The sequence below is a fragment of the Halomarinibacterium sedimenti genome (assembly GCF_019312585.1).
GTDB lineage: Bacteria > Bacteroidota > Bacteroidia > Flavobacteriales > Flavobacteriaceae > Halomarinibacterium > Halomarinibacterium sedimenti.
This window is the reverse complement of record NZ_JAHWDP010000002.1, coordinates 115,343-173,013: the sequence shown is the minus strand read 5'-3', so window position 1 is coordinate 173,013 and position 57,671 is coordinate 115,343. Positions and strand designations below refer to the sequence as shown.

Below are 57,671 nucleotides of genomic sequence, written 5' to 3'. Positions count from 1 at the left end.
AATCAAAAATTACTTTATCTATTATGCCACCATAAACAATAAGGTATCCTTACAGGTAAAAGTGAATAACAATTGGGAATCCATTTTAAAATATTTAAGCGAATCTGGAGTCATCTCGAATCAAGATGAAAATAACTTTCTACGTAATTGCTATTTGGTCTATTACTCTGCGAATAAGAGTAAAAGTTGGAATGTTTATGATGAATTGAAATTAAAATACAAACCAGATGATAAATCTGATTTGGAAGATAAAATCGAAGAAATTGAAGGTTTTATAGATTTTATTCAAGAAGCTTCACAATCCTTTGCGTTTTTTACGAATGGTGATGTTTTTGCCAGAGAATATGAAGGACCATTAAAAAATGAAATTGCTGGAGTTCTTAAACAATTGCGTTGTCATCCTGTAAATGCATCGGTATTACCAATGTATTTGGCAACCATGTCTTATCTTCAGAGTAAACCAGAAACGGTTTTAGAATTATTAAAAATCATAGAGATAACTAATTTCAGAATCTATGTATTACCCAACGCAAACATTTCACGTGCAGATAGCAAACAGGGTGATTTATTCTTTTGGGCAAATGAGCTTTATAACTGTGGGGATTGGCATTCCGATAACGATGACGAAAAATATTACACCTATTTAGAAAATGAAATCCAAGGTAACATATTTGATTGTACCATTGCACAGCTTAAAGACTTTACAAAGCAAATGTGTCCAGAATCTGTTTTTGTGCAATCACTTACAGTAGATCTAGACGAGTCTATAGATTATTATCATTGGAATGGTCTACGATTCTTTCTTGCTTCCTATGAAGAATCTTTAAATGCAAAACGAAAAGAAACTTGGGATATCGAAAAAATCCTCATTAGCAGACAGGAAACTAAAAAAGACAAATTAAACGATTACCTCTCACGAGAGCATATTTGGGCAAATAAAAATTTATTACAATACTTTCCTGAAAACTATATTGACAAACGTCGTTTGGGTAATTTTGTTCTCATAGGTTTATCAAGCAACATTCAATTAAATGCTTGGAATATTCAAGACAAAGTAAAATTCTTAATCGAAAATGCTTCCATTTCCATGTTGCAAGTAAGTGAATTGAAGAAAAAACTAGATAAGGCTTGGGAGTTTGCAAGTTCAAAATATAAAGTAAAGAAAAAGAGTTTTTATATGTATTTAGGATGTTCTTTAATTGACCAACGTGAAAACGACTTAATAAAATTTGCATTAAACCGTTGGAAATTTGAAGATGAAAAGTTTACACGTTTTATCGAAATAGATACCTTTAGGGCAGTATCACAAAATAAAAACGAAACTTTCTTTTTAAAGGAAAAATAATATATGGCACACGAAAAACTACGACCAGAGTTTACATTCGATGATAATAAAATAAACCAGCTAAAACAAATTGTACCAGAGTGTTTTGAAGATGGAAAAATCAATTTCGATACCCTACGCCAGAATTTAGGCGATTGGGCACAAGATGAAGATGATGATACTCTTGAACATTTCGGGCTCTTTTGGCCTGGAAAAAAACAGGCTCGTAAATTGGCAGCCATACCAAGCGAGGGGACCTTAGAGCCAGTATTTGGGGAAGGCTTAAAACCCGATGGTACACCAGATACGGATGGTAAGAACGATTCAAAAAATATCTTTATTGAAGGAGAAAATCTTGAGGTCCTTAAAATCTTACAAAAGAGTTATGCCAACCGTATCAAGATGATTTATATCGACCCACCATACAATACAGGTAATGATTTTGTGTACGACGATGACTTTACCGAACCCCTACAAGAATACTTACGTAGAACAGGACAAATAGATGAAGAAGGCAAACCACTCACCACCAACAAACGTAGTGATGGTCGTTTTCATAGCAAGTGGTTGAGTATGATGTATCCTCGCTTGCGTTTAGCGAGAAATTTATTAAAAGATGATGGTGTCATTTTTGTAAGTATTGATGACAATGAAGTGCATAATTTACGTGCCATTATGAATGAAATTTTTGGGGAAGAAAATTTTACGGGGGAACTTGTTTGGAAAAAAAGAGTTTCACCCGCAAATGACTCACAATGGTTTAGTAGTGACCACGAGTATATTCTTGTTTATTCTAAAGATAAGACTATCTGGTACCCTAATAGAATGGCAAGAACAGAAAAGCAAAATAGTTACTACAAAAATCCTGATAATGATCCACGCGGTCCTTGGAATTCGGCAGCGTATACCTGTAATAAGAGTAAAAGTGAACGCCCTAATTTATACTATCCCATAATTAATCCATACACACAAGAAGAAGTATGGCCTAGAGAAACTGCCGTATGGGCTTATTCAAAGGAAACACATGAAAAGCATTTAAAAGAAGATATCTTGTATTGGGGAGCAGATGGTAATAGTAATTCACCAAGGAAAAAGCAGTTTCTTTCTGACGCAAAGAAAGTAGTAAATAGATCATTTTTAGACCATAGTGACGTTGGCAGTACTCAATCTGCAACTCTTGACTTTTTAAAGCTATTCAATCGTAACTATTTTAATTATACTAAACCATTAGATTTAATTAAAAGATTAATTTTAATTGCTACAGACAATAATAGGGATGAAATTATTTTAGATTTTTTTGCAGGTTCAGGCACTACTGCGTTGTCAGTTTTGGAATTAAATCAAATGGAAAATTCTATAGAAAATCGAAAGTTTATTTGTATTCAATTACCGGAAGAGCTTGACCCAAAAGATCAAGCTTATAAAGATGGATTTAGGAATATTTCTGACATTACAGTTGAAAGAATAAAAAGGACAATATCATCTGAAAAAATAAAAGATGGATTTAGAATTAAAAGATTAACAATTTCAAGCTACAAAAAATGGCAAGATGTTAATTCAACAGATGTTAATCAGGTAGAATTAGCATTAGATGAGTTTGCCAACAGCCCACTAAAACCAGATTGGTCCAAAAATAAATTGCTTACAGAAATACAGCTACTAGAAGGTTTTCCTTTAGATAGTAAACTGGAGACTACGAACTTTGGTAAAAATGAGGTCAATCAAATAAGTCATGACCATTTAGAAACCAAACTGCTCATTTGTTTAGACAACAAAATAGAAGAGAATCTCATTTCAGATTTAAAGTTAGATAGTAATACCATTTTCATCTGTTTAGATACAGCCATTAGCAACCAAGATAAGTTACGATTAAGTGATAAAGGTTTAATTAAAACCATTTAATGGATGAGTAAACTTAAAATACACTTTGAGAGTGACCAAGAACATCAGGTCCGTGCTATAGAAAGTACAGTGAAACTTTTTCAAGGATATATTAAAAGAAACCTTGAAGAGCTTAAGGCAAGTAGTATAGGTCTTGGTAGTAAGGCTACTGAAATGTACGATACAGATATTATTGCCAACATTGGGAAATATGAAATGTTGGATGAAACCTGGTTATATGATAACCTCTTGGAAGTGCAAAAAGATAATGGACTGGTAGAAGATATGTTTCTCAATTTCGATGATGGTTTTGAGATTACCGGTATAGATTCTTGGCGTTATCCTTACTATACCTGTGAAATGGAAACAGGAACTGGGAAAACCTATGTCTATTTACGGACCATTCATGAATTGCGTAAAAAATATGGTTGGGGAAAGTATATCATCATTGTTCCAAGTGTTGCAATTTATGAAGGGGTAGTGAAAACATTTAAAATTACAAAAGATCATTTTGCATCACTTTACAATAATGAAACTATTCATCTTACACAATACTCTGGACAACATATTAGTAAACTAAGAAGTTTTGCAAATTCCTCGGCTGTTGAAGTGATGGTAATGACAATCGATTCATTTAATAAGGAGTCCAATGTAATTTTTAAACCCACTGAAAAATTACAGGGTGAAAAATTGCCTTATCAATATATTCAAGAAACGAGACCAATTCTTTTATTAGACGAGTCTCAAAATTATACCTCTGCAAAATCAAAAGAAGCGTTAAGAACATTACACCCATTTTTTGCAATAAAGTACTCTGCGACCCCTACTGAAAAAGGAAATACCTCTGAAGAAAATAGGGAGTTAATGAACCGTTTTTATCATTTATCACCAGTGGATGCTTTCAAAATGGATTTAGTTAAGAAGATTGAGGTACTTGGCGTTACAGAACAAAATAACTTTAATGACAATCAACTTTCTATGGTTCTAATGGAGGAAAGGGCTGGGTATGGTTTAGCACTTGAGGCAAAATTAAATGTTATTAAAAATGGAGAGGTAAAAACGGAGTCAATTAAGCTTCGAAAAGGAGACGATCTTTTTGAAAAAACCAAAAATGAAAACTTCAAAGGATTGGTTATTGAAGAGATTAATAAATCTTTAGGGGTGGTAATATTTACAAATGGTAAAGAATATAAGGTTGCAGAAGGTGGGGATGTTACCCTATCGAAAGAGGAAATATTTAGAGTCCAAATAGAGGAGACTATTAAGTCTCACATGAAAAAACAAAAACAACTCATTAATAAAGGAGTAAAAGTATTATCACTTTTTTTTATTGATAAAGTTGCTAACTATGTGGAGACTGAGGGTATAATAAAAAAACTATTTGATGAAGCCTATGAAAGGCTGAAAAATCAATATCCTTTTTACAGTGGGTGGTCCGCTGAGCAAGTACGTGAAGGATATTTTGCTAAAAAGAAAACCAAAAATAAGGCAGATGTTTATATTGATACTTCTGTAGATAAAAAAACAAAGGCCGAAAAGGAATTAGAAAGAGAAGCATACAATCTTATTATGAAAGACAAGGAAAAGCTCCTAAGTTTTGATGAAAAAACGAGTTTTATCTTTGCGCATTCAGCATTGAAGGAGGGTTGGGATAATCCAAATGTATTTCAGATATGCACATTAAACACTGCAACGTCAGAAAACCGTAAACGTCAGGAGATTGGGAGGGGATTGAGACTTTCAGTTAATCAAGAGGGTAGAAGAGTGACAGATGAAGGTGTAAATGTTTTAACAGTAATAGCCAATGAAAGCTATGAATCCTATTGTGAACAATTACAAAATAATTATAGAGAAACCGGAGATGCTGCGCCACCAACCCCAAGTAATGCTCGTAAAACAGAAGCTAAACGAAATAATACACTTTTCAACTCTGAAGCTTTCAACTCCTTTTGGAAAAAATTGTGTCAGAAAACTGATTATAAAATAATGATTGATGAGGACCAATTGGTTTCTTTATGTATTAATAAACTAAATATAGCCAAATATCCAGAACCGAACATTGTTGTAGTCAAAGGACGTTTTGTGATGACAGATTTTAAAATAACTCTTAAAAAAGTGGTTGAGGATATCATTAAACTTGAAATACTAAAATCTGATTCAGATGGAAATGAAGAAAAGATAAAACGTAATTTTAAGGTTGGTGATGATTTGGCAAAAATTGCTAAAGATGAGCGCTTAAAAGGCTTCAAAATTGTAGATGCTAAAGCAGATGAGGACCGTTCGGAAATTGTTTTTTCAGACAAAGGGATTTTAAGATCTGGAGAGGCAATAACATTTTCAAGTGAAAAAGGGCAAAAAGGAGATCCTCAACATAGACATCAAGCACAAACAATTTACCCAATTTTCAATTTTATAGAACGAGCCGAGGAGGCAACTCACTTGAAAAGAGCAACGTTATTTACAATGTTTAAAGGTCTTAATTATGAAGTGAAGGAAAAGATTTTTAAAAATCCTGAAGGTTTTACTTCTGTATTTATTGACATAATTAAAGGAACGCTAGCAGACCATATTGCGGCTAATGTTGAGTACTCGTTAACTAAAGAGCTAATGGATTATGATTCAGAAGATATGTTTCCAGAAGCTCGTAAATTTCCTCAGAAAGAATTGATTGATGGTTCAAATTGGTCCCTTTATAATCAAGTACAAATAGATTCTGATATCGAACGACGCTTTGTAGAGTATAAGTTAAATGAGGATGATAATGTTGTATGTTTTTTTAAGTTTCCAAGTCAATTTAAAATTTCAATCCCCAAAATTATTGGGAATTATAATCCAGATTGGGGTATTATTCGATGGGATGACAATAATAAGTTCAAATTAGAACTTGTTAGAGAAACTAAGGGGAATGTTAATCCAAACCTATTACAGTTTCCTAATGAAAAAAGGAAGATTGATTGTGCTACAAAACATTTTAAATTAACTAAAGTTGATTATAAACAAATTAAGGGAGATGAAGTTATTTGGTGGTAATTTTACCTGAATAATCAACATCAAAATTATCGATAATTATGATTTGTGGATATATTAAATACAATTGGGAAGTTGGATTATAAAATAGGTGATAAACTTCTAAGCAAATTTCAATTACTACATAATTAAATAAATTTTTCATTAAATAATTTACTGCAACGACGGCAACAGCCCGTAGGTCGTTGCGGTCGTTGCGAAGCATAAGATTAACGTCTAAACCCTTAAAAATCAATGGATATGTCCTTGCTGTAATCTCTTGGCAGCATTCGTTGCTTTTCCCTTACATAGTTACTAGCCATATCAATAGATCGATGTCTTGTGATGGGTAACATTTTTATTAATGCTTCTGTTTCACTTAATCCTTGCGAGATAAATTGATTGTATAGGTTTATTGCAAACGTATGACGGAAGCTATAAAGCGTAAATTCCCTGCCAAAATTAAATTTCTTCTTAACAGGTCTAAAACGATCACTAAATACTTTCTTTTTCGTTTTTAATTCTGCCTCCCATTCGCCAGGTCCGTCGTTGCGAGAAAAGACAAAATGCGATTTGGGGTGTTGCTCTAATTGCATCTCTTTAAAAATATCCATTAATTGATCTATGATAAACACCTTTTCAAGGGATCGGGCTTTTGTTTTTACTGTAATCAATCTATTTTTAAGATCAACGTCCCCAACAGTGAGACGCAACACCTCGGAGTTTCGTAGGAAGGAATATGAAATGACCCTAATATAGGTCAACAGGTAAGGGTCGTTTGCTTCAAGATATTTTTTAATGTCCGCAACTTGCCGATTCGTAAATGGGTGGTTGCGAACGGGATTACTTCTTTCTTTTTTAATATCTCGAATGAAGTTATACGGTAAATATTCTAATTGAACCATTTCTGAAAGAATGGAACCTAGAGTGTTGCGATAGTTGTTGACACTTGTCATGGATTGCCCACTATCTTTTATAGTTCTTAAAAACTCAACCACGTGTTTTCTCATTAATTGATCACTAGGGAGATCTGAAAAATGATGGCGTTTTGCAAAAGCAATAAATTCATCAACTCGATACACACAGCTTTGAATAGTGCTTTTGGCCCAAACAGCTTTTTTGTTTTCTAATGCTTTCTTTAACGCAAATTCAATAGAAACAATTTCATTTGTGAAATTGATATTTTCCTCTTGAGGAATAGTATTTTCATAAGGATCATATCCATCATTTAGTAGCTCGGTATATGCTTGTACTAGTTTTTGACCATAAAGTTTTCGTTGCTTTACGGTTTTGTAGTACTTATTTATTCCGTGTTTCCTAATAAACTTACTTCTACTATCAAATTTTCCTGTAATTGGATTACGAAAATAAAAATAGATATGCCAAGGGCGTTCAACAGTTATTCTCCCATTTTTATCCCTAGGAATAAATAGCTTTACCTTGGAGTATTGCGGTTCTTCCATACGAATTATGTATATTTTCTCAACAGTTTTAGGTACTGTTTTAGGTACGGTTAGTCTAAATTTCATAGCAAACCGTTTTGATAAATATACAAAAAACCCCTGTATTACAGGGGTTTCCTACTGTAGCGAGATCGAGACTTGAACTCGAGACCTCCGGGTTATGAATCCTAGATTATATTTTAAAAATATTGATTGTCAGGATTTTACAAACACTTAAATTTGAAAACGTATTCAAAATCGTATGCAAAACGTATGCAGTTTTAGATTTTCAGATTAAACTTATAAAGTATAAAAATAGAAGATAAAATGTTGTTGTGCAAGTAAACATTAACGATGGGGTTTGTTGAATGTTATAGAACCATTTGAGGGTTCTACTCTAAAAATCCATTTCTACATAAAAGGTTAATGTTTTTGGGTGTGAGGGTAATATTTAGCTATTGGGAATGGTGGTTGTTGTGAGTAATAATTTCTTCATATGCACAAAATTTGCGTAAAAGAGTCAATATAACTTTATTGTATATGCACTTTGCACAACCATTGCAATAAATAATTTCTATATTTGTTTATATGAAATTTTTATCATTCATCTTATCAATTTATTTCCTAGCTCTTAATTTCTCACCATGTGAAGATTTGAGTGTAGTTAGTGATGAACTAAAAACAGAAATTTCACAAAACACAAATGATGGTCATTTGGATTTTGATTTATGTTCTCCATTCTGCCAATGCCATTGTTGCCACATTCACGTAACCCACTTTAAGGTAGTTGAATATAATTTATCAAGCTCTTTGATTTCAACTAAGGTGTTTCATTATTTTGAAGGTATGGAAAGTAACTTCAGCTCATCCCTTTTCCAGCCCCCACAAGTATAATTTAGTTTTTAATGGATAGCTATATCCCAACGTGATGTTTTTTAAAAGAGCATCGCATCACAAGCGCATTGCATCTATTTGCAATGCGAGGTTTTAACTGAATTAATACATTTTCTATGATTAATAAAATCATTGATTTTTCAATCAATAATAAATTTATAATTGGTTTACTAACACTTACCATTATTGGAGCGGGTATTTGGAGTATGACCAAAGTGCCAATCGATGCTGTTCCAGATATTACCAACAATCAAGTGCAAGTCATTACCCAAGCACCAAATTTAGGCACAGAAGACATTGAACAAATTGTAACTTATCCTATCGAGGTTGCAATGAGTAACCTTCCCAAGGTCCATGAAATTAGGTCAATATCCCGTTTTGGGTTATCTGTAGTCACTATTGTATTTGATGATGATATGGGAACCTACCTTCCTAGACAATTGGTGGGGGAAAAACTAAACGAGGTAAAAGATCAAATCCCCTCGGGTTTTGGCGAACCCACAATGGGACCAATTTCGACAGGATTAGGAGAAATTTATCAATACACATTAAAAGTAGCTCCAGAGTATAAAGACAGATATACAATTACAGACCTGCGAACCATGCAAGATTGGATTGTGCAGCGTCAAATGGCCATGGTGGAAGGTGTGGTTGAAGTAAATGCTATAGGGGGCAAAATTAAACAATACGAAGTAGCAGTAGACCCTAACGATTTAAACGCAATAGGTTTGACGATTACAGATGTATTTAATGCACTGGAGGCAAATAACCAAAATACAGGTGGCGCGTACATCGAAAAAAACCATCAGGCTAATTTTATCCGTGGTGAAGGCTTGGTTCGCAATTTAGAAGACATAAAAAAAATTACCGTTAAAAATATAAATAATATTCCCATAACTATTGGAGATATTGCTACTGTACAATTTGGGGCTGCCATACGCTATGGGGCATTAACACAGGATGGTGAAGGCGAAGTTGTTGGTGGTTTGGTAATGATGCTTAAAGGTGCAAATTCTAATGATGTTATTGCAAACGTAAAAGAGCGAATGTCTCAAATTGAAAAGTCTTTACCTGAGGGTATTATTATTGAACCCTTATTAGATCGAAGTAAATTAATTAGCGAAACAACATCTACAGTAGCAACTAATTTAACGGAAGGTGCATTAATAGTAATTTTCATCTTAATTTTTTTATTAGGAAATTGGCGAGGTGGTTTAATAGTAGCTTCTACAATTCCTCTTTCCTTGTTGTTTGCCTTTATATTAATGAATGCTTTTGATGTTTGGGCAAATTTAATGAGTTTAGGTGCGATTGATTTCGGAATCATAGTAGATGGTGCGGTAATTATTGTTGAGAGTACAGTATTCCTTATTGCAACCCAAGTTCTAAAAAAGAAGAACCTTACGGCCAAAGAGCGTGATAAAGTAGCTTCTAATGCTTCAAAAAAAATGATGAATGCTGCCTTTTTCGGTCAGTTAATTATCCTCATAGTATTTCTTCCAATTTTGGCTTTGCAAGGAATTGAAGGAAAAATGTTTAAACCAATGGCATTGACCTTTATTTTCGCAATGATTGGGGCTATGGTTTTATGTTTAACCTATGTTCCAATGATGTCTGCATTAGTGTTAAGAGCACCAAAAAATGACAAACAATCATATGGCGATAAATTTGTGCATTGGGTAGAACGTAAATACCAACCTCTATTAGAAAGAGCTTTGACGAAAGGCAAACTAATAATAGGGTTTTCTGTTGTATTATTTGGTATTGCAGTTTTTATGTTTACAAGAATGGGGGGTGAATTTATTCCACAACTGGATGAAGGTGATATTGCATTTCATGCCATATTAAAGCCAGGAAGTTCACTCTCCGAAACTATTGAAACAACTACTAAAATTGAACAAATTTTAAAAGCTAAATTTCCAGAAGTCGAAAAAATAGTTAGTCGTATTGGTGTAGCAGAAATACCAACTGACCCAATGCCAATGGATTTAGCCGACATTTTTGTTATCCTAAAACCTAAGAGCGAATGGGTAACAGCTGTGACAAAAGATGAATTGATAGAAAAAATGAAAGAAGCAGTTGAAATAATTCCTGGTGTTAACTACGAATTTACCCAACCTATTGAAATGCGATTTAATGAATTGCTCGAAGGGGTTAGAGAAGACATTGCTATAAAACTTTATGGTGAAGATATAGAGGTGCTATCTCAAAAAGCAGAAGAAATATCTAAAATTATTGCTGGTACAGATGGTATTGGCGATATGAAAGCGGAAGCCACAACAGGGTTACCGCAAATGACCATTTCGTATAACAGAAATAAATTGGCACAATACGGACTTCAAATTAATACATTAAATCAAACCGTACAATCAGCATTCGCTGGTGGTAAGGCAGGTGTGATTTTTGAAGGTGAAAAACGTTTTGATCTAGTGGTGCGATTAAATTCTCATAATCGTAAAGACATAACAGATGTTCAAAATTTGTTTATCAACTTACCTTCTGGTGCACAGATTCCTTTACGTGAAATTGCAGAAGTAAGCTATAAATCTGGCCCAATGCAAATTAGTAGGGACAATACAAACAGAAGAACCTATGTTGGGATAAATGTGAGAGGTCGTGATGTAAAATCGTTGGTAACTGAAATAAAAACAAAATTAGATACGCAATTAGAGTTGCCATCTGGCTATTTTATTCGTTATGGTGGAGCTTTTGAAAATTTAGAGCGTGCAAGTAGCCGCTTGCAAACTGTAGTGCCGATAGCGTTATTGCTCATTTTTGTCCTCATATATTTTGCGTTAAAATCCTTACCACAAACCTTGGTGATTTACATAGCAATCCCTATGGCAACCATTGGTGGCGTTGTTGCTTTATGGATGCGTGATATGCCTTTTAGTATTTCGGCTGGTGTTGGTTTTATTGTTTTATTTGGTGTTGCAGTATTAAACGGATTAGTTATGATTAGTGGTCTGAATGAATTAAAAGATGAAGGTGTTACCAATCTAAAAGATAGAATTATAGAAGGAACAAAACGAAGAATTAGACCTATTATGTTAACCGCTTTCACAGATGTTTTGGGTTTCTTGCCTATGGCAATTTCAGCATCAGCTGGTGCGGAAGTTCAGCGACCTCTAGCAACCGTTGTTATTGGTGGTTTATTAACGTCTACATTATTAACATTATTCGTTTTACCTATATTATATCATTGGGTAGAAAACAAATCATTCAATTTTAGAGCAGACAAAAAAGTAATTGCAGTTACAGCTATGGTAGCTTTTATGTTTTTTTTGCCAATTACAGGAAACGCGCAACAAATAAATGATTCGTTACCTAATATTTCAATGCAAGAAGCTGTAAAATTGGCTAAAGAAAACTATCCAAGTTTAAAACAACGACAGCTTGAAATTGATAAGCAACAACAATTAAAAGGAACTGCTTTCGATTTTGGTACTACCCAAATTTTTACAGGAGGTGAGGAAGTTAAGGATGGTACAGGTATTTACACCACTATTGGTGTTGGTCAATCAAATATTGATGTATTTGGTATAGCACCTAAGAAAAAATTACAGGAGCAACGTATTCAGTTAGCCCAAAAGGCACTTCAGCTTTCAGAATTAGATTTAGAATTAGAAGTAAAGAAAGCATGGGCAAATGCCTTACAGCATAAAAGGAAATATAATTTATACAAAGAATTAGATTCTATATACACCAATTTTGAAAAAGCAGTAGCATTAAATTATGAAGTAGAAGCCATTTCTAAATTAGAATATTCAGCAGCCAAAAATCAAGCATTACAGATTCAGAATAAATTTATGCAATCAAAAAGTGAATATGTTATTGCTTTACAACAATTAAACTTGTGGTTGATTTCGGATGATTTTTATACGGTTACAGATGAAATTGTTATAGAGAACAAAATAAATGTAGAATCCTTTATTTTAGAAGCACACCCTATATATAATGTTTCTCAACTTCAACTCGCAGAGGCAGAAGCAAACTTTAAAGCTGCAAAAGCTGAAAATTTACCAAAGTTTAATTTTCAAGGTGGTTTCCAAAATGTAAATGGAAAATCAGGGTTTTATACCTATCAAGCTGGTATTTCCATGCCGTTTTTATCTGGTACAACAAAAGCACAAGTTAGAACGGCCAAAATTGATAGACAAATTGCCGAATCAAATATGCAGTTTAAGCAAAAGGAAGTGCAATCTAAATTTAATCAAGCTAAAGAAAATTACCAAAAATGGAAAACATCTTGGCTATTCTATAAGAATGAAGTGTTACCACTTATTAAAGAACAAAAAACAGGTGCTTTGTTTGCTTATAGAGAAGGTGAGATAGATTACACAGCATTTACACAACTTATAAAAGAAGCAATTCACTCGGAATTGGAAGCACAAACAGCTTTAGTAAACTATTTAGAAAGCGCATTTCAACTACAATATTTTAATCAATAAGACAATGAAAAACACACGATATATAATTTTAGCAATACTAACAGTTTCATTTTTAGTTGTTGCTTGCGGAAATAAAGAAAGCCATAAAGAAGGTGATGGTCATTCCCATAACGGAGATCAAAAAAATGAAGAAAGCGATGAATGGAACAAAAGTGAAGAAGTAATGCTTTCACAGCGGCAGTTTGATGCTTTACAAATGAAAATCGATACCTTAGCATTACGCAATATGAGGGGTTATGTTGAGGCAAATGGAACGTTAGAGGTGCCTCCACAAAATGAAGCAGCAATTACAACTGTTATTGGCGCAAATGTGGTTTCTATTGAAGTAATCGAAGGGGATAAAGTCAATAAAGGTCAAGTGGTTGCATACCTTTCTCATCCAAATATTATAGAATTGCAAACCAATTATTTGAATGCGTATAGCGACAGTAATTTTTTAAAAAAGAACTATGAACGTCAACAAAAACTATATGAGGCAGGAGTAGGTTCTGGTGCTAATTTTCAAAAGGCCGATGCGGAATATGATGCTTCTAAAGCCATGGTTAATGGTTTAGAAGCCCAATTAAGAATATTGAATGTAAATACAGCATCTGTCCGAAATGGAAATATTGTACAACGAGTTCCTTTGCGAAGCCCAATAGAAGGGTTTGTGCAAAAAGTAGAAGTGAAAACAGGGCAATATGTTGAACCGCAAACCGAATTATTTGAAATTGTTAATACCCATCACGTACATGCAGATTTGATGGTATTTGAAAAAGATGTACATAAAGTAATGAAGGGGCAAAAAGTAACATTTACTGTACAGTCCATTCCTGATGCAGAACTAACGGCTGAAATATATTCGGTAAGTAAAACATTTGAAGATAACCCTAAAGCGGTACATGTTCACGCTGAAATCGAAAACAAATCGGGAAACCTTATCCCTGGAATGTATATTCAAGGAAAAATTCAGGTAGAAAACTCCAAAACAAGGGCATTACCAGAAAGTGCAATTATTAAAGATGGAGATAAGTATTATGTGTTTTTTGTAGAAAAAGAAAACGATGATTGGAGCTTTAAGCCTGTAGAAATTATAATAGGAGCAAAGGATGGAAATTGGATTGAGGTACAACTTTTAAAAGAAATGGAATCAAATACAAAATTTGCATATAACAATGCATACTACCTTATTGCTGAAATGAAAAAAGGGGATGCAGAACATGAACATTAGATTATGCAAACAATTGAACAATTATTAGAGTCAAAAGATATTCGTGTTACGGCAATGCGACTACTTATTTATAAATTTCTTGCAGAAAAAGAAGTTGCGGTAACATTAAGTGATATTGAAGATGCTTTTGAGAAATCAGATAGAACCACCCTGTATAGAACTATTAAAACTTTTGAAGAAAAGGATATTGTTCATCAAATAGATGATGGCACAGGAATTACAAAATATGCTCTTTGCGAAAAGGGATGTAATTGTGAGATTGAAACCGACTTGCATTTGCATTTTCATTGCAATAACTGTAATGAAACTATTTGCTTAACAGATCATAAGATTCCCCAAATTAAAGTGCCTGACGGCTTCGTTTCAGAAAACGTAAACTTGGTAGTAAAAGGGATTTGCGACAAGTGTAGTGGCCAATAATGCACTTCCATTGCATCTGTTTTTTAACCATTTTTGTTTTCAATTTGTAAATAAAAAGCAATGATATTATTTATATATCTACTGATATATTTTTTATTAGTATTTGTAATACGATCAGTTTTGTTAAAGGTAAAGACAGGAGTAAATCCTTTGACATTTAATAAAACCGATGATGCTCATGGTTATAATGGTAAAGTATTTACCGCAATATCTTTTTTGGAGCTATTGGTTGTTGGTATTTATTCTTTTAAAAGTGAATGGTACGAATATTTACTTCCTTTTTGGTATTTAGAAAATGATACTTTACCTAAAATAGGATGGGGATTATTAATACTTTCTCTAATGGTGGTTTGGATTGCTCAATCACAAATGGCCAATTCATGGAGAATTGGGATAGATGAGAAAAACAAGACAAAGTTAGTAACCAAAGGATTGTTTTCCATTTCCAGAAACCCAATTTTTCTTGGAATTATGATTGCAAATATCGGGTTGTTTTTAGTAATTCCAAACGCTTTTACTTTATTGATAATCTCATTATCCACAATAAGTATTAACACCCAAATAAGATTAGAAGAAGAATTTTTAAAAAGCGAATTTGAAGATGAGTATTTAGAGTATACAAGGAAAGTGAGACGTTGGATATAAATATTTTGTGTTTGTAGAATAGGAAAAAAATGAAAAAAAAGAAAGTTAGTTTAAGAGATTTAAAGCCAAATTCGGGAACAGAACATAACCAAGATGATGGCCACAATCATAGTGGCAACTCAAGTAATGTTAAAGCCTATATTCCAGCGATTATAAGTTTTACAATGCTAATTATAGGTATTGGGTTAGACTATTTTGATGTTACTTTTTTCAAGGATTGGATTTTCATTATATGGTATGGTATTGCTTATTTGCCAGTTGGGCTTCCTGTAGTAAAAGAAGGTTGGGAAAGTATTAAAAAAGGCGATGTATTTACAGAGTTCTTTTTAATGTCTATTGCTACTATTGGTGCGTTTATTATTGGCGAATATCCTGAAGGTGTTGCAGTAATGTTGTTTTATGCAGTTGGGGAATTATTCCAAAATGCAGCAGTTAACAGAGCAAAAGGAAATATAAAAGCCTTACTTGATGTAAGACCAAATGAAGCTCTGGTATATCGCAACAATGATTATGTGTCTGTAAGTCCAGAAACGGTTGAAATTGGCGAAAAAGTGCAAGTACGTGTTGGAGAAAAAATACCTTTAGATGGTATTCTACTTTCCGACAAAGGTTCATTTAATACAGCTGCATTAACAGGCGAAAGTAAACCTGATACGCTTGCAAAAGGTGAAAAAGTTTTTGCGGGCAGCATTAATTTGGACGGTGTAATTGAAATAGAAACCACCAAAGAATTTAAAGATAGTTCCATAGCAAGAATTTTGGATATGGTACAAAATGCCACAGCTCGAAAATCTAAAACAGAATTATTCATCAGACAGTTTGCTCGTATTTACACACCAATAGTTGTGTTTTTAGCAATAGGTGTTACGTTCCTGCCATACTTTTTTGTAGATGATTATGCTTTTAGAGACTGGTTATACAGAGCTTTAATTTTTCTTGTGATTTCTTGTCCTTGTGCTTTGGTTATTTCTATTCCCTTGGGTTATTTTGGTGGATTGGGTGCAGCTTCAAAAAATGGAATATTATTTAAAGGTGCTTCATTTTTAGATGCAATGACCAAGGTAAATACATTGGTAATGGATAAGACAGGAACGGTTACTAAAGGTGTTTTCAAAATAAAAGAAATCAAAGCTATTGGTTGGGATGAAAAGGAGTTTATGAAGTACCTGATGGCTATGGAAGAACAATCAACACATCCAATCGCTAAAGCCATTTTGGAATATAAAGCAGAAGGCAAATATTTTCAGGCTTCCGAAGTTACAGAAATAGCAGGAAAAGGTTTAAAAGGTATCGTGAATGGTAAGACTGTTTTAGTTGGTAATAAAGCCCTAATGACAGCCAATAATATTAATGTTTTAGAGGAAACGGAAACTATCGTAGAATCTATAGTATTAGTTTCTATAGACAATGTATTTACAGGTTATGTTGTCATTGCTGATGAATTAAAAGAAGATGCAAAAGAAACGATTATTGCGTTAAACAAAGTAGGTGTCAAAAATATAATGATGCTCTCTGGTGACAAGGATTCCATTACTCAAAAAGTAGCTTCCGAATTAAAAATCGAAATAGCTAAGGGTGGTTTATTACCAGAAGATAAACTAAATGAAGTTGAACTTTTAAGACAAAACCCAGAAAATAAAATTGCGTTTATTGGTGATGGAATTAATGATGCGCCAGTTTTAGCAGCAAGTGATGTAGGAATTGCAATGGGTGGTTTGGGAAGCGATGTTGCAATTGAAACCGCAGATGTAATTATTCAAACAGATCAACCTTCAAAAGTAGTGAGGGCAATTAAAATTAGTCGTTCCACTCGTAAGATTGTATGGCAGAACATTTTATTTGCTTTTGGCATCAAAGTTATAGTTCTTATTTTAGGAGCAGGTGGTTTAGCAACCATGTGGGAAGCAGTTTTTGCCGATGTAGGGGTCGCCTTATTAGCCATATTAAATGCTGTTAGATTACAAAAAATGAAATGGAGTTAAGAATTAAACTTCTGTTAAACAATAATACCCTTTGTTAAAATTTTGTAACTTTGGAATAGAATGAAAAAAATATTTCACAAAATAATGTCTTTTGCAATGGCCACTGTAGTATTGTTATCTACAATGTCTTTTACTGTTGATATGCATTATTGTGGAAATACTTTAGTAGATACGAGCATTTTTCAGAAAGCAAAAACTTGTGGAATGGAAATGGAAAAGCCATCTACTGAAGGATGTTCTATTACCAAGAAAAATTGTTGCAGTGATAAATTGATTGTAATTGATGGTCAAAATGAATTACAATTAAAAGTTGACAAAGTTTCATTTGAACAACAAGTTTTCCTGGCCACATTTGTTTATACATTTATCAATCTTTTTGAAGGATTAGAAAATAATGTTTCCTCTTTTGAGGAATATAAACCGCCCCTCGTCATAAGGCAACTCTACAAGATTGACGAGACCTATTTAATTTGATTTTTAAGCGTTAGACTATATTATCCAATGACTTTGTGTTATGCGGATAATTTGCTGTATTCGGTGTTGTCATAACACCAATGTCTAATTGTTTAATCATCAAATGTCATGCTAAATAAAAGCATCAAATTCTTAATAGAAAATAAACTTGTGGCAGTACTGTTGCTTGTCCTTTTTGTGGGATGGGGAACAGTAAATGCGCCTTTTAATTGGGATACTGGTTTTTTACCTAGTAATCCTGTAGCAGTAGATGCTATTCCAGATATAGGCGAAAACCAACAAATTGTCTTTACCAAATGGGATGGTCGTTCCCCACAAGATATAGAAGACCAAATTACTTATCCATTAACCACATCCTTGTTAGGTATTCCTGGAGTAAAAACCATTCGTAGTTCTTCTATGTTTGGGTTTTCAAGTATCTATATCATTTTTGAAGAAGACATAGAGTTTTACTGGAGTAGAAGTCGTATTCTCGAAAAACTAAACTCATTACCAAGTGGGTTATTACCTGATGGTGTTAATCCCGCTTTAGGACCCGATGCCACAGGATTAGGACAAATATTCTGGTACACCCTTGAGGGTCGTGATGAAAACGGAAACGTCACTGGAGGATGGGATTTGCAAGAATTGCGTAGTATTCAAGATTACTATGTGAAATATGCCTTATCCTCTGCAAGTGGTGTATCCGAAGTCGCTTCCATTGGTGGTTTCGTTCAAGAATATCAAATCGATGTTAATCCTGAATTGATGCGTCAATATAATATTGGATTGCATCAAGTTGTAAAAGCGGTTAAGGAAAGTAACAGAGATATTGGAGCTCAAACATTAGAGATAAATCAAGCGGAATATTTAGTTCGAGGTTTAGGTTATGTGAAATCTATTTCAGATATCGAAAATGCAGTAGTTACTTCTGAAGATTATACTTCAATTCGAATTAAGGATATTGGAAAAGTATCATTAGGACCAGCAACTCGAAGAGGTATATTAGACAAAGAAGGTGCAGAGGTTGTAGGCGCTGTTGTTGTAGCACGTTACGGTGCTAATCCAATGGAAGTTATCAATAATGTAAAAGTGAAAATTAACGAATTAAGTGCAGGATTACCTTCCAAAGTATTAGCAGATGGAAGAACATCACAAGTAACCATAGTGCCATTTTATGATAGAACAGAACTTATTCAAGAAACACTAGACACACTTAACGAAGCATTGACTTTAGAGATTTTAATTACCATTTTGGTCATTATTATCATGGTGTTTAATCTTAGAGCTTCCATATTAATTTCTGGATTATTACCCGTTGCTGTTTTAATGGTATTTATCGCTATGAAGTTCTTTGGAGTAGATGCAAACATTGTCGCTTTATCTGGTATTGCCATTGCTATTGGTACCATGGTGGATGTTGGTGTCATTCTTTCAGAAAACATTATTAGGCACTTAGATGAGGATAATGGAACACAATCCATTAATACGGTAGTTTATAACGCAACAGCAGAAGTATCTGGAGCAATCGTAACCGCAGTAATGACAACAATAATTAGTTTCATTCCTGTTTTCACTATGATAGGCGCAGAAGGAAAACTGTTTAGACCATTAGCTTTTACAAAAACCTTTGCGTTAACTGCATCAATTATTGTAGCCTTATTTTTAATTCCACCGTTTGCTGCTTATTTATTCAGAAAGAAATCTATTAAAACCAATTTTAAATATGTCTTAAATGGTGCTTTAATAGCTTTAGGCATCGTAGCTATAGTCTATGGGTATTGGTTAGGATTGATTTTGATAGCTTTTGGAATTACAGCCCTACTTTACCTTCAAAACATGATAATTGAGAAACAAGCGAATCTTGTCAACATCATTATTTCAGCGGCAGCAATTGTATTTCTGTTAGCAGAATATTGGAGACCTTTAGGTGTTGATAAAAGTATTTTTTGGAATCTCATATTTGTAGGTGTGATTTGCTTTGGCTTATTAGGTGTTTTTTCATTATTTATTAAATACTACACACGTATTTTAAGGTGGTGTTTAGACAATAAATTGCTATTTCTGTCTATACCTACAGCAATCGTCATTGCGGGTTTTTTCATTATGAAGAATACAGGCAAAGAGTTTATGCCATCCTTAAATGAAGGCTCATTTTTATTGATGCCAACGTCAATGCCTCATTCAGGGGTGGAAGAAAATAAAAGGGTTTTACAACAATTGGATATGGCAGTAGCCAGCATTCCAGAAATTGAAACGGTTGTAGGTAAAGCAGGTAGAACAGAATCTGCTTTAGATCCTGCACCATTATCAATGTACGAGAATATGATTCAGTATAAGCCAGAATATATGCTGAATGAAAAAGGCGAACGACAACATTACAAAGTTAATGAGGATGGCTTGTTTGAATTAAGAGATGGTCGTTTTGTTTCTAACCCTAATAATTCTGAAAATATCACTTTTAGTACTGTTAATAGGTCTCAATTAGTCGAAGACGAAGATGGCGAATACTATCGCAATTGGCGCCCAGAGATACAGTCACCAGATGATATTTGGAATGAAATTGTAAGAGTCACCAAATTACCAGGCGTAACCTCTGCACCAAAGCTACAACCTATTGAAACCCGATTGGTCATGCTTCAAACAGGAATGCGAGCACCTATGGGAATTAAGGTAAAAGGTCAAGATTTAAAGCAAATTGAAGCATTTGGAGTACAATTAGAAAACATTATCAAGGAAGCGGAAGGGGTTAAAAAAGAAGCTGTTTTTGCAGACCGAATTGTAGGTAAGCCGTATTTACTAATAGATATTGATAGAGAAAAAATTGCACGATATGGTATAACTATAGAGGAAGTACAGAATGTATTAAAAGTGGCGGTTGGAGGTATGGTTTTAACCCAAACGGTAGAAGGTCGAGAGCGATATGGTGTTCGTGTGCGATACCCAAGGGAGTTGCGTGCTAATCCAACAGATTTGGAGCAAATATATGTACCCGTTGAAAAAGGTAGCCCAGTTCCGTTAAGTGAACTCGCAACCATTCGTTACGAACAAGGGCCACAAGTCATTAAAAGTGAAGACACCTTTTTAGTAGGTTATGTCTTATTCGATAAATTAGACGGTTTTGCGGAAGTAAGCGTTGTTGAAAATGCACAAGCTCTTATTCAAGAAAAGATAAATTCTGGTGAGCTAACTGTGCCAAAAGGTATTAACTACGCATTCACAGGAACGTATGAAAATCAGTTACGAGCAGAAAAAACCTTATCTGTTGTTGTTCCTTTAGCATTGGCAATCATCTTTTTAATACTGTATTTCCAATTCCGTTCAGTGGGAACTTCGCTAATGGTGTTTACTGGTATTGCAGTAGCCTTTGCGGGTGGTTTTATTATGATTTGGTTGTATGGTCAAGATTGGTTTTTGAATTTCAATTTCTTTGGAGAAAACCTACGTGATTTATTCCAGATGCACCCAATTAATTTAAGTGTAGCGGTTTGGGTTGGGTTTATCGCCTTATTTGGAATTGCAACTGATGATGGTGTGGTTATGGCAACGTATTTAACGCAAACTTTTGATAGAAACACACCAGAGAATAAAAAGGAAATTAGAGCATCCATAGTGGAAGCAGGAGAAAAACGTATCAGACCTTGTTTAATGACTACAGCTACAACCATTTTAGCATTATTACCAGTATTAACCTCTACAGGACGAGGAAGCGATATTATGATTCCAATGGCCATACCAAGTTTTGGTGGAATGCTCATAGCCTTAATAACCCTATTTGTAGTGCCAGTATTATATAGCTGGAAATCCGAAGTTCAACTAAAAAGAGCAACAAAATGAAATACATAAAAATCAATATAAAAACAGTCTTTGTTCTTTGTGCTTTATGCTTCGTGCTTTCTGCACAAAGTCAAGAGTTAGAAACGCTTATTGATGTTGCATTAAATAACAATCCAGAAATTCAAAAATTTGAGTTACAATACCAAAGAGCTTCCGAAAAGGTAAACGAAGTAAATGCTATTCCTAATACAGAATTTGGTGTAGGTTACTTTGTGAGCGAACCAGAAACACGAACAGGAGCGCAACGATTTAAAGTATCGGCTAAACAAATGTTACCGTGGTTTGGTACAATTACATCACGAGAAAATTATGTGACTTCATTAGCTGATGCAAAATATGAGGACATTGTTATCGCAAAGCGAAAATTGATGGCTTCTGTATCACAATCCTATTATAATTTATACGCCAACAAAGCGAAACAAAAGGTGCTAACAGAAAACATTAAACTACTGGAAACCTATGAAACCTTGGCACTAACCTCTGTTGAGGTAGGAAAAGCATCTGCTGTAGATGTGTTGCGATTACAAATGCGCCAAAACGAAATGCAACAATTGAAAGATGTTTTAAGTCAACAGTTTTTAGCAGAACAAACTAATTTGAATAATCTTTTGAACAGGGAAAATGATGTTACTGTTACGGTTGTAGATAGTTTAATGATGCCTTCAGAAGACTTTGATATCACTACTGAAAATTTAGCATTACATCCCGAACTGTTAAAGTATGATAAACTATTTCAATCCATAGAACAATCGGAATTATTAAACCAAAAAGAGAGTAGCCCAATGATTGGTTTTGGATTAGACTATATTAATGTCTCAGAAAGACCAGATATGAGTTTTTCAGACAATGGAAAAGATATTATTATGCCAATGGTTTCGGTAACTATTCCAATTTTTAATAAAAAATATAAATCTCAAACTAGACAGAATGAGTTGGAACAGCAAGAAATAACAACCCAAAAACAAGAGCGATTAAACACTTTGGAAACGCTTTTGAGTAAAGCAATTAACGAACGTGTCTCAGCAAGAATAAGCTATGTTACGCAAACCAAGAACCTAAAACAAGCAAAAGATGCAGAAGGTATTCTTATTAAAAGCTACGAAACAGGAACGATTGACTTTATTGATGTTTTAGATATTCAAGAACTACAATTAAAGTTTCAAATGAACCAAATAGAGTCTATTAAGGGCTATTATGTGCAAAGCACAATTATTAATTATTTAATTCAATAACAAATGAAAAATAATAACAAACTAATAGGTACTGGCATAATAACTGCAATTACAGCTTCCTTATGCTGTGTCACACCAGTTTTAGCATTAATTGCAGGTACAAGTGGGATTGCTTCAACTTTCTCTTGGTTAGAACCATTTAGACCTTATTTAATTGGTCTGACAATTTTAGTTCTTGGTTTTGCGTGGTATCAAAAACTAAAACCTCAAAAAGAAATTGATTGCGAATGTGAAACAGATGAAAAGCCAAAATTTACACAGTCAAAAACCTTTTTGGGAATTATAACTGCATTTGCAATAATAATGTTGGGTTTTCCATACTATTCAGGAATTTTTTATCCAGAAACAGAAAAGCAAATTATAGTGGTCGATAAATCAGACATTAAAACAGCTGAATTTAAAATCAGCGGAATGACTTGTGCAAGTTGTGAGGAACACGTAAATCACGAAGTAAATAAACTTAACGGAATTGTAAACTCAAAAGCATCCTACAAAAATGGAAACGCAATCATTGAATTTGATAAAACCAAAACCAATGAAAAGGAAATTGAGAAAGCAATTAACGCAACAGGTTATAAAGTAACTGAAAAAAAAGAAAACTAATGAAAATTCAATTAAAATCAGAAATCACTTGTCCAAGTTGTGGACATAAAAAAATGGAAGAAATGCCAACAAATGCTTGCCAGTTCTTTTATGAGTGTGAGAATTGCAAAACAGTTCTAAAACCAAAGGAAGGAGATTGTTGTGTTTATTGTTCATACGGAACAGTTCCTTGTCCACCAATTCAAAATAATAAAAGTTGTTGTTAAAATGAAACACACATATCACATACACGGAATGACCTGCAACGGTTGTCGTACTCACGTAGAAGAAATACTTTCTAAAGTGGAAGGTGTGTCAAAAGCAACAGTCAATTTAGAAAAGGCAGAAGCTACCATCGAAATGACATCGCATATTCCTTTAGAAACATTTCAAAAAGCCCTAAAAAAGGATGGTGATAGATACAGTATTCACAAACAAGGTGAACATCATCATGCCAAAGTAGAAAAGGTAAACCAACCAAAGGCAAATGGTACAGGAACCTTTTATTGCCCTATGCACTGTGAAGGAGATAAAACCTATGACAAGCCAGGCGATTGCCCTGTTTGCGGAATGGATTTAGTCGAAGAGCAAAATCTATCAACGACAACATCAGAACAATGGACGTGTCCAATGCATCCAGAAGTTGTAAGAGATGAAGCAGGTTCGTGCCCTATTTGCGGTATGGATTTAATACCAATGCAACCTGATCTTTCAGCAGAAGAAAAGACCTATAAAAAATTATTGAAGAAGTTTTGGATAGCATCTGCATTTACGTTGCCTATTTTCTTAATTGCTATGAGCGAAATGCTTCATAATAATCCATTGTATAATTTAATGGAGCAGAAATATTGGAATTGGATTCAGTTCGTATTATCCATTCCTGTTGTGTTTTATGCGACATGGATGTTCTTCGAACGTGCTTATAGAAGTATAAAAACGTGGAATCTCAATATGTTTACACTCATTGGGATTGGTGCTGGTGTGGCTTGGTTATTTAGTGTTTTTGGTATGTTGTTTCCAGATGTGTTTCCTGCACAATTTAAAACAGACCATGGTGCTGTGCATGTCTATTTTGAAGCTGCAACGGTAATTCTAACATTGGTGCTTTTAGGACAGTTGTTAGAGGCAAGAGCCCATAGCAAAACAAATTCAGCAGTAAAAGAATTATTAAAATTAGCACCCAATAAAGCCATAAAAGTGGTAGATGGTGAAGAAATGGAGGTAAGCATCGATCAAATTGAACTCAATGATATTTTAAAAGTAAAGCCTGGCGATAAAATTCCTGTAGATGGTGTGATTACTGAAGGTGAAACAACTATTGATGAATCTATGATAACAGGAGAACCTATTCCTGTAAACAAATCACAAGATGATAAAGTTAGTAGCGGAACAATTAATGGGAATCAATACTTTTTAATGAAAGCAGAAAAAGTAGGAAGTGATACCTTACTCTCGCAAATCATTCATTTGGTGAATGATGCGAGTAGAAGTCGAGCACCTATTCAAAATTTAGCAGATAAAGTTTCAGGTTATTTTGTGCCAGTAGTAGTTCTTATTTCTATTATCACATTTGTTGTTTGGGCCATTTGGGGACCAGAACCTGCTTATGTGTTTGCATTAGTCAATGCAATTGCAGTACTAATCATTGCTTGTCCCTGCGCTTTAGGCCTAGCAACACCAATGTCTGTAATGGTTGGTGTAGGTAAAGGTGCTCAAAATGGTGTATTGATTAAAAATGCCGAAGCTCTTGAAAAGATGGATAAGGTTAATACACTTATAGTAGATAAAACAGGAACAATAACTGAAGGTAAACCAACAGTTGAAACTGTAGGTGCTTTTAATGATACTTTAAATGAAAAAGAAGTATTGCAATACATTGTTTCATTAAATACAAATAGCGAACATCCTTTGGCAGAGGCTACGGTTAAATACGGCAAAAAACAAAATACAGAAATTTTAAAGTCTAAAGATTTTAGTGCTGTGACAGGAAAAGGTGTTGAAGCCATTATAAATAATAAAAAAGTAGCATTAGGGAATCCCAAAATGATGGAATATGCCAAAGCAGATATTACCTTAAAAATGAAAGACGAAGCTAAATCTTACCAAAAGCAAGGTAAAACAGTTTCTTATTTATCAATAAATGAAACCGTTGTTGGGTATGTAGTAATAGGAGATAAAATAAAAGAAACAAGTGCCAAAGCCATTAAAGCACTTCAGGATAAAGGGATTGATGTTATTATGCTTACAGGGGATAATCATGATACCGCACAAGCAGTTGCAACAGAACTAAATCTAGCAGATTTTAAAGCCAGTATGCTTCCTCAAGACAAACTAAAAGAAGTTGAAAGACTGCAAGAAAGCGGAAAAGTAGTTGCTATGGCAGGTGATGGTATTAATGATGCACCAGCATTGGCTAAAAGTGATGTAGGTATTGCAATGGGTACAGGAACAGATGTAGCAATTGAAAGTGCCATGATAACACTAGTAAAAGGAGATTTACACGGAATAGTAAAAGCAAGAAATTTAAGTGATGCTGTAATGAAAAATATAAAGCAGAATCTATTTTTTGCACTTATCTATAACACTTTGGGAGTGCCTATTGCAGCTGGTGTACTATTCCCATTCTTTGGCATTTTATTATCACCCATGATAGCAGCGTTAGCAATGAGTTTTAGCTCTGTTTCTGTAATTGGGAATGCATTAAGATTAAGAAGAATTACGATTTAACTATAAAATCAAATAATTATGGAAAATTCAAAAGAACACTCAAACAAAGGAAATTATAAGACCTTCTTTATAATGTTGGCTTGCTCCTTTGTAGCTATGTATATTACGATGTACCTAAACACGTATTCCATAGATCACGTATGGTTTAGCCTAACTCGTTTTTATATGACGTGTTTAGGGATTTCTACAATGGCTGTCATCATGTGGTTTTTTATGCGAAAAATGTATAAGGATAAAAAAAAGAATATGGCCATACTTGCAGGTAGTTTTATCCTCTTTGTAGGTGCATTAGGGTTAGTAAGAACGCAAGCACCAATAATTGGTGATGTCCTTTGGATGAAAGCAATGATACCCCATCATTCTATAGCAATCTTAACAAGTGAAAGAGCCAATATTAAAGACCCTGAAGTAAAAAAATTAGCTGAGGACATTATTAAAGCTCAACGAAAAGAAATAGAAGAGATGAAAACAATGATAAAACGATTGGAAAATGAAAAATAATAAAATAGTCATATACATTGGCTTACTCGTAGTTGGTTTACTGTTGGGTTGGCTACTTTTTGGAGGTTCGTCAAAAATAGAAACAGACCATAATCACGATGCAATTACAGAAACCAATCAAATGTGGACCTGTTCAATGCATCCACAAATTATGCAACCAGAACCAGGAGATTGCCCTATTTGTGGAATGGATTTAATTCCTGCTGTAAGTGGAAGTGATGGATTATTAGCAGATCAATTTAAGTTGACTGAGAACGCAATGGCTTTGGCTAACATTCAAACTACCCTAGTGGGTAAAGGAAATGTTGATGGCGCAACCCTAAAATTATCTGGTAAAATAGCTGAAAATGAAGAATCAAACGCAGTTCAAGTCAGTTATTTTTTGGGTAGACTAGAACGACTAAATATCAGCTTTACAGGTGAAAAAGTAAGTAAAGGACAACTATTGGCAACCATTTATTCACCAGAATTATATGCTGCACAACAAGAATTAATTACAGCAGCCTCTTTAAAAGAAACGCAACCTGCATTATATAAGGCAGTCCGAAACAAATTGAAATTATGGAAGCTCTCTGAAAGTCAAATCAATCAAATTGAAGAGACTGGAAAAGTAAAAGAAAACTTTCCGGTCTATGCTACTGTTTCTGGAACAGTTTCAGAAAAATTAGTAGAGCAAGGGGATTACGTTAAGCAAGGGCAACCTTTATTAAAAATTGCTAACCTGAATACGGTTTGGGCAAATTTTGATGTTTATGAAAATCAAATAGATTATTTTAAAATAGGGCAGGAGGTAGTTGTAACCACAAATGCATACGACAATAAAGAGTTTAAAGGAAAAGTCGATTTCATCAATCCCGTTTTAAACACGAAAACAAGAACGGTTACCCTACGAGTTGTTTTGAACAATGAAAAGGGTTTATTTAAACCTGGAATGTTTGTTACAGCCAAGATTGATGGTGTAAAAAATGAAAATAAGGAAGTTCTCACTATCCCGTCTTCTGCTATTCTCTGGACAGGAGAACGCTCTGTTGTGTACCTAAAAAGTAATCCAGACCAACCCATTTTTCAGATGCAAGAAGTAGTTTTAGGAAATCAAGTGGGTGATGAATATGAAGTACTCGAAGGATTATTTTCGGGTAACGAGATTGTAACAAACGGCACTTTTACTGTCGATGCAGCTGCACAATTACAGGGTAAAAAATCTATGATGAATAAGGAAGGGGGTAAAGTAATGACAGGCCACGAAGGACATACTGGTAATACAAATACTACTTCCTCGGCAAAGGATAATCAATCTACCATAAATGAACGAGTAGAAGTATCAAATTCGTTTAGAGAGCAATTAAAAAAAGTGTATGAAGATTATATAAATCTTAAAGATGACTTAGTTCAAGAAAATTCGAGTACAGCTTCTGTCGCCTCTAAGAGCCTACTAAATAACTTATCTAAGGTAGATATGAAATTGCTAGAAGGGGACGCTCATACACAATGGATGTCTTTAGAAAAAGAACTAAAATCTTCGGCAACCGCCATTTCAAAAACCTCAGATATTAAAGAACAAAGAGACCATTTTAAACACTTATCATCACAATTAATTAAAACTGTACAGCTTTTTGGTGTAAACGAAAAGGTCTTTGTAGAATTTTGCCCTATGGCAGACAACAATAAAGGGGCTTATTGGTTAAGTAAAGAAGAAAAAGTAATAAATCCCTATTTTGGTAAAGCCATGCTTACCTGTGGTAAAGTAGAACAAGTAATAGAATAATAATCATTAAATATTTTAAGTATGAAAAAAGTAATTTTTGCAGTAGCCATTATCGCCTTCACAGGATTTTCATTTATCTCTTGCAAGGATGAAGCAAAGAAAGAAACTACCCAGGAAACTACCCTTGAAACTACAACCGAGGAGGTTGCCAAAGTCGAGTATCAATGCCCTATGAAGTGTGAAGGGGACAAAACATATTTAGACAAGGATGTAAAGTGCCCTGTATGTGGTATGGATTTAAAAGAAGTAACGCATACAGAAGAGCATTAATATTGTAAAGATGCCATGGTTCCTTGAGGGGGTTGGATGCTACCTATTAACTATTTTCCACAATCTCAATCTCCTCTGGGGTTAACCCATACAAGGCATAGACCATTTGGTCTATTTCTTTTTCTGTTTGGGCAATTTGCTGTTGAAACTCTTGGGCTTTTTTCTTGTTTTCCTCAAAAAGCTCAAGCCAGTCAAACTCGTCTTTTTTGGTAAGGGGAGGGAGGGCTACATAATCTATATTAATACCCGCAGCAGTATCTTTTGCCATTTGTCTATTAGTTGCTTTAATAGCTTTGTTAAGTTCCTTAATAAACTCTCCAAACTCCAATTCGTACCAGTTTTCGAGTTTTTTTGACAGTTTTGAAATAACCATTGAAGACTGAATATAAACCCTATACTTATCTAGTATATTATTGTAATTTTGATATAATCCGTTTAGTACTTTTGTAATTTCAGATAGCTTTGATTCATTATTCAAGATTTCATTTGGTATTCCAATTGTTTCCAAATATATCCGTTGCATATTTAACCTTCCTCCATTAGAAAAATACTAATCCAACCGATTAGCCAATAAAAGGTAATACTTTGATTATATAAAAATCACAATTTGGTTGGTAACATCATAAAAAGGGCTTTTGCCAAAAGCATTATTTTCCATATTCTTGATAGGAAGAAGATTCCCTTTAATTAATGATTTTAATTCATTAATATCCCCTTTGGTAGCGGGTTTTTTAGATTCTGGAGTAGCAATATTTTTAATTAAATCAACTGCTGTTTGACCTATAGCTGCATTGCTTATTCCTGCAAAAGTTATTTTCTCCTTTTGGTATTTTTGTAATGAATGCTTTTTCTTTTTAAGGGGCTTCTTCTTTTTTTTCTTAGGTATCCCTTGCTTTAATTGCCAATGTCTGCTTCGGCAGGTGTCGCTGCAAAACTTTTGTACGCCCCGTCTTCTAGGAATATAATCTGCACCACATTGAATACATTTTTCCATAGTTTAAAAATTTATACGTAAAATAAACGTTTAATTTACGTATAAATTATGATAAACTGTCAAAATTGAAGTATTTTTTTAATAACTCGGTTTCTGCCTCATCCTCGGTAATTAGTGGCTTCTTGCTAATCTTTCTAGGAGTGTTGGGGGTCGTTGCATTTAACAAAGAATGGATAGGAGGGGTGTTGTGGGTTTTTAGTTGATCTGAAATCCTTTTAAAGTGCCTTTCCAAAAGGTCCTCAGTGCTTATTTTTATTTCAATTGCTTCATTATGTGTTTTGGGAAATGCTTTTCTTAGGGAATCATGGTGCTTTTTAAAATGTAGAAACTGCCAATGAAAAACTCCTTTTATATTGTCATCTGTAAAAGTTAAAAGCTGCAGGTTTTCATGCATCCATTTGGCAACAAAAAAGAGGGAATCAAAAAAGTTTGAATACTCTCCCAAAATATATTCAAATTGAGGTTCAGTTACCTTAGATTTCCTTTTAAGTAGCTTGTAGATATTCTGTTCTATAAAAACTCCTTTTTGTAAAATTTGTAAATTATCTCGTTCACTAGAATATTCGATGATTCCGTTTTTTTTATCTAATACATATATTTTATCTAAAACGTTATACTCATTTAAAAACTCAAATTTTTCTACAATTTGTTTGCTTATTTCACCTTCAGGTATATAAAAGTAGAACTCCAACAATAGACGCTGAGCTAGTTCATAATAAAATTTTTGAAGTTTTTCTGCACTCATTACAGTTTAAAATTATGTGAATAATCATCTGGCAACTCGGCATCAATATCTCGCAAGTATTTTTCCAAAGCTGTCATTGAGGTGTGCCCAGTTATTTGCATCAGCTTACTCTTGGCCTGAAAAGGAGAAGATTCCGCTACAAAAGCTCGATACAATTCTGTAATAAAGGTATGTCTAAAGCTATATAGTCCATGATTTTTACCAAATCCGAAGTGATCTTTTACTACCTTTTTAAATCGTTTGCTAAAATAATCTCTTTTGTTTGTTTCGTCACTATCCCAATAATCACCTATTTGATTAGGTGTAAATAGTGAATATTCCTTATCCATTTTTGACAAATCTGGCAACTCATTCCATAGTATTTCGGGAATGATTTTTGTTTTTAAAGGGCTATTCTTTGCTTTAAACTGTAAGGTTTTTTCTTCAAGGTTGATGTCTTTTATTTTGAGCCTACATACTTCAATAGGTCTAAGAAATCCATAGGAAATAAACTTTATATATAGTAGTAATATTGGGTCGTTTTCTTTTAAAAAGTTAAAAATGGATTCTTGTTCTTTTTTCGAATAGGATTTATTTCTCTCTGGTTTGTTTTTCAGAACAGGAATCTTCTTCATTAAATTAACCTCCATGATTTCGTTATCCTCAAGTACCTGCATGATACTGCTAAGGTCTGCCCGATAGTTGTTCCTGTTTCTTGGGGATGTTTTCTCCAAAATATGATTCAAAAAAGCTAAAGTTTCTTTTTTACTTAAATCTTCGATGGTTTTGATTTTGGGGTGGTGTTTTTTTAACCAAGCTAAAAAGATGGTGGCTTTACCTTCATAATCCTTTAATGTTCTTGCACTAATGAGTTTTTCTTTCCATTTTAAACCCATTTCAAAAGCCTCTTTGATGGGCGTTTTTAGCTCGTCAACTTTTTGTTTAGATTCCTTTACTTCTTGGTGTTCAATTTTTACTTGGGATGTTGCTATTGTTGAACAATTAACTGAAGATAGTTTTTTGGCTTGCAGACTTTCGTATAATTTTGTGTTATCAGAATATGGGTCATAGCCATCTTTAAGCAACCTTAGAAGCACTTTTCTGTAAGTAGTAAGGACTTCCATTCTTTCTTCTTTAGTATGAAATGTATTTGCAATTCCATAGAAAGGAGTCATGCGTTTGAGTTTCCCACTATTAGGTTCGCGAAATGAAAAATAGACGTACCACCGCTTCTTTAAGTTCCCCTTAGCGGTATAGATTTTTGGACTTGAAAATTTTTTCTTTTGAGACAAATCGTATGCACTTTCGTATGCACTATCGTATGCAAAAGTAAGTAATTCATTAATTGTAGACATAAAAAAACGGTTTAGGGAAAACCTAAACCGCTGTTTTTAAACACATTTGCATTTGTAGCGAGATCGAGACTTGAACTCGAGACCTCCGGGTTATGAATCCGACGCTCTAACCACCTGAGCTACCTCGCCAAATCGGGTGCAAATATAGAAACAAAAATAACCACCGCAAACACAAAACTCCATTTTTAGCTTTTTTTTGAATTAGAAAAAAATTAAAAATTTCTCGTTCTCACTTTTGCAGTTTGGAATTAATATCTATATTGGGCAACAGCTAATACCAATCTATGAATGATAAAGTAAAATATGAAATGGAGTTTCCTATACATGTATCTCCATCCCTTTTATACCAATATATATCTACGCCTTCTGGAATGAGCGAATGGTACGCAGATAATGTAAACTCAAGAGGCGAATTTTTCACATTTATCTGGGAAGGAAGTGAAGAAAAAGCACGACTATTAGGTAAAAAAAGCGGGGAACGCATCAAATTTAAATGGGTAGATGACGAAGAAACCGATTATTATTTCGAGTTGCGTATTCAAGTGGATGAAATAACAAAAGATGTTTCCTTAATGGTTACCGATTTTGCCGAAGAAGATGAAATTGAAGAAGGGAAAATGCTTTGGGAGAATATGATTTCTAACTTAAAACAAATTTTAGGATCCGCTTAAAAACCGAATCCATTATCTTTGCACCGTCCCAAAAATGGACGGTTTTTTTATGCTAAATATAAACGGAACACTAACTTTAAATCCTGAAGCCAATTTAAGTTTTCAAAATAGGGGATTGCATTATGGCGATGCTGTTTTTGAAACCATTAAAGTATCGGCAGGAAAGATATTATTTTGGGAAGATCATTATTTCCGACTTATGGCTTCCATGCGAATAATGCGTATGGAGATTCCTATGAATTTTACGTTGGAGCGACTGGAAGAACAAATTTTTGAAACGGTAAACGCTTCCGAAAAATCGAATGCATATCGTGTAAAAATGATAGTATGGAGAGGCTATGGAGGAAAATACTTACCTACAAGTAAATCCATTGAATATGCTATAGAAACCGAAATACTGGAGCACCCTTTTTATATTTTAAATGAATCTATGTATGAAGTAGAACTTTTCAAGGATCATTATATAAACTCTGGATTGTTGTCTACCATAAAATCTACAAATAGGGCCATCAATGTTTTGGGAAGTATCTATGCCGAAGAAAATGATTATCAAAATTGTTTGCTTCTCAATGAACATAAACAAGTGGTAGAGGCTTTAAACGGAAACCTGTTTTTAGTAAAAGGGTATACCATTAAAACACCGCCTTTAACAGATGGTTGTTTAAACGGAATTGTTCGGAAAAAAGTTATGGAAATCCTTCAAAACGTACCAGACTATATTTTGGAGGAAGCTTCCATTTCTCCTTTTGAGCTTCAAAAGGCAGACGAATTGTGGGTTACAAATACTATTTTGGGAATTCAGCCTATTTCAAAGTATAGGAAAAAGGAATATACAAATTCAGTTGCTAAAGAACTTCTTGCAAAACTGAATGCGAAAGCAAGATTAGGTTAATTATAGTTTGGATTTTCAGGTGCGTTGGACCAAAGAAGGTAATCGCCTCCAAATTCAATCATTTTTTCTTTCCAGAAATTTTCAGAAGGTTTTCCAATAATGGCATTTTTATGTTCGTTGGCAGTAACAAGCCAACTATTCAGTTTTAGCTCTTCATCAAGTTGGTCACTAGACCATCCAGAATACCCTAAGAAAAATTGAATTTGATCTTCGTGGAGAACGTTGTCGTTAAGCATATCTAGAATGGTATTGAAATCACCACCCCAATAAATTCCGCTGGCAATTTCAGTGCTATTGGGAATTAAATCTGGAACTTTATGAATAAAATACAAATTATCCTGTTCTACAGGACCGCCATTATAAACTTTTAAGGAGGAATTTACTTCCGGAATAAAATCACGAAGACAATATTTTAAAGGCTTATTAAGAATAAATCCTACGGAGCCAGTTTGATTGTGTTCAGCCAAAAGTACCACAGACCTATTAAAGGAAACATCACCTATAATAGAGGGTTCTGCTATAAGAAGTACACCCTTATCTGGTTTTAGGCTGGTCATGATTATGTGTTTAGTAAATTAAAGCTAAGGATTAAATATTAAAAATCCAACAGTTTTTTGAATTCTCCTAGTTTGAAAAAAAAATAAGCCCTGCTAATTTAGCAGGGCTTACTCAAAGTTTGTTAGCTAGTATAAAACTAGTTTACACTTTTAGCAAGGTCTGAACCAGCTTTGAATTTTACTACTTTTTTAGCAGCAATTTTGATAGTTTTTCCAGTTTGTGGGTTTCTTCCTTCTCTAGCTGCTCTTTTAGATACAGACCAAGAACCAAAACCTACAAGAGATACTCTGTTTCCTTTTTTAAGAGATTTTTCTACGTTTCCTAAGAAAGACTCTAGTGCTTTTTTTGCTGCTGCTTTTGTAACGCCAGCATCTGCTGCCATAGCGTCGATTAAATCTGATTTGTTCATAGTTTACTTATTAAATTAAAATTGTTTGGTTAAACATTAAATTTTGCTCTACAAATTTAACGGGATTATCGGTTCACGCAAGTAATGACGCACTAAATCACGTTTTTTGTTAATAACTTAAATGGTTTGTTAATAAACATGACCCAATTTTGACGATTTTTAATGAAATGAGCAATAACAAGGCTTTAGACGAAATGGGCTTCTTTTTTAAATTGAAGGCCATTTAGCAATTCATGAGCTTTCATTTTTTTCTTTCCAGGAAGTTGTAATTCTTCAATAAATACATACCCATCTTCAACGGCTACTTTTATTTCTTTTTTTGAGGTAATAATGACTCCATTTTCAAAATTATGTTCGTCCTTAATTATAGTAGTTGCAAAAATCTTTACTTTTTGAGGATCATCTTCTCCGTTTTTTAGAAGGGTCCAAGCAGTAGGGTAGGGAGAGAGCCCTCTAATAAAGCAATCGATATGCGCTAAGGTTGTTTTCCATTGGATCCGTGTATTTTCTGAAGTTAGTTTGGGAGCTTCTTTAAAAACTTCAGACTTGGGTTGAAGTTTTGGGGTGGCTTTGTCTTTTTCAATTAGTTGTACAGTTTTAATAACCAAATCACTTCCAACTTCCATCAAAGTGTCATGTAGCGTTTCAAATGTTTCGTCCTTTTTAATTTTTACTTTTTCCGAAGCAATGATGGCTCCAGTATCAATTTTTTCATCAATAAAAAAAGTAGTGACTCCTGTTTCCTTTTCACCATTAATAATAGCCCAATTAATGGGTGCAGCTCCTCGATATTGGGGTAGAAGCGAGGCATGTAAATTAAATGTGCCAAATTCTGGCATTTCCCAAACGACTTTGGGTAACATTCTAAAAGCTACTACAATTTGAAGATTTGCATCTAATGCTTTTAGTTCTTCTAGAAACGCGTCATCTTTTAAATTTGTGGGTTGTAAAAGCGGAATATTTCGAGAAATAGCATATTCTTTTACTGCAGATTGGGAAACTTTTCGCCCCCTGCCAGCGGGCCTGTCGGGTGCAGTAATAACCCCAACTACATTGCAGTTTTCATTTATCAATTTTTTTAAAACGCCTACTGCAAATTGGGGAGTACCCATAAAAACAATTCTTAAATCTCTCATTGGGTATAAAAATATTGATTGATGGCGTTGAGTTTTATTATTTTTTTGTCGAGAAGAAGCTGTAGCGTTCTTAAAACTTCGTCTTCCGCAAAGGTAAGATTTTCTAAAAGAGTCCGAGAGTCCATAGGTTCAATTCGCAATAATGCGATAATTTTTTCTGAAATGATTTCGACCTCTGCCTTTAAATTTCCTGTCCGCTTTTCTTTACATACAGAGCAAATGCCACACTCCTTTGCCGAGTCTTCACCAAAATAGTGTAATAGTTGAACCGATTTACACGTTTTGTTGTCCTTTATATAATGCAGTACAGAAGAAACCTGATTTTTTTTCTTCTCATTCAGTGAGGTGATTTCTCTGCTGAATGGGTTTAAGGTGCGTTCATCTTCCCTTGGAACTAAAAAAGTAATATTAGCATCTGTTTCATATAATTTTAAATCGACTAACTGTTGTTGTTCCATCTCTTTTAACACGGAAATAATTTTATCAATTTCCAACCCAGATTTACTTGAAATCAAATCGAGGTTAATATTATTAGGAGAATCAAAAATACCCCCATAAATACGTAGAATGGTTTTTCCAACCACCGAAAATGAAAGGTTGTTTTCAAATTCTTTTAATAGCTGTGCCGAAGGCACTAAAAACTGAATTTTTGATTTGCGTCCAAATTGTTTTGAAAGCTGAATAATGCCTAACCTGTCTAAAGTGTTTAAGCCGTTGAAGGTAAGTAAGGTGTTTAATTTATAAGTTTCACAAAACTGTGCAAAATTGAAATTATGCTCGGTAAATTCTCCTTCACCATACGGAATTTGAAAATAATTGTTTAACGTGCGGTATAGTTTCTTGATTTCTTTGAAGACTGGAAGTGTATCAATAAATTGTTTCTTAAGTAACAGTTTGTCATTTTCCTCATATAAAATAATAGCTGATGACTCTTTACCATCCCTTCCTGCTCGTCCAGCTTCTTGAAAATAACTTTCTAAACTTTCTGGAAGTTGCACGTGAACAACAAATCGAACATTAGAATGATCAATACCCATACCAAAAGCATTGGTTGCTACAACAGTACTTACCTTATAATTCTTCCAACTTTTTAAACGGTCTTTTTTGTCTTTTGGAGACAGTCCTCCGTGGTAAAAAGTAGCTGTTATCCCCTCGCTTTGCAGTCTGTTTGCATACATTTCAGCTTGATTGCGGCTTCGTACATATACAATGGCAGATTCTGTATTTCTTTTTAGTATTTCTGTTAATCGATATAATTTATCCGATTCCTTTTTAACCTGATAAGAAATATTAGGCCTTGCAAAGGATTCCTTAAACACAGCAGGTGCTTCCAATTTTAACTGCGTCATGGTATCTGCAAGTACCTCTTGCGTGGCTGTTGCGGTTAATGCTATAATAGGCACATATGGATGCAGCTCTCTTAGGATTGAAATATTTAAATAGGAGGGTCTAAAGTCATTTCCCCATTGCGAAATACAATGAGCTTCATCAATAGCAACAAGGTTTACATTCATTTTTTGAATCGCCATTTGCACCTGTTCTTGCTGAAGACGTTCTGGGGATAGGTACAAAAACTTGTAGTTGCCAAATAGCGAATTATCTAGCTGCGCGGTGAGTTCGTCCCCTGAAATTCCACCTGTTATAGCCATAGCCTTGATATCTTTATTCATTAAAGACTGCACTTGATCTGTCATTAACGCTACGAGAGGGGAAACCACGATGCAAATTCCTTCCATCACCATGGCAGGAACTTGAAAACAAATAGATTTTCCTCCACCTGTTGGGAGCAGGGCAACGGTATCCTTGCCTAGTAAAACACTATCAATAATCTCTTTTTGAGAAGCTCTAAAACTAGAAAACCTCCAATATTTCTCTAATATGTTTAAAGGAGAATTCAAATTAGTGTTTTCAGCTTTTTTAGAATAAAATCACATCGATACTCGATGCTTCCAACGGGGACATGGTGCACTTCATAGCCATAGTTTTGGTATCCTTGATGTAGGTATTCAAAAATTTTTTCGGCTTGATCAAAAGATTCGTATCGCTCATTATCTTGAATATAGATATCCTCCCATGGCGGAAGCAAAAAAATAGCATCATACCGATTTTTTAAACACGTTTCAGAAAAGTATGTAGGATACGTTGTTCCTAAATAATCCATATAAGAAGTCACATCTGGAAGTCCTCTGTCATAAAAAATATAATCATCATTACCAATTGGCAACTCATTAAATTGTTCTAACCGTCCTTTTAATAAATGCTCACTAAAAAGAATAGGATCTTCAAGAAATAACTGGTCAATACCTTCGGCTTGTGCTTTTTTAATGACCGCTCGTGAAACTTCGGGAAGGCAGTTGTAGCCTTTCTTTTCTAAGAAATTAATAAGCGAGGTTTTTCCTGAACCTGGACCGCCTGTTATGACAATTCTTTTTGATTTCAATCGTTACAATTTTATGCAAAGTTAGTTACTATTGCAGACTTACGCTATCTTTGCGAAAAGATCCTATTTTATAATGACTGAAGAAGAAAAAACCAAAGATTTTTACAATAGATTACGAGAGCAGTTAGAGAATGATACCTCTTGGCCTACAGACTATCTTTTTAAATTTATAGTACCCGCAAGTTTAGAAAAAATTGCAGAAATTGAAGCTGTTTTCGATAGTATGGGTGCGCAAATTCAAACGAGAGATTCTTCAAAAGGCACTTATACGAGCATTTCTGTTAAGGTACACCTAGAATCCCCAGACGCCGTCATTGAAAAATATTTGCAAGTTTCCAAAGTGGAGGGAGTTATTTCACTTTAATTTTATTATTTTGCAACATACTACAAAAGATATTTCCAAAAACACATTTATTTTGATTGAAGATATAGAATATAATACAGAGCGTGTTCATTTAATTATACCAGAATATGGACGCCATATTCAAAAAATGGTGGACCACGCCATAAGTTTAGAAGATAGAGAAGCACGAAATAAATGTGCCAAAAGCATCATTGCTGTAATGGGGAATTTAAATCCTCATCTTCGTGATGTTTCAGATTTCCAACACAAACTTTGGGATCAATTATTTATCATATCTGATTTTAAATTGGATGTAGATTCTCCTTTTCCAAAACCATCCCGAGAAGAATTGGCAGAAAGGCCAGAGCCCCTTGCATATCCACAAAACCATCCAAAATATCGATTCTACGGAAATAATATTAAGCGAATGATTGATGTGGCAAAAAGTTGGGAAGATGGCGATATGAAAGAAGGCTTGGTGCTTACCATTGCCAACCATATGAAAAAAAGTTTTTTAAATTGGAATAAAGACACCGTTGAAGATGATGTAATCTTTCAGCATTTATACGAATTATCTGACGGCAAAATTAATTTAAAGAATAGCGACGAAGATTTGTCAAATCCCGAAGCCCTTCTCAAAAACAAAAAACACTTTAAAAAGAGTACCTCCAAAGGAAGTAACAAAGGGAATCGCAACCGCAAACGTTATTAATCTTACAATTCAGTTTTATTTATGGGAACTTTTCAAATTGAGGGCGGCCATTCATTAAAAGGAGAAATCCATCCCCAAGGTGCCAAAAATGAAGCATTGCAAATACTTTGTTGTGTGCTTTTAACCCCCGAAGAAGTCATTATTGAAAATATTCCAGATATTGTGGATGTCAATAAGCTAATTGGGATTTTAGGCAATTTAGGGGTTAAAATTCAGAAATTAGGAAAAGGAAAGTATGCTTTTAGAGCAGACGATATTAACCTAAAATACCTTGAATCTGAACTGTTTAAAAAGGAAGGCAGTTCGCTTCGCGGTTCTATTATGATTGTAGGGCCACTTTTAGCACGATTTGGGAAAGGGTATATCCCAAGACCAGGTGGGGATAAAATAGGAAGAAGAAGATTAGATACTCATTTTGAGGGATTTATTAAGCTTGGAGCTAAATTCCGCTATAATAAAGAAGAACGTTTTTATGGTGTGGAGGCTCCTAATGGGCTTAAAGGAACCTATATGCTCCTAGATCAGGCTTCAGTTACAGGAACTGCCAATATTGTGATGGCTGCGGTTTTAGCAAAAGGAAAAACCACCGTTTATAATGCTGCATGTGAACCATACTTACAACAACTATGTAAGATGTTAAATGCCATGGGGGCGAAGATTTCTGGAATTGGCTCTAACTTATTGGTGATTGAAGGGGTAGATTATTTAGGAGGTTGTAAGCATAGAGTCCTTCCCGATATGATTGAAATTGGGAGTTGGATTGGCCTAGCTGCGATGACACAAAGTGAACTTACCATCAAGGATGTAAGTTGGAACGATTTAGGAATTATTCCCGATACCTTTAGAAAACTTGGAATTAAAGTAAAGAAAAAAGGGGATGATATTTACATTCCGAAGCAAAAGGAATATGAAATCCAGTCTGATATGGATGGTTCTATTATTACCATTGCCGATGCTCCATGGCCTGGATTTACACCCGATTTATTAAGTATTGTTTTGGTGGTTTGTACACAGGCAAAAGGAAGTGTTTTAATCCATCAAAAAATGTTTGAAAGCCGTTTGTTCTTTGTGGATAAGCTTATAGATATGGGGGCGAAGATTATTCTTTGTGATCCCCATCGAGCTACCGTTATTGGGCATAACTTTAAATCGGCTTTAAAACCAACTACCATGGTGTCTCCAGATATTAGAGCGGGGATTTCCTTATTGATTGCTGCGCTTTCGGCAAATGGCACCAGTATAATTCATAACATTGAACAAATTGATCGCGGTTATGAAAATATTGATGAGCGTTTGCGTGCTATTGGAGCAAAAATCACCCGATTAGATTAAGCTTTTTTCTGCTTATTAATTTCGTCTTGAAGTTTTCTTCTTAGCTGTTGTTCTCTTTCTAAAGCAGTTTGCCTATGGGTATCATACTCTGCTTCAGTATCGGCTAATTTCTCTTGTGCCTCTTTGGTTAGGGTGTTACTTCTTTTAAATTTAAATATAAAAATAAAGACACTAATTAATAGGAAAGCAATAATTCCCCACATAATGGTATTGTACACCGATTTCTTAATGATTGCGCCAAAAAATGAAATGCCATCTTCCTTCTTTTGGGAAGTAAGTAACGCTTCATTTAAGGTATTTAATTCTGTAGAAAGCGAATCAATGCGGTTTTGTAATGTTAATTGATTGTTTTGAAGCGATTCAATTTCAGTTTTAAGATTTGTAATAGAATCTGAAACACTTTTTCTTAAGTTATTAAGTTTGGTAATTTTAACAACTTTAAAATCTTGATACCTATTAGAATTATCAATAACATCCACAAACTGATTATCTAAGGTATTTTCCGTTTCTTGCGAATATGTACCTTGAGCAATAAGCAAAATAAATAAGGGGAGGAGCTTTAAAATTTTCATTATGGAGTAACTTAGGTTTGTTTGCAAACGCAAGAGTATAAAATTTGTCTTTTAACTCACAATTTTAAAGACCATTTACAATTTATTTAACAAGCTCTAATTTTTCTGAATAAGCAAACGACAATGCTCCAGAGGGACACTTTTTTATTTGTTTAATTATTTTATCAGTTTCAGCTCCTTCCAAGTCAATCCAAGGAATAACCGAATTTCTAAAAACTTCTGAAAGTCCTTTACAACAAACTTCTGCAAGAACACATTTTTTTTCGTCGTAGGTAACAGTAATTTTTTCATTACTGAAGGTGTTTGAGTTAGGTTCCATAGTCAAAGCATTTGGGGGTTAACTATATTTTAACATAAAAACATCGATAAATATACATAAAAATTCGATAAAATGCATTTTTATTAACAATTTTTTCAAATTAGTTGTTTAAAGCACTTTTGTATCTTTCAAGGCAACGCTCCCTTGCATCTTTATGATTTACAATAGGATCTGGGTATTTTTTTGTGTCAATTTCTGGAATCCAACTAGTAATATATTCTTGTTCTTTATCAAATTTTTCAATTTGCGTAGTGGGATTAAAAATTCTAAAATAGGGTGCTGCATCGACACCACTTCCGGCGGCCCATTGCCAGTTTCCTACATTGCTAGATTGTTCATAGTCCAGTAGTTTTTCGGCAAAATAGGCTTCACCCCATCTCCAGTCTATTAATAAATGCTTGCAAAGAAAACTGGCAACTATCATACGTACTCGATTGTGCATATAGCCAGTTTCATTTAATTGTCGCATTCCTGCATCCACAAAGGGATAGCCTGTTTTGCCTTCTTTCCAGGCTTCAAACTCCTCTTCATTGTTTCGCCATTCCATTCTATCGTATTTGGGCTTAAATGCTTTATCCACAGTTTCAGGAAAATGCCAAAGTATTTGCATAAAAAACTCACGCCAAACAAGTTCTTTTAGGTAGGTATTGTTTTTAGCTTCAATGGCCTTTTTTACAAGTGACCGAATGCTAACAGTGCCAAATCGTAAGTGAGGTGATATATGTGAAGTTCCTTCAGGATTGGCAGGAAAATTTCTTATGTTTTGGTAATGCTCTATTGTTTTTTCAGAAATGTCATATGGTGCTACTTCAATAGCAGATTTTTTAAAACCCAAATCACCTAAGGTTAGGTTTGGCAAACGAGAATGTGGGTAGAGATTTTTTAATTTTTCTGAAGTATCGTGCGTTTTTGCATGTTTTGAAGCTTTAAATTTTTCAAGCCATTTTTTACTATACGGGGTGTACACCACATAGGGATCGCCATCATCCTTTACAACTTCATCTTTTTCAAAAATTACCTGATCTTTAAAAGTGTAGAAACCAATGTCTTTTTCGGAAAGTAATTCTTCAATTTCAGTATCTCGTTTTAGAGCATAGGGTTCATAATCACGATTTGTAATCACGTTTTGTACTTCAAAATCTGAAATAATTTGTTTGAAAACCTCAACAGGCTTTCCTTGGTACTTTGCAATACTACTATCGTTATTTTGAAGCTTTGTACGAAGTTCTTGAACCGTTTCAAAAATAAAGGTAACTCTTGCGTCGTCTTTAGGCAACCGGTCTAGAATTTCGGTATCGAAGATAAATACTGGTAGTACAGGAAATTTTCCTGATAGCGCCTTATAAAACCCCACGTTATCCTCTAAACGCAGATCTCTTCGGAACCAAAAAAGATTTACTTTTTTACTCAAATTAATTTATGTTAAGCGTAGACATTCCACCATCAACACCTATTACTTGACCTGTAATCCAGCTAGAATCATCACTTAATAAAAAGACGGCGGTTTTGGCAATGTCTTGGGTGGTCCCCACACGATTTAGGGGATGTCTTTCTGCCATTTTTTCTTTTTTCTCTTCCGAAGATAATAATTTACTTGCTAGTGGAGTATCTGTAAGCGAAGGCGCAATTACGTTTACTCGAAAACTAGGTGCGTATTCTGCTGCAAGTGCTTTTGCGAACCCTTCAATGGCACCTTTAGCGGCTGCAACACTGGTATGAAAAGGCATTCCTACTTGCACAGCAACTGTACTGAAAAAGACTAGGCTTGCTTGTTCGGCAGTTTTAAGTTTGGGTAATAACCCATGAACTACTTTCACTAGAGACATAAAATTTATTTCTAAATCTTCTTGAAATGCAGCAGGAGAAAGCATTTTAAAGGGTCTCAGGTTGATGCTACCTGGACAATAAACAAGACCATCGATAGTTTCGGGTAGCTCTAAACTGCTAATATCATCTTTAGTGACATCAAAAGTGAGGTGGTCGCAATTGTCTGGAATATTTTCTGAAGAACGAGAAGCGATGTACACATTGTATTTAGAAGATGTTAGTCTTGCGATTTCTGCTCCAATACCATAAGAGCCCCCAATAAGTAATAAATTCTTTTTCATAGCAATTTTATTTCTCAAAGAGGACTCTCAATTTTTCTTTTCTGTAGCTAAATATTTCGTTGAGCTTTGGCTTTACAAGGATAGGGTGTAATAGTTGTCCCAAAAATCCAAAGGGTAATTTATAATCTATAATATCTTCCATTTCTACACCGCCCTCAACTTCTTTAATGAAATGCTTGTGATGCCAAAGCGCATATGGGCCAAATCGTTGTTCGTCTACAAAATACTCTCCTTCTTTTACATGTGTGATTTCGGTAACCCATTTTGTTTTAATACCCATAACAGGAGTCACTATATATTGTATAATTTGACCCGGATACATTTTTCTGTCGGCCCCAGAAAGAATATCAAATCCCATATACTCAGGTGTAATAATTTTAAGGTACTTTGGAGAAGATAAAAACTCCCAAGCCTTATTCTTTGATATTGGCAAAAATTGAGTCGCTTTAAGGGTATATAATTTCACGATGTATTCTTATTTTCAGTAAAAATACATGTTTTGTTTAATAGTATATGTTAAAGTTTAAACAAAATTACTATTTAATTGATAGAATATTCTTGTTCATAGCACGTAAGCGATAAAGCTTCCTATTTCTTTTCTTTTTGTCCGTCCCTTTTGAACTGAAGTATTTTTTAAGTGTTTTAAGCATTTTTGTTTTAAATTTACAACTGTTTGCCAGTATATGAAAGGCGTTTCGTACAATTAACCTTTTTTTAGCTATTTAGACCCTTTTTGTTCATTTTCAAGTATATACGAAGGAAAGCCTTTTAAGGTTTTCTTAACTAAAATGCTACGCTGCAAACAGTATCTTAGTACCCACTAAAAAAAATAAATATACCATCATGAAAAAATTATTCCTTTTTGCATTTGTGAGTGCCTTATCAATGACCGCGTTTTCACAAATCGAAACACCTGCTGCTAGCCCGTTTCAAAAGATTGAACAAAAAGTAGGGTTAACAGATGTAACACTAGAATACTCTCGTCCTTCTATGAAAGGGAGAAAAATATTTGGAGATTTAGTTCCTTATAATAAATTATGGAGAACTGGGGCAAATGCTAACACAAAAATTACCTTTAGTAAAGACGTTATCATTGGCGGTAACAATGTAAAAGCTGGTTCGTATGCTGTTTATACAAAACCAAACGCAAAGGTTTGGGAAGTAATGTTCTATGCCGATGCTAACAACTGGGGTACCCCACAAGAATGGGATGCCGAAAAAGTAGTCGCTTCAGTAAAAGCAAATGTGTATGATTTACCAATGAGCGTTGAAACCTTTACCATTTCCTTCGATGATTTAGATAGTAACAGTGTGAACTTAGGACTTCTTTGGGAAAATACCTATGTAGGAGTGCCAATACAATTTATGACCGATAAAGCGGTGACTGCTAGTATTGAAAAAGTGATGGGAGGTCCATCTTCTAACGACTATTATGCAGCTGCGGTGTATTATCTAGAAGCAGATAAGGACATCAATAAAGCGAAAATGTGGATTGATAAAGCGATTGAAATGCGCGATCAACCTGCCTTTTGGTACTACCGTCAACAGTCGCTTATCTATGCAAAATCTGGTGACAAAAAAGGTGCAATCGCTGCAGCTAAAAAATCATTAGACCTAGCAACAGAAGCTGGAAACGAAGATTATATCGCTTTGAATAAAAAATCTATTTCTGTTTGGGAAGGAAAACCTATGTCAGATAAATAAGAATAAATTGCCTTAAAGTATAAACGCTCCTACATTAGGAGCGTTTTTTTATTCTAGTATTTTGGTAAGTTCGTTTCTGTATTGTGAAGGGTTTTTCCCTGTAAATTCTTTAAACTTTTTATTAAAATGCGAAAAATTATTAAAACCACTTTCAAAGCATACATCGGTAATGCTTAAATGCTTTTCTGAAAGTAGCTTACAAGCGTGAACCAATCGGTATTCGTTTACAAACTGGGTAAAGGTTTTTCCTGTTTTATTTTTAAAATACCTACTAAAGGCCTGCTCTGTCATACTCACTTTATTTGAAATATCTTCCAAGGAAATTGGCGTAGTGAAATGTGTACTTACAAAACTATAAATGGTGTCCATGCGTGCGGTGTCTTGCGGTCGTGACTCTAAATGCACATTTTCCACATTCAATATGGTATATTCTTTACTCTCTGAAAGTTCTTGCAGAATCTTAATAAAGGAAATAAGTCGGTCCATCATGGGTTGCTCTAACAAGGCTTCCATTTGAGTTCCTACCGCCAGCTTTGTGTTTCCGTGGAATACAATCCCTTGTTTGCTTCGGTTCAGCAGTTGTTTAATGGAGGTCATTTCGGGGGCTTCAAAAAAATCTTTCCCTAAAAAGTCTTCTCTTACCTGAATCACTACTTCACTCTTGTTTTTGGTTAATCTATCCGTAAAACCAAAGTGGGGGAGGTTGGCACCAATTAAAATAAGATCTCCGTCATTATAATAAGAGATATGACTCCCAATGTGTCTTTTTCCGCTTCCGCCGTTTACATACACCAATTCCATTTCAGGGTGGTAATGCCAAGACGCGGGGTTTTCGTCATTAAACCCTTTAAAGTTATTGACAGAAAGTGAACTCCCAGGTGGGGGTGCTATAGATTCGAAAAGGGGCGTTTTCTTCATTTTTTATTTCAAAGGTACACATGCTATGTAAGCATAGTATGTGCAAATTTAACCTAAATCTATGCTATTTTAACATTTTAACAAATTTTAAGAGTTTATAGTGATAAAATACCACATATATTGGCAAAATAAGAAGTAGTCTAGGAGGGAGAGTCTTCGCATCTTTGACTCATATTAATCATTAAAACAAATACTTATGAAAACGATGAAAAATGTAATGCTTGCAAGTTTGTTTGTACTATCTGTGTCGGCTTTTGCCAACAACGAAAAAGTTACTACAAAAGATGGTAACGTTACCATCACGCAAGAAAACGAAACCATTGCGGTTTCTGTTCTAAATACTGAAAATGCTGCTTACAAACTATTTATTTATAGTGAAGACGGTACCTTGGTATTTAAAGGCAAATTAGGAAGCAATGCCAGTATTGGTAAAGCTTTCGATTTTCAAACGGCTCAAAAAGGTACGTATACCTTTAAGTTGGTGACCAACGCGGGCGAAACGTTTGTAAAAGATATTAAGATCTAGGTTTAGATTTTAATTTTAATGTGAAAGAAAAGAGCAGCCTAGGCTGCTCTTTTTTATTGGGATATGATATTTGGTTACTCTTCTTTTACATCTCTCACCCCATTTTCGATAATGTAGTTATACACTTCAAGGGTAAGGGTTTCTCTTTGCTCGTCAGTTAGGCTTTTTATAAAGTGCCCATGGGTCCAAGGTCTATACCCGGCAATTTTTGAGGACTCTTTTTCAAGATATACATGTACAGCATCTTGTATGATTTCTGGAGTTACTTCATCCACAGGAATGCCTAACTCCAATTCTATATAAGTGCGTTGCCATACGTCACAGATAAAGGTATCTGTAAGAGTGGATGGTACTGGTCTACCGCTTTCTACTCTATAATCATACGTTTCCATTTTAATGTATTTCGATTTAGGGTATTTGGGTGCTTTAAAGGTTTCGATTTTTTGCAATTCTTGCGCAGATACACCTGTTAATAAAAGTACGCAGAGGACGAAAAGGATAGATTTTGAGGTCATATAGGGTTTTTGAAGGGTTAAGTTGGAATTTATAGGTTATATAAGGGTGTTAGCCTTTCGTTATTTATTTTTATAGTTGATAAATTTTCAATAGAGTTTTTATAAAATTAAGGTTTATTATATTGTTTTTTTAAGTTTAACTATCTTTAAAACAAATAGTTATTACGAAGTTAAAGGATGATTGGCTTTATGAATTGGCAACCTCAAACTATTGCTTTTTTTATATTTATTCTAAATTAACTATTAATTTACTTATTATGAATTATACACTATCTCTCGTTTGCGCTGTTTTGTGCGCTGTCAATGTATTTTCACAACCACTTCAAGTAATTGGGACAAGTCCCGTTGCTCAATCTTTGATTACTGCTCCGGGCGATGAAATCTTTATCATGTTCAATGAGCCTCTCGATGAGGCAACGGTCAATCCAAGCACTTTCCAGGTTTACGGGAGATGGTCAGGTCCTATGGAAGGCACTTATAGCTTTCTTACTGGTGGAACTGTAGTCAAGTTTACACCTCTAAGAGACTTTTTCTATGGCGAATGGGTCAGAGTTGGATTATCAAGCAGCATTAAGAATACGGCAGGTATGCCACTTACAAATGGATTTAGCTACGGCTATTGGACAAAATCATTGCCCGCTTCACTCGACTTGGAGTTGGTGGGCCAGATCGATATGAGGGAGCCAGGAGAAGGTCATATAACCTGTTATGGAGCCTATGCCGGTGATGTCAATGATGATGAATTTTCGGATTTGGTAGTCATCACCGAAGATTCAGACGACATACGCGTGTTACTAAGTGATGGAGATAATAGTTATGATCCATTTATAATTTTTGAATTACCGCCAGGCCAAGGACCAAGTACGAATGCCGGTGCTGATTTTAATCATGACGGCTTAATCGATATAGCCATTGGTAGTACATATGCGGATCAAGTAAACGTCCTGTTTGGAGATGCCATAACTATTTTTGGCAATGAATTCAACTACCAAACCGGTGAAGGGGTTCGTGGACTTACCGTGGCCGACTTCAACGGAGATGGCTGGGAGGATATAGCTACGGCCAACCGTGCTGCCAGCACAATTTCGATACTCATGAATGATGGAACAGGCCTTTTTGAACCGGCGATAAATATCGATTCGGGGTTTGCTGGTGAAACTTCCATAGCTGCAATAGATCTAAATGGTGATGGCTATGTGGATCTACTCGTGGCAACTCATGATAGTAATAATGTGGTGAGTTTATTGAACGATGGAACAGGAAACTTTACGGTATTCGATTCGGTCTCTGTGGGTACTGGCCCTTGGATGATGGCAATTGGAGATTTAAATGGTGATGGTTTTGTGGATATTGCGATTGCAAACAGGTTTACCGACGACATTTCAATAGTAAGAACTGATGGGTCTGGTGGTCTGCAATTTGATGCGCAATATTTAGTAGGTGATTTCCCGGTAGCCATCGATCTGGGTGATATTGATGGTGACGGCGATCTGGATTTTATTTCAAGTAACGTAAGTGAGTCCAATTATGTGCTGATGGAAAATGACGGCTCAGGGACTTTTATAAATCCAAGAATTTATCCAACTGTGCCCAATGGGATGGCTGCGTGCGCCACAATCCACGATCGAAATAATGACGGTGCTATGGACATTACGATGATTGATGAGTCAGAGGATGTTGTTTTATTCTATAATAATAGCATTAACCTTGGCTATGATGATCAGAAAATAAATAAGAATTTAACGCTTTATCCAAATCCCTTTCATTCCACAATTTACGTAGATGGGATTGTTATTGGTCCAGTAAAATTAATATTGTACGATATTCACGGCCGACAACTACTTTCTAAATACCTGGGAGATTCGAAACAATTTTATATAGGTGAAATTGGATTATCGGAGGGTATCTACATTGCTGAACTATATCACAATGGTAATTCTCAAAACATCAAGATGTATAAAATGCCTCAAAATTGATTGCATATTCATTAAATTTTATTCAGATTCATATCTACTGAATTTATTTTCAATCAGTATTTTTCGAAAGAATTTTATCATGGGTTAGTGGTTGGTCATAATGAAGGCTAACGGTCCGGCTAAGAAACGTGCGACTCAAGAACCGCAGATCTCCTAGCTAGGATGAGCCTGGATAGAAAGATAAAACTTCTTCTTGAGTTATTATCGAGCATGTTTGCTTAGCCGTAGTTGTGCTTAGTTCTTTTTATTTTCCATTAGATAGTCAAACTGAATTTCTGTACCTCGAATTTGAGATCGGACAATGTGATAATCTTCTCCTACTTCTATTATTTCACAGTCAATTGGTAAATCAGCTGTAGGTGTAGGAGGTTTGTCTCCTGATTCATATTCTATGGTAAATGAGCAGTCACTCGTCCAATGTATGCTGTTAACCATCTTTTTATCGATTGCGGGTATATCCTCGATAGACTGAGTTTCCGTTCGAGTAACCGTTATCACTCCATTGGATTCTGTTTGAGTAGTGAAAGTTCCAGTTTTCAATTCACTGCAATCAGTCTTCTGAGCACAGGAGTTCATTGTAACAGAATGAAGTATGATTAGAATGGTCAGTTTCATTTTTTTGAATTAAGCACAACTCGTTATATAAACTATTTTGTCGTCGATATACAGTAAAATAGCTCTGATATCGACAGTTTTTTATCGTCGATATACAGCACGACTTTACCAAAGATAACAAATTAACTTTTTCGTAATACCTCTTTAAAGGCATCCAGTTGGGCTTTTAAAATTTTATTTTCTTCCCTAAGGGTTTGTAACTCCTCTTGTAGTGGGAGGGTAGGGTCTGGCACGTTGTTTCCATAGGTGTTTGGCAACTGTGCGGCTACATCGGCAATAAAGTTGTATTGCAGAATCTCACTTATTTCCCATAAAATAGCCAGCTGTATGCTAGGGCGTTTTACCAAACGCTCTACGGTGGCTCTATTGCGGTCCATCTTGCGCGCAATAGCGCTTTTGGCAATATGGTGTTTGTTGATATAGGTACGAATAAGCTTACCTATATGAGGCATGTTGGTTTCTTTGCTTTTAAACTTGGGGCCTGGTCTTAACGGATGTGCCATACTAAAAGATTTTAAACTTAAATATACTATTTTTTTGTAACTCGTGTAAGTTTAAAGGTAACAGCTGTAAGTTTAAAAGTAACCTATGTAAGTTTGAAAGTAACACGTGTAAGTTTGAAAGTAACTCGTGTAAGTTTGAAGGTAACCTGTGTAAGTTTGATAGTAACAGGTGTAAATTTAAGGGTAACTTGTGTAAGTTTGAAGGTAACTTGTGTAAGTTTGAAGGTAACTTGTGTTAGTTTTTAAGTAGCAAATTTAACGTTTTGCCTTGGACTTTATCTTTTTCACATTTTCTTCTTTTCTAAATAGCGCAATTTTAACCATTAGATCGTAAGGAAGGGGTTGGTCTAAAGGAAACTGCACAGCTCCTTTTGAGGTGTGGTAGGGCTCCAATTCTTTAGCAAATTTTTCAATGCCCGAAGGGGCGGGGTAGATGCCTATATGGTTTTTCATGGCGGCATAATGCAGTAGGTTGCCGTGTAATACCAAGGTGGGCATTCCGTATTTTATGGTTTCCGTGGCTTCTGGCACTGCTTTTTGAAGCGTGGTGCGAATCTGTTTTAAAAGCACTTGCTTTTCCGAAGGAAAGGAAGCAATATAGTCCGATACAGTTTCAAACTTTTGCACGCTGTAAGCATTTAAATTCTATTACCTAACACCCTTTACCTAGCACCCAACACCCTTAACCTAGTACCCAGCACCCTTTACCTTTCACCTAACAACTACTTCCCAATAATATGCAGCTGTGTAAAGTTTTTATCTACGGTTAGTTCTGTGTTTCCGTTTACTTTTAACTTCGATAGGGGTGTTACTTGGTTATCTACTTCAATGGTCGAAATAGTAAACGGAAGACGTTTTAAATCCAATTTAAACTTGGAGTAGGGCGTCACATATTTCCCTTCTTTATGTTGCTGAATAATAAGCTCTTTGGGCTTTCCAGTTAACTTAAACGTTCTAAAGCTATAGCGTCCTTTTCGGTAGTCGTAGCCATCGTGGGCATCTTCGTATAACACCGATTCTTCTTTTCCGTGCTTAAAATAGACTTCCAATTCTACTTCGTCAAATTCCTTTTCCCCCACATATTGCTGCACAGGATATTTTGGAATAATAGCGCCTTCTTTTATAAACATAGGGATGCTGTCGATATCGGCATCTACCCAATGTTCTTTTCCGCCTTCCACCAACTCATAGGTCCAGTAATTGTACCATTTTCCTTTTGGAACGTACATTCTGCGACCCCTAGCGTTAGGTTCTAAAATTGGGCATACCAAAATATGATCTCCCATGATAAATTCGTCGGTACGGTAATAGGTTTGTGCATCTTCTTGGTCAAACAATACCAAGGGTTTAATCATAGGCGTGCCTTCGGTAACATATTGTCTAAACGAAGTGTAGATATAGGGTAATAATTTGTACCGAAGCTCTACAAACTTTCGGGTGATATCGGTGACATTTTCATCAAACGACCAAGGTTCTTGATCACCGTGATCTCCCGAAGAATGCACCCTACAAAACGGATGAAAAATTCCTAGTTGAATCCAACGGATAAATAACTCACCAGTGGGCTGTTCGGCAAATCCGCCAATATCGGTACCAATAAAACTCATCCCCGAAATCGCCATCCGCTGTATCTGCTGATTGGCAATCCAAAGGTGCTCCCAGCTCGCTACGTTATCGCCTGTCCAGCTTGAGGTATAGCGTTGCGTACCAGAATAGGCAGCTCGTGTAATCACAAAAGGTCTTTTAGGAAACACAAATTGCTTTACGCCTTTGTAGGTGGCACGTGCCATTTGCATTCCGTAAACATTGTGTGCCTTGGCATGACTACAAGCATTGCCGTCGTAATCGTGACGCACATCTAGCGGGAAGGTTTTGGTAGGTACTTCCATCACAGCAGGTTCGTTCATATCGTTCCAAATACCGTGTACACCCACATCTTCAATGAGTTCTTTGTATAGTCCGCTCCACCATTTACGTACTTTTGGGTTGGTGAAATCGGGGAAATTACATTCGCCTGGCCATACTTTTCCGCGCATTAAAGGACCGTCGGCACGTTTACAGAAATAATCGTTTTCTAAGGCTTCCTGATACACCCAATAATCCTTGTCGATTTTAATTCCAGGGTCAATGATAGCAACGGTTTTAAAACCATCTTCTTCCAAATCGGATATCATTTTCTTGGGATCTGGGAAGTATTCTTTATTCCAAGTAAAACAACGCCAACCTTCCATATAATCGATATCAAGGTAAATAGCATCACACGGTATTTTTAAATCTCTAAATTTTTGGGCAATCTCTCGCACATTGCTTTCGGGATAGTAACTCCATTTACTTTGGTGGTAGCCTAAAGCCCATAGGGGTGGTAATTCGGGTTTTCCGGTAAGGTCGGTGTAACTGGTGACCACTTCATTCATTTCGGGACCGTAGAAGAAGTAATAATTCATTTCGCCTCCCTGTGCCCAAAAACTGGTGACGTTTCGGCGTTCGTGACCAAAATCGAAAAAGGTTCTAAAGGTATTGTCGAAGAAGATTCCGTAGGACAATCCATTATGAAGTCCAATATAAAACGGAATCGCTTTGTATAAAGGGTCGCGGTCTTTTCCGAAGGCATATTCATCGGTCACCCAATTTTCCAATCGTTTGCCTTTTAAATTGAAATGCGTGGGTTTGTCGCCCAAACCATAATAGCATTCCATTTTCTCCTCTTGCTTGCTCATTTTCACGATATCGCTACCGTGTTCGTAGCTGTATTCCCAGTGAAAACCAATCTCGTCTTGATTGATAAGATTCCCTTCCACATCGTAAATGGTTTTACGCATATTGGCTTTTTCAATGTGCAGCACCAATTTTGCAGTGGTAATGATATAGCGGTCGGGTTGTTCAATATATTCCAAATGATTATACCCCCGCACAGCATCGCTATCGATGGCGTAACTAAAGTCTTTTGGGAAACTTCCGTAGGTGGTATATCGAAATCGTAAAATGCTGTCCCTTACTACGGTTATTTGCAGTAAAACACCATTTTCTGAAGTGATGAGGAATTTATCTTTTTCTTTGGTAAAATGTATTATTTGGGAGGGAAACTGATTTCCTTTGTGTTCTAATTCGGTATTTACAATCATACGTAATGCTTCATTTTAGCGGTCTTTACAAATGAAAAGATTTCTGAATAAAATAAAGGTATGGAAACCATTTATTTCAGAAAAGTAATCAACAATCGAAATCGATTTCGTTAACTATTTACTTTGGAATTTATTCTTTTTAAAGCAATCATTCCCAAAGGCGGAAGGTTAAAAGTGGCCGATTGTTTGCGATATTGCCATTCTAATTTCTCTGAAGTATACTGTTTCTTTACTGGAAAGTTGGAACCACCGTATTTGCTTTCGTCGCTATTAAAAATGAGTTTGTAGGTTCCTTCCTTCGGAAGTCCTATACGATAGTCCTCACGGGGAACGGGAGTCATATTACAAATAATAATAACATCGTCTTTTTCTTTTTCACCTTTTCGAATGTAAGAAAGTACCGAGTTTTCGGCATCGTTATAATCGATCCATTCAAAGCCTTCATTGGTGAATTGTTTTTCGTACAAAGCAGGCTCTTTTTTGTAAAATCCATTTAAGTCTGACACCAATTGTTGTACGCCTTTGTGGTAGTCATATTGCAATAAATGCCAATCCAAGCTTTGCTGAAAATTCCATTCTTCACTTTGTCCAAATTCACCACCCATAAAGAGTAAATTAGTCCCTGGATGCGTTATCATATAACTGAAAAGTAATCGCAAATTGGCAAAGCGCTGCCATTCGTCTCCGGGCATACGGTACAACAACGACTTTTTTCCATATACTACTTCGTCATGACTTAACGGCAGCATAAAATTCTCAGTAAACGCATAGGTCATACTGAAGGTTAAATCGTTTTGATGATGCTTTCGATACACCGGTTCTTTTTTGAAATATTCAAGGGTATCGTGCATCCATCCCATCATCCATTTCATTCCAAAGCCAAGACCTCCTAAAAAGGTGGGTTTAGACACCAAGGGGAAGCTGGTAGATTCTTCGGCTATGGTTTGTACGCCTTCAAAACTGCCGTAGATTTCTTCGTTTAATTCTTTAAAAAAGGAGATGGCATCGAGGTTTTCTCTGCCTCCAAATTGGTTAGGATCCCATTCGCCTTCTTCGCGAGAATAATCTAAATACAACATGGAAGCAACAGCATCTACCCGTAATCCGTCTGCGTGGTACTGGTCGAGCCAGAATATGGCATTACTGATTAAAAAAGCACGTACTTCATTTCTTCCGTAGTTAAAAATGAGGCTTTTCCAATCCGGGTGATAGCCCTTTTTTCTGTCAGGATGTTCGTATAAATGAGTACCATCGAAAAATCCGAGTCCGTGCGCATCTTCAGGGAAATGGGAGGGTACCCAGTCTAAGATGACACCTATGTCGTTTTTGTGTAATTCGTCCACCAAGAGCATAAAATCTTCAGGTTTTCCAAAACGTGACGTGGGCGCAAAGTAGCCTGTAAGTTGGTAGCCCCAGGATGGATCGTAGGGATATTCCATAATAGGCATAAACTCTACGTGGGTAAAGTTCATTTTTTTCAGATAGGCGGTGAGTTCTTTGGCTAATTCAATATAGGTGAGGGGTCTATTTTCTTTGCCATTGTGCATCCACGAACCTAGATGTACCTCATATACCGAGAAAGGCCTATTTAGCTGATTGGTTTCCTTTCTGGATTCCATCCATTTGGCGTCTTTCCATTTGTAGTTGGTGTCCCAAACCACGGAGGCGGTATTAGGTGGGTGCTCACAACGACGGGCAAAAGGATCTGCCTTTTCGGTTTTAATATCGTTATGGTGCGAATGAATTTTATACTTGTATTTACTGCCTTTTTCCACATTGGGAATAAATCCTTCCCAAATTCCAGAACCGTCCCAACGCACATTCAAAGGATGTTCCCCTTCAATCCAATAATTAAAATCTCCTATAACCGAAACTGCCTTTGCCGAAGGTGCCCAAACGGCGAAATACACTCCTTTTTGTCCATCCACTTCGGTGAGATGGGCTCCTAATTTTTCGTATAGCCTGAAGTGCTTTCCAGCCTTAAAAAGATTGATGTCAAATTCAGTAAGAAAACTGTGTGCGAGTACGTTGCTCATAGGTGTTTGGTTAATCTAATTTCATAATAGAAGAAATTCCTTCCAATGGGATGACCGCCCAAAGCGGTCTTGCGTTCATTTCGTAGCCTAGCTCGTAAACTGCTTTTTCAAGCATCGAATATTTTAACACATAAATACGTTCCTGGCTATAGCCAATATTAATGTTGGCATTCTGAATTTTTTCGGTGTAACTTTCTAAAAATACCCCTATAAAGTAGCGGTATAGCAGCTCTCCAGCATAGAATAAATCTTCATCACTTTGCGGATAGGTATCTCCATTATTAAAAATGGTAGCATAAATGGCATAATGAAACGAACGGAAAAGCCCTGCCACATCTTTTAGGGGCGGCTGTTTTACTTTGCGATCCCGAATGGTACTTTCGGGTTCTCCTTCAAAATCGAGAATATAAAAATCGCCGTTTTTTACCAATATTTGTCCTAAGTGATAATCGCCGTGAACCCTTAGTCGCTCTCCTTTTAGCTTGGTCCAATCGAAATCGAGAAATCGTTTTCTAATATCATTTTTTTGTTCCAAAAACTGCTTGGCGAGATCCAAAGTAAGACCCTCCAGTTTATGAATATTGTTTTCAACAGTATTTAAGCGATTCTGAAATTGATACAACAATCTATTTTTTAACCAGACTTCGTAGTCTCCGTTAAAGCGTTCGGGGGTAAAGGCGGTTTCTTCAAATTCAGACCCTAAAGCGATGTGCATTTCGGCCGTACGAATACCTAATTGTCGTAAATTTTGAAAAAGGCTTAATCCGCCCCAATCAATAATTTCTGGGGGAACGTCTCTAATCTTTAATCGGGCAAACATGTCAACATCGGGGAGTTGCCGAACATTAATGTGCTTATCGGAAAGCGTTTTAAACACCTTATCCAATTTTTTCAGCATATATTCCCAAGCATCCCCATCATTAGGAACCATCTCTTGCATAAGCGCAATGGTGGTAATGACATTTTCTGAATCTTTAATATTGATACTTCCCAAATAGGCAGGCGTATTTTGAAATCCTTTTTTATCGGACAGGAAACGCGACATTTCGTAATCTGGGTTTTTGGTAGAATAAATCCTTCTGAAAAACTTAATAACACAGGTATCATTAATCACCACCGACGTATTGCTCTGCTCCATTCCCATAAACCGAGACGATTTGTACACAGTCTCTTTAAGACGTTCCCCTTTATGGTATTGTACCCGGGTGGTATCGATAGGTTGGGCATTTAAAATACGTTCAAAAACTAATTTTCTGAACGCTTCCAAGTTTATGGCATCAATAATATAGCCATCTACTTTATTAATGGATACCTTTAAAATACGTTCATCTTTGGCAAAATCTTCATCGGTAACAAACGCAATGGGTAGAAAATAATGTTGATAAAAGGCTTCCACAAAATTCACTTCCAGAATAAGTCCATAGTAAACCTCTTCCTTTTGTTGAATTCTGAAATACTCTGTAAGTTCAATATATTTCAGCTTACTCGATTTACCACCGTACCAACGCTGTTTAGTAATATAATCTTCCAATACTTCTGAAAGGAACATTTTCATAAAGCCAGCATCGTCCATGAGTTGCTCCCAAGTGGTATTAAAACTTGAAGGCGATTTCATTTTGGATGTATCTAGCTTTGCCATTTATTTTTCAATTTTAAAAAGATGAAAAGGGAGTACCGGATGTAACTCGATATAGTTCCATTCTTTACCCCAAATGTAGCTACTCTGCGTGATTAAGTCCTTCACTTTTACGGGATGTCCTTCGTTAATTCCCAACATTTTTAAGGGAAGTTGAACAAATCCTTTTTGGGTGTGATAGGGATCCAAATTTACTACACAAAGTATTTCGTTTTCCTTTTGTTGATCATATTTGTAATACGCCAGTAGATTTTCATTTTCGATGGAAAGAAACTCTATATTATTGGTTTGCTGTAAGGCTTTTTGGTCTTTTCTACATTCATTGATTTTCGTAATCAAGGTAGTCAACTTATTTTCAATAGTCCAATCCCAATGACGTATTTGGAATTTTTCTGAATCTAAATACTCTTCTTTTCCGGGCAATGCTGCCCCTTGCATATATTCGAAAACTGGTCCGTAGATTCCGGTGTTCGAGGATAGGGTCGCGGCTAAAAAGTACTTTTGAAGGTACACCGATTCTAAATTTCCTTGTAATGCCCAAGGATTGATATCTGGGGTGTTGGGCCAAAAATTGGGTCGGAAGAAATACCGTTGATCGGTCTTAGTTAATTCGTTTAGATACTCAATGAGTTCGTGTTTACTATTTCGCCATGTAAAATAACTGTAGGATTGTGTAAATCCTTGTTTGGTAAGCTGATGCATTACTTTAGGCTTTGTAAAGGCTTCAGAAAGGAAAAGTACATTAGGGTGTTTCTTTTTTATTTCGGAAATAAGCCAACCCCAAAAGTAAAACGGTTTGGTGTGTGGATTATCTACTCTAAATACTTGAATGTCGCACTCTTCAATCCAGTAAAGGGCTACAGAAAGCAATTCGTCCCATAGGTTTTTCCAATCTTCGGTTTCAAAATAAATAGGAAGAATATCTTGGTATTT

General features: G+C 35.3%; 50 protein-coding genes and 1 tRNA gene (2 of these 51 running past the window's edge). 26 read left to right on the top strand and 25 right to left on the bottom strand.

Annotated elements, in window-relative coordinates; all coding sequences use genetic code 11:
• The 3 genes in view from KXJ69_RS05420 to KXJ69_RS05410 are tightly spaced (at most 3 nt apart) and all read left to right on the top strand, a layout consistent with a single transcriptional unit that may run on beyond the window.
• Positions 1-1,345: the 3' portion of a DUF262 domain-containing protein gene (locus KXJ69_RS05420; protein WP_219051957.1), read on the top strand. 620 nt of this gene lie to the left of the window's left edge; the window shows 1,345 of its 1,965 coding nt (coding positions 621-1,965); the start codon falls outside the window, past its left edge; it ends in the stop codon at positions 1,343-1,345.
• Positions 1,346-1,348: 3 nt separating this feature from the next.
• Positions 1,349-3,226, top strand: a complete 1,878-nt coding sequence (locus KXJ69_RS05415; protein WP_219051956.1) for a site-specific DNA-methyltransferase — start codon at positions 1,349-1,351, stop codon at positions 3,224-3,226.
• Positions 3,227-3,229: 3 nt separating this feature from the next.
• On the top strand, positions 3,230-6,235 hold the full coding sequence (locus tag KXJ69_RS05410) for a restriction endonuclease (protein ID WP_219051955.1): 3,006 nt from the start codon (positions 3,230-3,232) through the stop codon (positions 6,233-6,235).
• 221 nt (positions 6,236-6,456) lie between these two features.
• Here KXJ69_RS05410 and KXJ69_RS05405 read toward each other — a convergent pair whose 3' ends face one another.
• Positions 6,457-7,740: a tyrosine-type recombinase/integrase gene (locus KXJ69_RS05405; RefSeq protein ID WP_219051954.1), complete on the bottom strand. Its 1,284-nt coding sequence runs from the start codon at positions 7,738-7,740 to the stop codon at positions 6,457-6,459.
• Between the two features lie 501 nt (positions 7,741-8,241).
• Between KXJ69_RS05405 and KXJ69_RS13790 the strand changes: the two genes are divergently transcribed.
• The 15 genes from KXJ69_RS13790 (at position 8,242) to KXJ69_RS05340 (ending at position 28,622) form a co-directional block, all read left to right on the top strand.
• Positions 8,242-8,547: a DUF6660 family protein gene (locus KXJ69_RS13790; protein ID WP_373422834.1), complete on the top strand. Its 306-nt coding sequence runs from the start codon at positions 8,242-8,244 to the stop codon at positions 8,545-8,547.
• Positions 8,548-8,663: 116 nt separating this feature from the next.
• Entirely contained in the window at positions 8,664-12,998 is a 4,335-nt protein-coding gene (locus KXJ69_RS05400) for a CusA/CzcA family heavy metal efflux RND transporter (protein ID WP_219051953.1), read from the top strand.
• A 4-nt stretch (positions 12,999-13,002) separates the two neighbouring features.
• A complete protein-coding gene (locus tag KXJ69_RS05395; protein ID WP_219051952.1) occupies positions 13,003-14,208 on the top strand; it encodes an efflux RND transporter periplasmic adaptor subunit in 1,206 nt (401 codons plus the stop codon).
• A 3-nt stretch (positions 14,209-14,211) separates the two neighbouring features.
• Complete coding sequence (locus KXJ69_RS05390) at positions 14,212-14,628, top strand: Fur family transcriptional regulator (protein ID WP_219051951.1); 417 nt, start codon at positions 14,212-14,214, stop codon at positions 14,626-14,628.
• Positions 14,629-14,748: 120 nt separating this feature from the next.
• The gene (locus KXJ69_RS05385; RefSeq protein WP_255571217.1) at positions 14,749-15,273 is read left to right on the top strand and encodes a methyltransferase family protein; all 525 of its coding nucleotides are present in this window, start codon (positions 14,749-14,751) and stop codon (positions 15,271-15,273) included.
• Between the two features lie 29 nt (positions 15,274-15,302).
• Positions 15,303-17,255, top strand: coding sequence for a heavy metal translocating P-type ATPase (locus tag KXJ69_RS05380; RefSeq protein WP_219051949.1), 1,953 nt, complete (start codon positions 15,303-15,305; stop codon positions 17,253-17,255).
• Between the two features lie 60 nt (positions 17,256-17,315).
• Positions 17,316-17,729: an HYC_CC_PP family protein gene (locus KXJ69_RS05375; protein WP_219051948.1), complete on the top strand. Its 414-nt coding sequence runs from the start codon at positions 17,316-17,318 to the stop codon at positions 17,727-17,729.
• A 108-nt stretch (positions 17,730-17,837) separates the two neighbouring features.
• Positions 17,838-21,545, top strand: a complete 3,708-nt coding sequence (locus tag KXJ69_RS05370) for an efflux RND transporter permease subunit (RefSeq protein WP_219051947.1) — start codon at positions 17,838-17,840, stop codon at positions 21,543-21,545.
• Positions 21,542-22,777, top strand: a complete 1,236-nt coding sequence (locus KXJ69_RS05365; protein WP_219051946.1) for a TolC family protein — start codon at positions 21,542-21,544, stop codon at positions 22,775-22,777. Before KXJ69_RS05370 ends, KXJ69_RS05365 begins: the two co-directional genes overlap by 4 nt.
• Before the next feature lie 3 nt (positions 22,778-22,780).
• Complete coding sequence (gene merTP / locus KXJ69_RS05360; protein WP_219051945.1) at positions 22,781-23,380, top strand: mercuric transport protein MerTP; 600 nt, start codon at positions 22,781-22,783, stop codon at positions 23,378-23,380.
• Complete coding sequence (locus tag KXJ69_RS13675) at positions 23,380-23,586, top strand: GDCCVxC domain-containing (seleno)protein (protein WP_255571215.1); 207 nt, start codon at positions 23,380-23,382, stop codon at positions 23,584-23,586. Before merTP ends, KXJ69_RS13675 begins: the two co-directional genes overlap by 1 nt.
• 1 nt (position 23,587) lies before the next feature.
• Complete coding sequence (locus KXJ69_RS05355) at positions 23,588-26,086, top strand: heavy metal translocating P-type ATPase (protein ID WP_219051944.1); 2,499 nt, start codon at positions 23,588-23,590, stop codon at positions 26,084-26,086.
• Between the two features lie 18 nt (positions 26,087-26,104).
• Complete coding sequence (locus tag KXJ69_RS05350) at positions 26,105-26,587, top strand: DUF305 domain-containing protein (protein WP_219051943.1); 483 nt, start codon at positions 26,105-26,107, stop codon at positions 26,585-26,587.
• Positions 26,577-28,352 (top strand): efflux RND transporter periplasmic adaptor subunit, encoded by a 1,776-nt coding sequence (locus KXJ69_RS05345; protein ID WP_219051942.1) that lies wholly within the window; start codon positions 26,577-26,579, stop codon positions 28,350-28,352. Before KXJ69_RS05350 ends, KXJ69_RS05345 begins: the two co-directional genes overlap by 11 nt.
• Positions 28,353-28,373: 21 nt before the next feature.
• Positions 28,374-28,622 (top strand): heavy metal-binding domain-containing protein, encoded by a 249-nt coding sequence (locus KXJ69_RS05340; RefSeq protein ID WP_219051941.1) that lies wholly within the window; start codon positions 28,374-28,376, stop codon positions 28,620-28,622.
• A gap of 46 nt (positions 28,623-28,668) precedes the next feature.
• Here the strand turns inward: KXJ69_RS05340 and KXJ69_RS05335 are convergent, their stop codons facing one another.
• From KXJ69_RS05335 to KXJ69_RS05315, 5 genes are all read right to left on the bottom strand, one after another.
• Complete coding sequence (locus KXJ69_RS05335; RefSeq protein ID WP_219051940.1) at positions 28,669-29,145, bottom strand: DUF8810 domain-containing protein; 477 nt, start codon at positions 29,143-29,145, stop codon at positions 28,669-28,671.
• A gap of 66 nt (positions 29,146-29,211) precedes the next feature.
• Positions 29,212-29,616 (bottom strand): hypothetical protein, encoded by a 405-nt coding sequence (locus KXJ69_RS05330; protein ID WP_219051939.1) that lies wholly within the window; start codon positions 29,614-29,616, stop codon positions 29,212-29,214.
• Between the two features lie 46 nt (positions 29,617-29,662).
• The gene (locus tag KXJ69_RS05325) at positions 29,663-30,361 is read right to left on the bottom strand and encodes a hypothetical protein (RefSeq protein WP_219051938.1); all 699 of its coding nucleotides are present in this window, start codon (positions 30,359-30,361) and stop codon (positions 29,663-29,665) included.
• The gene (locus KXJ69_RS05320) at positions 30,361-31,695 is read right to left on the bottom strand and encodes a tyrosine-type recombinase/integrase (RefSeq protein WP_219051937.1); all 1,335 of its coding nucleotides are present in this window, start codon (positions 31,693-31,695) and stop codon (positions 30,361-30,363) included. Before KXJ69_RS05320 ends, KXJ69_RS05325 begins: the two co-directional genes overlap by 1 nt.
• Positions 31,696-31,750: 55 nt before the next feature.
• Positions 31,751-31,824: transfer RNA gene (locus KXJ69_RS05315), tRNA-Met, on the bottom strand.
• Positions 31,825-31,979: 155 nt separating this feature from the next.
• On the opposite strand from KXJ69_RS05315, the gene KXJ69_RS05310 reads away from it, so the two are divergent.
• Entirely contained in the window at positions 31,980-32,366 is a 387-nt protein-coding gene (locus tag KXJ69_RS05310) for an START-like domain-containing protein (protein ID WP_219051936.1), read from the top strand.
• Between the two features lie 49 nt (positions 32,367-32,415).
• Complete coding sequence (locus KXJ69_RS05305) at positions 32,416-33,258, top strand: aminotransferase class IV (RefSeq protein WP_219051935.1); 843 nt, start codon at positions 32,416-32,418, stop codon at positions 33,256-33,258.
• Here the strand turns inward: KXJ69_RS05305 and KXJ69_RS05300 are convergent.
• The 5 genes from KXJ69_RS05300 to KXJ69_RS05280 form a co-directional block, all read right to left on the bottom strand.
• Positions 33,255-33,815 carry a YqgE/AlgH family protein gene (locus KXJ69_RS05300; RefSeq protein WP_219051934.1) on the bottom strand — a complete coding sequence of 187 codons (561 nt, stop codon included), beginning with the start codon at positions 33,813-33,815 and terminating at the stop codon, positions 33,255-33,257. The genes KXJ69_RS05305 and KXJ69_RS05300 overlap by 4 nt on opposite strands.
• Positions 33,816-33,952: 137 nt before the next feature.
• Complete coding sequence (locus KXJ69_RS05295; RefSeq protein ID WP_219051933.1) at positions 33,953-34,225, bottom strand: HU family DNA-binding protein; 273 nt, start codon at positions 34,223-34,225, stop codon at positions 33,953-33,955.
• Between the two features lie 185 nt (positions 34,226-34,410).
• The gene (gene fmt / locus KXJ69_RS05290; protein ID WP_219051932.1) at positions 34,411-35,361 is read right to left on the bottom strand and encodes a methionyl-tRNA formyltransferase; all 951 of its coding nucleotides are present in this window, start codon (positions 35,359-35,361) and stop codon (positions 34,411-34,413) included.
• Complete coding sequence (locus KXJ69_RS05285; protein ID WP_219051931.1) at positions 35,358-37,259, bottom strand: RecQ family ATP-dependent DNA helicase; 1,902 nt, start codon at positions 37,257-37,259, stop codon at positions 35,358-35,360. The genes fmt and KXJ69_RS05285 overlap by 4 nt, the downstream gene beginning before the upstream one ends.
• Positions 37,256-37,801: an AAA family ATPase gene (locus tag KXJ69_RS05280; RefSeq protein WP_219051930.1), complete on the bottom strand. Its 546-nt coding sequence runs from the start codon at positions 37,799-37,801 to the stop codon at positions 37,256-37,258. Before KXJ69_RS05280 ends, KXJ69_RS05285 begins: the two co-directional genes overlap by 4 nt.
• Positions 37,802-37,874: 73 nt before the next feature.
• Between KXJ69_RS05280 and KXJ69_RS05275 the strand changes: the two genes are divergently transcribed.
• The 3 genes from KXJ69_RS05275 to murA are packed head-to-tail and all read left to right on the top strand — an operon-like array spanning position 37,875 to position 40,188.
• A complete protein-coding gene (locus KXJ69_RS05275) occupies positions 37,875-38,165 on the top strand; it encodes a DUF493 family protein (protein ID WP_219051929.1) in 291 nt (96 codons plus the stop codon).
• Positions 38,166-38,217: 52 nt separating this feature from the next.
• The gene (locus KXJ69_RS05270; RefSeq protein ID WP_219052311.1) at positions 38,218-38,856 is read left to right on the top strand and encodes a DUF4290 domain-containing protein; all 639 of its coding nucleotides are present in this window, start codon (positions 38,218-38,220) and stop codon (positions 38,854-38,856) included.
• A 21-nt stretch (positions 38,857-38,877) separates the two neighbouring features.
• Positions 38,878-40,188 (top strand): UDP-N-acetylglucosamine 1-carboxyvinyltransferase, encoded by a 1,311-nt coding sequence (murA, locus tag KXJ69_RS05265; RefSeq protein ID WP_219051928.1) that lies wholly within the window; start codon positions 38,878-38,880, stop codon positions 40,186-40,188.
• On the opposite strand, the gene KXJ69_RS05260 is transcribed toward murA, so the two are convergent.
• From KXJ69_RS05260 to KXJ69_RS05240, 5 genes are all read right to left on the bottom strand, one after another.
• Positions 40,185-40,760 carry a tRNA (guanine-N1)-methyltransferase gene (locus KXJ69_RS05260; protein WP_219051927.1) on the bottom strand — a complete coding sequence of 192 codons (576 nt, stop codon included), beginning with the start codon at positions 40,758-40,760 and terminating at the stop codon, positions 40,185-40,187. The genes murA and KXJ69_RS05260 overlap by 4 nt on opposite strands.
• Before the next feature lie 82 nt (positions 40,761-40,842).
• Positions 40,843-41,079, bottom strand: a complete 237-nt coding sequence (locus tag KXJ69_RS05255; protein WP_219051926.1) for a (4Fe-4S)-binding protein — start codon at positions 41,077-41,079, stop codon at positions 40,843-40,845.
• A 100-nt stretch (positions 41,080-41,179) separates the two neighbouring features.
• Entirely contained in the window at positions 41,180-42,490 is a 1,311-nt protein-coding gene (locus tag KXJ69_RS05250) for a cryptochrome/photolyase family protein (RefSeq protein WP_219051925.1), read from the bottom strand.
• Between the two features lies 1 nt (position 42,491).
• On the bottom strand, positions 42,492-43,187 hold the full coding sequence (locus KXJ69_RS05245; RefSeq protein ID WP_219051924.1) for an SDR family NAD(P)-dependent oxidoreductase: 696 nt from the start codon (positions 43,185-43,187) through the stop codon (positions 42,492-42,494).
• Positions 43,188-43,194: 7 nt separating this feature from the next.
• Positions 43,195-43,653, bottom strand: coding sequence for an SRPBCC family protein (locus KXJ69_RS05240; RefSeq protein ID WP_219051923.1), 459 nt, complete (start codon positions 43,651-43,653; stop codon positions 43,195-43,197).
• 377 nt (positions 43,654-44,030) lie between these two features.
• Between KXJ69_RS05240 and KXJ69_RS05235 the strand changes: the two genes are divergently transcribed.
• Positions 44,031-44,891, top strand: coding sequence for a DUF2911 domain-containing protein (locus KXJ69_RS05235; RefSeq protein ID WP_219051922.1), 861 nt, complete (start codon positions 44,031-44,033; stop codon positions 44,889-44,891).
• A gap of 48 nt (positions 44,892-44,939) precedes the next feature.
• On the opposite strand, the gene KXJ69_RS05230 is transcribed toward KXJ69_RS05235, so the two are convergent.
• Positions 44,940-45,809, bottom strand: coding sequence for an AraC family transcriptional regulator (locus KXJ69_RS05230; RefSeq protein WP_219051921.1), 870 nt, complete (start codon positions 45,807-45,809; stop codon positions 44,940-44,942).
• 196 nt (positions 45,810-46,005) lie between these two features.
• Here KXJ69_RS05230 and KXJ69_RS05225 point away from each other — a divergent pair, with 196 nt between their 5' ends.
• Positions 46,006-46,335, top strand: a complete 330-nt coding sequence (locus tag KXJ69_RS05225; protein WP_219051920.1) for a hypothetical protein — start codon at positions 46,006-46,008, stop codon at positions 46,333-46,335.
• Positions 46,336-46,409: 74 nt separating this feature from the next.
• On the opposite strand, the gene KXJ69_RS05220 is transcribed toward KXJ69_RS05225, so the two are convergent.
• Positions 46,410-46,850, bottom strand: coding sequence for a hypothetical protein (locus KXJ69_RS05220; protein ID WP_219051919.1), 441 nt, complete (start codon positions 46,848-46,850; stop codon positions 46,410-46,412).
• 257 nt (positions 46,851-47,107) lie between these two features.
• Between KXJ69_RS05220 and KXJ69_RS05215 the strand changes: the two genes are divergently transcribed.
• Positions 47,108-48,826, top strand: a complete 1,719-nt coding sequence (locus KXJ69_RS05215; protein ID WP_219051918.1) for an FG-GAP-like repeat-containing protein — start codon at positions 47,108-47,110, stop codon at positions 48,824-48,826.
• 234 nt (positions 48,827-49,060) lie between these two features.
• Here the strand turns inward: KXJ69_RS05215 and KXJ69_RS05210 are convergent, their stop codons facing one another.
• The 7 genes from KXJ69_RS05210 to KXJ69_RS05180 all read right to left on the bottom strand — a co-directional run.
• Entirely contained in the window at positions 49,061-49,261 is a 201-nt protein-coding gene (locus tag KXJ69_RS05210; protein WP_219051917.1) for a hypothetical protein, read from the bottom strand.
• A 302-nt stretch (positions 49,262-49,563) separates the two neighbouring features.
• The gene (locus tag KXJ69_RS05205) at positions 49,564-49,944 is read right to left on the bottom strand and encodes a hypothetical protein (RefSeq protein WP_219051916.1); all 381 of its coding nucleotides are present in this window, start codon (positions 49,942-49,944) and stop codon (positions 49,564-49,566) included.
• A 255-nt stretch (positions 49,945-50,199) separates the two neighbouring features.
• Positions 50,200-50,571 (bottom strand): iron chaperone, encoded by a 372-nt coding sequence (locus KXJ69_RS05200; protein WP_219051915.1) that lies wholly within the window; start codon positions 50,569-50,571, stop codon positions 50,200-50,202.
• A 95-nt stretch (positions 50,572-50,666) separates the two neighbouring features.
• Positions 50,667-53,066: a glycoside hydrolase family 31 protein gene (locus KXJ69_RS05195; RefSeq protein WP_219051914.1), complete on the bottom strand. Its 2,400-nt coding sequence runs from the start codon at positions 53,064-53,066 to the stop codon at positions 50,667-50,669.
• Between the two features lie 110 nt (positions 53,067-53,176).
• The gene (gene glgB, locus KXJ69_RS05190) at positions 53,177-55,102 is read right to left on the bottom strand and encodes a 1,4-alpha-glucan branching protein GlgB (RefSeq protein WP_219051913.1); all 1,926 of its coding nucleotides are present in this window, start codon (positions 55,100-55,102) and stop codon (positions 53,177-53,179) included.
• Positions 55,103-55,112: 10 nt separating this feature from the next.
• Positions 55,113-56,741: a trehalose synthase gene (locus tag KXJ69_RS05185; protein ID WP_219051912.1), complete on the bottom strand. Its 1,629-nt coding sequence runs from the start codon at positions 56,739-56,741 to the stop codon at positions 55,113-55,115.
• A protein-coding gene (locus KXJ69_RS05180) for an alpha-1,4-glucan--maltose-1-phosphate maltosyltransferase (RefSeq protein WP_219051911.1) crosses the window boundary here: on the bottom strand, positions 56,742-57,671 show its final stretch. 1,011 nt of this gene lie beyond the right edge of the window; only the last 930 of its 1,941 coding nucleotides appear in the window; the start codon falls outside the window, past its right edge; it ends in the stop codon at positions 56,742-56,744.

Excerpts from the sequence above, each read along its gene's own strand:
- KXJ69_RS05415 (WP_219051956.1), top strand. The coding sequence starts at position 1,349 with ATGGCACACGAAAAACTACGACCAGAGTTTACATTCGATGATAATAAA.
- KXJ69_RS05410 (WP_219051955.1), top strand. The coding sequence starts at position 3,230 with ATGAGTAAACTTAAAATACACTTTGAGAGTGACCAAGAACATCAGGTC.
- KXJ69_RS05405 (WP_219051954.1), bottom strand. The coding sequence starts at position 7,740 with ATGAAATTTAGACTAACCGTACCTAAAACAGTACCTAAAACTGTTGAG.
- KXJ69_RS13790 (WP_373422834.1), top strand. The coding sequence starts at position 8,242 with ATGAAATTTTTATCATTCATCTTATCAATTTATTTCCTAGCTCTTAAT.
- KXJ69_RS05400 (WP_219051953.1), top strand. The coding sequence starts at position 8,664 with ATGATTAATAAAATCATTGATTTTTCAATCAATAATAAATTTATAATT.
- KXJ69_RS05395 (WP_219051952.1), top strand. The coding sequence starts at position 13,003 with ATGAAAAACACACGATATATAATTTTAGCAATACTAACAGTTTCATTT.
- KXJ69_RS05390 (WP_219051951.1), top strand. The coding sequence starts at position 14,212 with ATGCAAACAATTGAACAATTATTAGAGTCAAAAGATATTCGTGTTACG.
- KXJ69_RS05380 (WP_219051949.1), top strand. The coding sequence starts at position 15,303 with ATGAAAAAAAAGAAAGTTAGTTTAAGAGATTTAAAGCCAAATTCGGGA.
- KXJ69_RS05375 (WP_219051948.1), top strand. The coding sequence starts at position 17,316 with ATGAAAAAAATATTTCACAAAATAATGTCTTTTGCAATGGCCACTGTA.
- KXJ69_RS05370 (WP_219051947.1), top strand. The coding sequence starts at position 17,838 with ATGCTAAATAAAAGCATCAAATTCTTAATAGAAAATAAACTTGTGGCA.
- KXJ69_RS05365 (WP_219051946.1), top strand. The coding sequence starts at position 21,542 with ATGAAATACATAAAAATCAATATAAAAACAGTCTTTGTTCTTTGTGCT.
- merTP (WP_219051945.1), top strand. The coding sequence starts at position 22,781 with ATGAAAAATAATAACAAACTAATAGGTACTGGCATAATAACTGCAATT.
- KXJ69_RS13675 (WP_255571215.1), top strand. The coding sequence starts at position 23,380 with ATGAAAATTCAATTAAAATCAGAAATCACTTGTCCAAGTTGTGGACAT.
- KXJ69_RS05355 (WP_219051944.1), top strand. The coding sequence starts at position 23,588 with ATGAAACACACATATCACATACACGGAATGACCTGCAACGGTTGTCGT.
- KXJ69_RS05350 (WP_219051943.1), top strand. The coding sequence starts at position 26,105 with ATGGAAAATTCAAAAGAACACTCAAACAAAGGAAATTATAAGACCTTC.
- KXJ69_RS05345 (WP_219051942.1), top strand. The coding sequence starts at position 26,577 with ATGAAAAATAATAAAATAGTCATATACATTGGCTTACTCGTAGTTGGT.
- KXJ69_RS05340 (WP_219051941.1), top strand. The coding sequence starts at position 28,374 with ATGAAAAAAGTAATTTTTGCAGTAGCCATTATCGCCTTCACAGGATTT.
- KXJ69_RS05335 (WP_219051940.1), bottom strand. The coding sequence starts at position 29,145 with ATGCAACGGATATATTTGGAAACAATTGGAATACCAAATGAAATCTTG.
- KXJ69_RS05330 (WP_219051939.1), bottom strand. The coding sequence starts at position 29,616 with ATGGAAAAATGTATTCAATGTGGTGCAGATTATATTCCTAGAAGACGG.
- KXJ69_RS05325 (WP_219051938.1), bottom strand. The coding sequence starts at position 30,361 with ATGAGTGCAGAAAAACTTCAAAAATTTTATTATGAACTAGCTCAGCGT.
- KXJ69_RS05320 (WP_219051937.1), bottom strand. The coding sequence starts at position 31,695 with ATGTCTACAATTAATGAATTACTTACTTTTGCATACGATAGTGCATAC.
- KXJ69_RS05310 (WP_219051936.1), top strand. The coding sequence starts at position 31,980 with ATGAATGATAAAGTAAAATATGAAATGGAGTTTCCTATACATGTATCT.
- KXJ69_RS05305 (WP_219051935.1), top strand. The coding sequence starts at position 32,416 with ATGCTAAATATAAACGGAACACTAACTTTAAATCCTGAAGCCAATTTA.
- KXJ69_RS05300 (WP_219051934.1), bottom strand. The coding sequence starts at position 33,815 with ATGACCAGCCTAAAACCAGATAAGGGTGTACTTCTTATAGCAGAACCC.
- KXJ69_RS05295 (WP_219051933.1), bottom strand. The coding sequence starts at position 34,225 with ATGAACAAATCAGATTTAATCGACGCTATGGCAGCAGATGCTGGCGTT.
- fmt (WP_219051932.1), bottom strand. The coding sequence starts at position 35,361 with ATGAGAGATTTAAGAATTGTTTTTATGGGTACTCCCCAATTTGCAGTA.
- KXJ69_RS05275 (WP_219051929.1), top strand. The coding sequence starts at position 37,875 with ATGACTGAAGAAGAAAAAACCAAAGATTTTTACAATAGATTACGAGAG.
- murA (WP_219051928.1), top strand. The coding sequence starts at position 38,878 with ATGGGAACTTTTCAAATTGAGGGCGGCCATTCATTAAAAGGAGAAATC.
- KXJ69_RS05260 (WP_219051927.1), bottom strand. The coding sequence starts at position 40,760 with ATGAAAATTTTAAAGCTCCTCCCCTTATTTATTTTGCTTATTGCTCAA.
- KXJ69_RS05255 (WP_219051926.1), bottom strand. The coding sequence starts at position 41,079 with ATGGAACCTAACTCAAACACCTTCAGTAATGAAAAAATTACTGTTACC.
- KXJ69_RS05245 (WP_219051924.1), bottom strand. The coding sequence starts at position 43,187 with ATGAAAAAGAATTTATTACTTATTGGGGGCTCTTATGGTATTGGAGCA.
- KXJ69_RS05235 (WP_219051922.1), top strand. The coding sequence starts at position 44,031 with ATGAAAAAATTATTCCTTTTTGCATTTGTGAGTGCCTTATCAATGACC.
- KXJ69_RS05230 (WP_219051921.1), bottom strand. The coding sequence starts at position 45,809 with ATGAAGAAAACGCCCCTTTTCGAATCTATAGCACCCCCACCTGGGAGT.
- KXJ69_RS05225 (WP_219051920.1), top strand. The coding sequence starts at position 46,006 with ATGAAAACGATGAAAAATGTAATGCTTGCAAGTTTGTTTGTACTATCT.
- KXJ69_RS05220 (WP_219051919.1), bottom strand. The coding sequence starts at position 46,850 with ATGACCTCAAAATCTATCCTTTTCGTCCTCTGCGTACTTTTATTAACA.
- KXJ69_RS05215 (WP_219051918.1), top strand. The coding sequence starts at position 47,108 with ATGAATTATACACTATCTCTCGTTTGCGCTGTTTTGTGCGCTGTCAAT.
- KXJ69_RS05210 (WP_219051917.1), bottom strand. The coding sequence starts at position 49,261 with ATGGTTAACAGCATACATTGGACGAGTGACTGCTCATTTACCATAGAA.
- KXJ69_RS05205 (WP_219051916.1), bottom strand. The coding sequence starts at position 49,944 with ATGGCACATCCGTTAAGACCAGGCCCCAAGTTTAAAAGCAAAGAAACC.
- KXJ69_RS05195 (WP_219051914.1), bottom strand. The coding sequence starts at position 53,066 with ATGATTGTAAATACCGAATTAGAACACAAAGGAAATCAGTTTCCCTCC.
- glgB (WP_219051913.1), bottom strand. The coding sequence starts at position 55,102 with ATGAGCAACGTACTCGCACACAGTTTTCTTACTGAATTTGACATCAAT.
- KXJ69_RS05185 (WP_219051912.1), bottom strand. The coding sequence starts at position 56,741 with ATGGCAAAGCTAGATACATCCAAAATGAAATCGCCTTCAAGTTTTAAT.